At 75.2% G+C, this 55,745-nt stretch carries 59 protein-coding genes and 1 pseudogene (1 of these 60 running past the window's edge); 25 read left to right on the forward strand and 35 right to left on the reverse strand.

The genetic code is table 11. The features are described from left to right. Positions 1-112: 112 nt before the first annotated feature. The 3 genes from DQ238_RS14285 to DQ238_RS14295 are packed head-to-tail and all read right to left on the reverse strand — an operon-like array spanning position 113 to position 2,072. Positions 113-811 (reverse strand): hypothetical protein, encoded by a 699-nt coding sequence (locus DQ238_RS14285; RefSeq protein ID WP_147263083.1) that lies wholly within the window; start codon positions 809-811, stop codon positions 113-115. Continuing rightward, positions 808-1,713, reverse strand: a complete 906-nt coding sequence (locus tag DQ238_RS14290) for an ATP-binding cassette domain-containing protein (RefSeq protein WP_113781945.1) — start codon at positions 1,711-1,713, stop codon at positions 808-810. The genes DQ238_RS14285 and DQ238_RS14290 overlap by 4 nt, the downstream gene beginning before the upstream one ends. After that, positions 1,710-2,072, reverse strand: a complete 363-nt coding sequence (locus tag DQ238_RS14295; RefSeq protein ID WP_199506351.1) for a GntR family transcriptional regulator — start codon at positions 2,070-2,072, stop codon at positions 1,710-1,712. The genes DQ238_RS14290 and DQ238_RS14295 overlap by 4 nt, the downstream gene beginning before the upstream one ends. Before the next feature lie 102 nt (positions 2,073-2,174). Here DQ238_RS14295 and DQ238_RS14300 point away from each other — a divergent pair, with 102 nt between their 5' ends. After that, the gene (locus tag DQ238_RS14300; protein ID WP_113781946.1) at positions 2,175-3,308 is read left to right on the forward strand and encodes an epoxide hydrolase family protein; all 1,134 of its coding nucleotides are present in this window, start codon (positions 2,175-2,177) and stop codon (positions 3,306-3,308) included. A gap of 269 nt (positions 3,309-3,577) precedes the next feature. Here the strand turns inward: DQ238_RS14300 and DQ238_RS22845 are convergent, their stop codons facing one another. Further along, a complete protein-coding gene (locus DQ238_RS22845; protein ID WP_158550790.1) occupies positions 3,578-3,739 on the reverse strand; it encodes a hypothetical protein in 162 nt (53 codons plus the stop codon). Positions 3,740-3,969: 230 nt separating this feature from the next. Here DQ238_RS22845 and DQ238_RS14305 point away from each other — a divergent pair, with 230 nt between their 5' ends. From DQ238_RS14305 to DQ238_RS14315, 3 genes are all read left to right on the forward strand, one after another. Next, the gene (locus DQ238_RS14305) at positions 3,970-4,269 is read left to right on the forward strand and encodes a DUF4333 domain-containing protein (protein ID WP_158550791.1); all 300 of its coding nucleotides are present in this window, start codon (positions 3,970-3,972) and stop codon (positions 4,267-4,269) included. A 74-nt stretch (positions 4,270-4,343) separates the two neighbouring features. Continuing rightward, a complete protein-coding gene (locus DQ238_RS14310; protein ID WP_113781948.1) occupies positions 4,344-4,838 on the forward strand; it encodes a hypothetical protein in 495 nt (164 codons plus the stop codon). Positions 4,839-4,863: 25 nt separating this feature from the next. Continuing rightward, a complete protein-coding gene (locus DQ238_RS14315) occupies positions 4,864-6,246 on the forward strand; it encodes an 8-oxoguanine deaminase (protein WP_233495968.1) in 1,383 nt (460 codons plus the stop codon). A 71-nt stretch (positions 6,247-6,317) separates the two neighbouring features. Here DQ238_RS14315 and egtE read toward each other — a convergent pair whose 3' ends face one another. From egtE to egtA, 6 genes and pseudogenes are all read right to left on the reverse strand, one after another. After that, on the reverse strand, positions 6,318-7,448 hold the full coding sequence (gene egtE, locus DQ238_RS14320) for an ergothioneine biosynthesis PLP-dependent enzyme EgtE (protein ID WP_113781950.1): 1,131 nt from the start codon (positions 7,446-7,448) through the stop codon (positions 6,318-6,320). Positions 7,449-7,553: 105 nt separating this feature from the next. Continuing rightward, positions 7,554-7,805: pseudogene (locus tag DQ238_RS14325) on the reverse strand (anti-sigma factor); the annotation flags it as partial. A gap of 100 nt (positions 7,806-7,905) precedes the next feature. After that, positions 7,906-8,889 (reverse strand): L-histidine N(alpha)-methyltransferase, encoded by a 984-nt coding sequence (egtD, locus tag DQ238_RS14330; RefSeq protein WP_113781952.1) that lies wholly within the window; start codon positions 8,887-8,889, stop codon positions 7,906-7,908. Then, positions 8,874-9,587 (reverse strand): ergothioneine biosynthesis protein EgtC, encoded by a 714-nt coding sequence (gene egtC / locus DQ238_RS14335; RefSeq protein ID WP_113781953.1) that lies wholly within the window; start codon positions 9,585-9,587, stop codon positions 8,874-8,876. Before egtC ends, egtD begins: the two co-directional genes overlap by 16 nt. 2 nt (positions 9,588-9,589) lie before the next feature. Continuing rightward, positions 9,590-10,882 carry an ergothioneine biosynthesis protein EgtB gene (egtB, locus tag DQ238_RS14340; RefSeq protein WP_113781954.1) on the reverse strand — a complete coding sequence of 431 codons (1,293 nt, stop codon included), beginning with the start codon at positions 10,880-10,882 and terminating at the stop codon, positions 9,590-9,592. Further along, positions 10,879-12,126, reverse strand: a complete 1,248-nt coding sequence (gene egtA / locus DQ238_RS14345; protein WP_233495970.1) for an ergothioneine biosynthesis glutamate--cysteine ligase EgtA — start codon at positions 12,124-12,126, stop codon at positions 10,879-10,881. Before egtA ends, egtB begins: the two co-directional genes overlap by 4 nt. 159 nt (positions 12,127-12,285) lie before the next feature. Here egtA and DQ238_RS14350 point away from each other — a divergent pair, with 159 nt between their 5' ends. The 4 genes from DQ238_RS14350 to DQ238_RS14365 all read left to right on the forward strand — a co-directional run bounded on the left by DQ238_RS14350 (position 12,286) and on the right by DQ238_RS14365 (position 15,520). After that, positions 12,286-12,756 (forward strand): DUF309 domain-containing protein, encoded by a 471-nt coding sequence (locus tag DQ238_RS14350; RefSeq protein WP_113781956.1) that lies wholly within the window; start codon positions 12,286-12,288, stop codon positions 12,754-12,756. A 164-nt stretch (positions 12,757-12,920) separates the two neighbouring features. Continuing rightward, on the forward strand, positions 12,921-14,228 hold the full coding sequence (locus DQ238_RS14355) for an MFS transporter (protein WP_113781957.1): 1,308 nt from the start codon (positions 12,921-12,923) through the stop codon (positions 14,226-14,228). 46 nt (positions 14,229-14,274) lie between these two features. After that, positions 14,275-15,072 (forward strand): class I SAM-dependent methyltransferase, encoded by a 798-nt coding sequence (locus DQ238_RS14360; RefSeq protein WP_113781958.1) that lies wholly within the window; start codon positions 14,275-14,277, stop codon positions 15,070-15,072. Positions 15,073-15,082: 10 nt separating this feature from the next. Further along, a complete protein-coding gene (locus tag DQ238_RS14365; protein ID WP_113781959.1) occupies positions 15,083-15,520 on the forward strand; it encodes an SRPBCC domain-containing protein in 438 nt (145 codons plus the stop codon). 54 nt (positions 15,521-15,574) lie between these two features. Here the strand turns inward: DQ238_RS14365 and amaP are convergent, their stop codons facing one another. The 6 genes from amaP to DQ238_RS14395 all read right to left on the reverse strand — a co-directional run bounded on the left by amaP (position 15,575) and on the right by DQ238_RS14395 (position 18,285). Then, a complete protein-coding gene (gene amaP, locus DQ238_RS14370) occupies positions 15,575-16,147 on the reverse strand; it encodes an alkaline shock response membrane anchor protein AmaP (protein WP_113781960.1) in 573 nt (190 codons plus the stop codon). After that, positions 16,144-16,674, reverse strand: coding sequence for a DUF6286 domain-containing protein (locus DQ238_RS14375; protein ID WP_113781961.1), 531 nt, complete (start codon positions 16,672-16,674; stop codon positions 16,144-16,146). The genes amaP and DQ238_RS14375 overlap by 4 nt, the downstream gene beginning before the upstream one ends. 28 nt (positions 16,675-16,702) lie before the next feature. Beyond that, the gene (locus DQ238_RS14380; protein ID WP_113781962.1) at positions 16,703-17,149 is read right to left on the reverse strand and encodes an Asp23/Gls24 family envelope stress response protein; all 447 of its coding nucleotides are present in this window, start codon (positions 17,147-17,149) and stop codon (positions 16,703-16,705) included. Further along, a complete protein-coding gene (locus DQ238_RS14385; protein WP_113781963.1) occupies positions 17,146-17,331 on the reverse strand; it encodes a hypothetical protein in 186 nt (61 codons plus the stop codon). Before DQ238_RS14385 ends, DQ238_RS14380 begins: the two co-directional genes overlap by 4 nt. A gap of 163 nt (positions 17,332-17,494) precedes the next feature. Further along, complete coding sequence (locus DQ238_RS14390; RefSeq protein WP_113781964.1) at positions 17,495-17,824, reverse strand: hypothetical protein; 330 nt, start codon at positions 17,822-17,824, stop codon at positions 17,495-17,497. Further along, positions 17,821-18,285 (reverse strand): Asp23/Gls24 family envelope stress response protein, encoded by a 465-nt coding sequence (locus DQ238_RS14395; protein ID WP_113781965.1) that lies wholly within the window; start codon positions 18,283-18,285, stop codon positions 17,821-17,823. The genes DQ238_RS14390 and DQ238_RS14395 overlap by 4 nt, the downstream gene beginning before the upstream one ends. A gap of 244 nt (positions 18,286-18,529) precedes the next feature. Here DQ238_RS14395 and DQ238_RS14400 point away from each other — a divergent pair, with 244 nt between their 5' ends. The 4 genes from DQ238_RS14400 (at position 18,530) to DQ238_RS14415 (ending at position 22,060) form a co-directional block, all read left to right on the forward strand. Then, entirely contained in the window at positions 18,530-19,051 is a 522-nt protein-coding gene (locus DQ238_RS14400) for an RNA polymerase sigma factor (RefSeq protein ID WP_158550792.1), read from the forward strand. After that, a complete protein-coding gene (locus DQ238_RS22850; protein WP_113781967.1) occupies positions 19,048-19,719 on the forward strand; it encodes an Asp23/Gls24 family envelope stress response protein in 672 nt (223 codons plus the stop codon). Before DQ238_RS14400 ends, DQ238_RS22850 begins: the two co-directional genes overlap by 4 nt. An 81-nt stretch (positions 19,720-19,800) precedes the next feature. Continuing rightward, the gene (locus DQ238_RS14410) at positions 19,801-21,321 is read left to right on the forward strand and encodes an NAD-dependent malic enzyme (protein WP_199506352.1); all 1,521 of its coding nucleotides are present in this window, start codon (positions 19,801-19,803) and stop codon (positions 21,319-21,321) included. Positions 21,322-21,433: 112 nt separating this feature from the next. Next, complete coding sequence (locus DQ238_RS14415) at positions 21,434-22,060, forward strand: N-acetyltransferase (RefSeq protein WP_113781968.1); 627 nt, start codon at positions 21,434-21,436, stop codon at positions 22,058-22,060. Positions 22,061-22,103: 43 nt separating this feature from the next. Here DQ238_RS14415 and DQ238_RS14420 read toward each other — a convergent pair whose 3' ends face one another. Beyond that, complete coding sequence (locus DQ238_RS14420) at positions 22,104-22,508, reverse strand: hypothetical protein (RefSeq protein WP_113781969.1); 405 nt, start codon at positions 22,506-22,508, stop codon at positions 22,104-22,106. Positions 22,509-22,601: 93 nt separating this feature from the next. On the opposite strand from DQ238_RS14420, the gene DQ238_RS14425 reads away from it, so the two are divergent. Next, positions 22,602-23,774, forward strand: a complete 1,173-nt coding sequence (locus DQ238_RS14425; protein ID WP_233495971.1) for a MalY/PatB family protein — start codon at positions 22,602-22,604, stop codon at positions 23,772-23,774. Positions 23,775-23,890: 116 nt separating this feature from the next. Here the strand turns inward: DQ238_RS14425 and DQ238_RS14430 are convergent, their stop codons facing one another. Beyond that, positions 23,891-25,681 (reverse strand): glycoside hydrolase family 15 protein, encoded by a 1,791-nt coding sequence (locus DQ238_RS14430; RefSeq protein WP_113781970.1) that lies wholly within the window; start codon positions 25,679-25,681, stop codon positions 23,891-23,893. A 17-nt stretch (positions 25,682-25,698) separates the two neighbouring features. After that, complete coding sequence (locus tag DQ238_RS14435) at positions 25,699-26,691, reverse strand: glucose 1-dehydrogenase (RefSeq protein WP_199506353.1); 993 nt, start codon at positions 26,689-26,691, stop codon at positions 25,699-25,701. A 135-nt stretch (positions 26,692-26,826) separates the two neighbouring features. Between DQ238_RS14435 and DQ238_RS14440 the strand changes: the two genes are divergently transcribed. Further along, on the forward strand, positions 26,827-27,699 hold the full coding sequence (locus DQ238_RS14440) for an Fpg/Nei family DNA glycosylase (protein ID WP_113781972.1): 873 nt from the start codon (positions 26,827-26,829) through the stop codon (positions 27,697-27,699). A gap of 11 nt (positions 27,700-27,710) precedes the next feature. On the opposite strand, the gene DQ238_RS14445 is transcribed toward DQ238_RS14440, so the two are convergent. The 4 genes from DQ238_RS14445 to DQ238_RS14460 form a co-directional block, all read right to left on the reverse strand. After that, positions 27,711-28,361 carry a TIGR03086 family metal-binding protein gene (locus DQ238_RS14445; protein WP_113781973.1) on the reverse strand — a complete coding sequence of 217 codons (651 nt, stop codon included), beginning with the start codon at positions 28,359-28,361 and terminating at the stop codon, positions 27,711-27,713. 79 nt (positions 28,362-28,440) lie between these two features. Then, positions 28,441-29,244 (reverse strand): SRPBCC domain-containing protein, encoded by an 804-nt coding sequence (locus DQ238_RS14450; RefSeq protein WP_113781974.1) that lies wholly within the window; start codon positions 29,242-29,244, stop codon positions 28,441-28,443. Further along, complete coding sequence (locus DQ238_RS14455) at positions 29,241-29,846, reverse strand: helix-turn-helix domain-containing protein (RefSeq protein WP_113781975.1); 606 nt, start codon at positions 29,844-29,846, stop codon at positions 29,241-29,243. The genes DQ238_RS14450 and DQ238_RS14455 overlap by 4 nt, the downstream gene beginning before the upstream one ends. A 137-nt stretch (positions 29,847-29,983) precedes the next feature. Then, on the reverse strand, positions 29,984-31,201 hold the full coding sequence (locus DQ238_RS14460) for an MBL fold metallo-hydrolase (RefSeq protein ID WP_233495972.1): 1,218 nt from the start codon (positions 31,199-31,201) through the stop codon (positions 29,984-29,986). Between the two features lie 144 nt (positions 31,202-31,345). Here DQ238_RS14460 and DQ238_RS14465 point away from each other — a divergent pair, with 144 nt between their 5' ends. Then, entirely contained in the window at positions 31,346-31,900 is a 555-nt protein-coding gene (locus tag DQ238_RS14465; RefSeq protein ID WP_113781977.1) for a MarR family winged helix-turn-helix transcriptional regulator, read from the forward strand. Between the two features lie 287 nt (positions 31,901-32,187). On the opposite strand, the gene DQ238_RS14470 is transcribed toward DQ238_RS14465, so the two are convergent. The 3 genes from DQ238_RS14470 to DQ238_RS14480 form a co-directional block, all read right to left on the reverse strand. Next, positions 32,188-32,421: a hypothetical protein gene (locus tag DQ238_RS14470; RefSeq protein ID WP_113781978.1), complete on the reverse strand. Its 234-nt coding sequence runs from the start codon at positions 32,419-32,421 to the stop codon at positions 32,188-32,190. A 100-nt stretch (positions 32,422-32,521) separates the two neighbouring features. Next, positions 32,522-33,382, reverse strand: a complete 861-nt coding sequence (locus DQ238_RS14475) for a manganese catalase family protein (protein ID WP_113781979.1) — start codon at positions 33,380-33,382, stop codon at positions 32,522-32,524. Between the two features lie 258 nt (positions 33,383-33,640). Then, entirely contained in the window at positions 33,641-34,375 is a 735-nt protein-coding gene (locus DQ238_RS14480; RefSeq protein WP_113781980.1) for a HAMP domain-containing histidine kinase, read from the reverse strand. On the opposite strand from DQ238_RS14480, the gene DQ238_RS14485 reads away from it, so the two are divergent. Next, the gene (locus DQ238_RS14485) at positions 34,374-35,126 is read left to right on the forward strand and encodes a response regulator transcription factor (protein ID WP_233495973.1); all 753 of its coding nucleotides are present in this window, start codon (positions 34,374-34,376) and stop codon (positions 35,124-35,126) included. The genes DQ238_RS14480 and DQ238_RS14485 overlap by 2 nt on opposite strands. 117 nt (positions 35,127-35,243) lie before the next feature. Here the strand turns inward: DQ238_RS14485 and DQ238_RS14490 are convergent, their stop codons facing one another. Both DQ238_RS14490 and DQ238_RS14495 read right to left on the reverse strand, forming a co-directional pair. After that, the gene (locus DQ238_RS14490; protein ID WP_233495974.1) at positions 35,244-36,734 is read right to left on the reverse strand and encodes a PH domain-containing protein; all 1,491 of its coding nucleotides are present in this window, start codon (positions 36,732-36,734) and stop codon (positions 35,244-35,246) included. A 65-nt stretch (positions 36,735-36,799) separates the two neighbouring features. Further along, positions 36,800-37,309 carry a PH domain-containing protein gene (locus DQ238_RS14495; protein ID WP_113781982.1) on the reverse strand — a complete coding sequence of 170 codons (510 nt, stop codon included), beginning with the start codon at positions 37,307-37,309 and terminating at the stop codon, positions 36,800-36,802. Between the two features lie 163 nt (positions 37,310-37,472). Between DQ238_RS14495 and DQ238_RS14500 the strand changes: the two genes are divergently transcribed. Further along, positions 37,473-37,802: a rhodanese-like domain-containing protein gene (locus DQ238_RS14500; protein ID WP_233495975.1), complete on the forward strand. Its 330-nt coding sequence runs from the start codon at positions 37,473-37,475 to the stop codon at positions 37,800-37,802. Between the two features lie 109 nt (positions 37,803-37,911). Here the strand turns inward: DQ238_RS14500 and DQ238_RS14505 are convergent, their stop codons facing one another. From DQ238_RS14505 to DQ238_RS14515, 3 genes are read right to left on the reverse strand one after another with little or no spacing between them, the layout of a single operon-like run. Then, positions 37,912-39,525: a long-chain fatty acid--CoA ligase gene (locus DQ238_RS14505; RefSeq protein ID WP_113781984.1), complete on the reverse strand. Its 1,614-nt coding sequence runs from the start codon at positions 39,523-39,525 to the stop codon at positions 37,912-37,914. Between the two features lie 56 nt (positions 39,526-39,581). Continuing rightward, entirely contained in the window at positions 39,582-39,791 is a 210-nt protein-coding gene (locus DQ238_RS14510; RefSeq protein WP_199506354.1) for a hypothetical protein, read from the reverse strand. A 52-nt stretch (positions 39,792-39,843) separates the two neighbouring features. Then, a complete protein-coding gene (locus DQ238_RS14515; RefSeq protein WP_113781985.1) occupies positions 39,844-41,052 on the reverse strand; it encodes a cytochrome P450 in 1,209 nt (402 codons plus the stop codon). Between the two features lie 150 nt (positions 41,053-41,202). On the opposite strand from DQ238_RS14515, the gene DQ238_RS14520 reads away from it, so the two are divergent. The 8 genes from DQ238_RS14520 (at position 41,203) to araA (ending at position 51,784) form a co-directional block, all read left to right on the forward strand. After that, on the forward strand, positions 41,203-42,138 hold the full coding sequence (locus DQ238_RS14520; RefSeq protein ID WP_113781986.1) for a DUF5926 family protein: 936 nt from the start codon (positions 41,203-41,205) through the stop codon (positions 42,136-42,138). A gap of 306 nt (positions 42,139-42,444) precedes the next feature. After that, positions 42,445-43,599, forward strand: coding sequence for a multiple monosaccharide ABC transporter substrate-binding protein (chvE, locus tag DQ238_RS14525; RefSeq protein WP_113781987.1), 1,155 nt, complete (start codon positions 42,445-42,447; stop codon positions 43,597-43,599). A gap of 183 nt (positions 43,600-43,782) precedes the next feature. Beyond that, positions 43,783-45,321 (forward strand): multiple monosaccharide ABC transporter ATP-binding protein, encoded by a 1,539-nt coding sequence (gene mmsA, locus DQ238_RS14530; protein ID WP_113781988.1) that lies wholly within the window; start codon positions 43,783-43,785, stop codon positions 45,319-45,321. Further along, on the forward strand, positions 45,318-46,583 hold the full coding sequence (mmsB, locus tag DQ238_RS14535) for a multiple monosaccharide ABC transporter permease (protein ID WP_113781989.1): 1,266 nt from the start codon (positions 45,318-45,320) through the stop codon (positions 46,581-46,583). The genes mmsA and mmsB overlap by 4 nt, the downstream gene beginning before the upstream one ends. A 90-nt stretch (positions 46,584-46,673) precedes the next feature. Then, positions 46,674-47,741 (forward strand): LacI family DNA-binding transcriptional regulator, encoded by a 1,068-nt coding sequence (locus tag DQ238_RS14540; RefSeq protein ID WP_233495976.1) that lies wholly within the window; start codon positions 46,674-46,676, stop codon positions 47,739-47,741. A gap of 67 nt (positions 47,742-47,808) precedes the next feature. After that, a complete protein-coding gene (gene araB / locus DQ238_RS14545; protein WP_113781990.1) occupies positions 47,809-49,584 on the forward strand; it encodes a ribulokinase in 1,776 nt (591 codons plus the stop codon). Positions 49,585-49,589: 5 nt separating this feature from the next. Beyond that, on the forward strand, positions 49,590-50,270 hold the full coding sequence (locus tag DQ238_RS14550) for an L-ribulose-5-phosphate 4-epimerase (protein ID WP_113781991.1): 681 nt from the start codon (positions 49,590-49,592) through the stop codon (positions 50,268-50,270). A gap of 11 nt (positions 50,271-50,281) precedes the next feature. Continuing rightward, positions 50,282-51,784, forward strand: a complete 1,503-nt coding sequence (araA, locus tag DQ238_RS14555; protein WP_233495977.1) for an L-arabinose isomerase — start codon at positions 50,282-50,284, stop codon at positions 51,782-51,784. Positions 51,785-51,818: 34 nt separating this feature from the next. Here the strand turns inward: araA and DQ238_RS14560 are convergent, their stop codons facing one another. The 4 genes from DQ238_RS14560 to DQ238_RS14575 all read right to left on the reverse strand — a co-directional run. Beyond that, positions 51,819-52,415, reverse strand: a complete 597-nt coding sequence (locus DQ238_RS14560) for a TetR/AcrR family transcriptional regulator (protein WP_113781992.1) — start codon at positions 52,413-52,415, stop codon at positions 51,819-51,821. Between the two features lies 1 nt (position 52,416). Beyond that, positions 52,417-52,743: a multidrug efflux SMR transporter gene (locus tag DQ238_RS14565; protein ID WP_113781993.1), complete on the reverse strand. Its 327-nt coding sequence runs from the start codon at positions 52,741-52,743 to the stop codon at positions 52,417-52,419. Positions 52,744-52,853: 110 nt separating this feature from the next. After that, positions 52,854-54,098 carry an arginine deiminase gene (locus DQ238_RS14570; RefSeq protein ID WP_113781994.1) on the reverse strand — a complete coding sequence of 415 codons (1,245 nt, stop codon included), beginning with the start codon at positions 54,096-54,098 and terminating at the stop codon, positions 52,854-52,856. A 187-nt stretch (positions 54,099-54,285) separates the two neighbouring features. Continuing rightward, on the reverse strand, positions 54,286-55,745 hold the 3' portion of the coding sequence (locus tag DQ238_RS14575) for an FAD-binding oxidoreductase (protein ID WP_113782070.1). 247 nt of this gene lie beyond the right edge of the window; 1,460 of the gene's 1,707 nt are visible here — the last part of the coding sequence; the start codon falls outside the window, past its right edge; its stop codon occupies positions 54,286-54,288.

Here is a 55,745-nt window from a genome sequence, read left to right on the forward strand (position 1 = left end):
ACCCACCAGACGACCGGACCAGCAGGACTACGAGACCAGCAGGACGACCGGACCAGCAGGACTACCGGACCAGCAGGACTACCAGACCAGCAGGACTACCAGACCAGCAGGACTACCGGACCACCCGGCGCAGACCCACCCAGGCCACGACAGCGAACACCCCGGCAACCACCACCGGCAGAACAACAGCGACCGCAGGCACCGACTGCTCGGTGAGCCACCGGCCGAGGTCGTCCCACGCGCGACGCCACGTGAAGAGGATGGCCAGCCCACCGAAGACCACGATCGCCCCGGTGATCCCGTACCAGATCCCAGCCGGCCCCCAGCGCTTGGCGATCACGCCCATCCCCACTCCCGCGAAGGCGAACGCCAGCATGGGTGCGCCGGAGACGGGGATCTGGAGCGCGGCGTTGTCGACGTCCAGTCCCGCCGGCGCGAAGTAGTCCAGGCCCACGCCCCAGCCGCCGGTGGCGTCCTCGATCGCCGTGAGGACGGACAGGAGGACGCCGTACCACAAGGACTGCGCCACGGCGACGAGCGCCGTCCCCAGGTAAAAGGTGCGCCGGCTGAGACTGATGCCCATGGCGAACGGCAGCAGTTGCGTGACCGCCAGGGCGAAGATGACCGTCACCGTGATGTAGAGCGACACCACGCCGGCGGTGAAGCCACCCGTGGGCTGGCTGCCGACGTCGGTCAGCGCCCAGATGACCAGGTTGACCCCGAAGCTCAGCGCGACGATCCCCCACGGGATGCCGAGGACCTGCAGCGGGTTGACCAGGTGCAGACGGGCGGCGGCGAGCACACGCTTCATCGTGGGACCTCCTCGAGGTCGTCGGGGGCGGCAGCGGGTGCGGGGACGGTGTGGCCGCGCAGGCTCAGGGCGACCACGAGCTGCTGAAGCGACGTCGGCTCGACGGCCAGCCCCGCGGGGACGTCGTCGGCACGGCTGCGGACGACGGCACGGCTGTGCCCGCCGAGGGACTCCAGGTGCAGCAGCTCGTGCCGGCGGGCGAAGGCCTGCACCTCGGCGGTCGGCCCGGTCACCGTGACCGCGCTGGTACGCAGCGACTCGGCGTCGGCGTCCAGCGCGACCCGTCCGGTGTCGAGGAGCACCACCCGCTCCAGCAGGTCCCCGACCTCCTCGATGAGGTGCGTGGAGACGATCACGGTCCGCGGGTGTGCGGCGTAGTCGGCCAGCAGGCGGTCGTAGAACAGCCGGCGGGCGACGGCGTCCAGACCCAGGTAGGGCTCGTCGAACAGGGTCAGCGGGGCCCGGGAGGCCAGCCCGATGACGATGCCGACCGCCGAGACCATGCCCCGGGAGAGCTTCTTCACCGGCCGGCGCAGCGGCAGGTCGAAGTCCCGGACCAGGTCGGCGGCCAGGTCGGCGTCCCACCCGGGGAACACCGTGGCGGCCGCACCGAGCGCGTCCCGCACGCGGAACTGGTCCGGATAGCGCTGTCCCTCCTTGACGAAGCAGACCCGGGCGAGGACGGCGTCGTCCTCGTACGGGGTAGCCCCGAACACCTCGACCCGGCCACGGGTGGGCAGGCGGTGACCGGTCAGCAGCTGCATCAGCGTGGTCTTGCCCGCCCCGTTGCGGCCGAGCAGGCCGGTGATGGCGTCCGCCTCGAACGCGGTGCTGACGGAGTCCAGGGCGGTGTGGCCGCGGAACCACATGGTGACGTCGTGCACGGCGGCCGCGGCGGTCATCGCGCCTCCTCCCAGCGGTCGATCATCGCGGCGAGTTCGCGGCCGGAGATGCCGAGCTTGCGCGCCTCGGCCATCAGGGGACGGACGTACTGGTCGGCGAACTCGCTGCGCCGCCGCTTGAGCAGCTGCTCACGGGCGCCCGGGGCGACGAACATCCCGACTCCTCGTCTCTTGTAGAGGACCCCGTCGGCCACCAGCTGGTTGAGCCCCTTGGCGGCGGTGGCGGGGTTGATGCGGTGGAAGGCGGCCAGCTCGTTGGACGAGGGCGCCTGGCTCTCCTCGGCGAGGGAGCCGTCGACGATCGCGTTCTCGACCAGCGCGGCGACCTGCCGGAAGATCGGGCCGCCGTCCTCGATCACGCCGGGTCCCGCGGAGGACCCCACAGGTTCCCTGGTCCATTACTCATGTAATGAACCGTAGAACCTTCGGCGGGGTGTGCGCAAGGCCACTACGGTGACCGGATGGACGCCGCAGCCCTCCCGCCGTTCACCGTCGACGTCCCCGATGAGGCGGTCGAGGACCTGCGTCGCCGGCTGCGCGCCACGCGCTGGCCGGAGCCGGAGACGGTCGAGGACTGGTCGCAGGGCGTGCCGCTCGGGTACCTGCAGGACCTCTGCACGTACTGGGCTGAGGGCTACGACTGGTCGGCGCGGCAGGCGCGGCTGGACGCCGTCCCCCAGGTCCTCCCCGAGGTCGACGGCCTGCCGATCCACCTGCTGCACGCACGCTCGCCGCACGAGGGCGCGCTGCCGCTGGTCCTCACCCACGGCTGGCCCGGGTCGGTGTTCGAGTTCCTCGACGTCCTCGGCCCGCTCACCGACCCCGAGGACCCGCGGGACGCCTTCTCCGTCGTCGTCCCCTCGCTGCCCGGGTTCGGGTGGAGCGGCAAGCCGACCGCGCCGGGCTGGGGCCTGGCCCGCACCGCCGACGCGTGGGCCGAGGTGATGACCCGGCTGGGGTACGACCGCTTCGGCGCCCAGGGCGGGGACATCGGGTCGTTCGTCTCGGCCAACCTCGCCGCCCGCCACCCCGACCGGGTCGTCGGGATCCACCTGAACATGGTGGTCACCGGCCCGCCGGAGGGGCGGACCGAGTTCTCCGAGCGGGAGCAGCGGGCGCTGGAGCGCGAGCGGCACTACCGGGCCGTCGACGCGGCCTACAACCAGCAGCAGCGCACCCGACCGCAGACGCTCGGCTACGGGTTGACCGACTCGCCGGCCGGGCAGTGCGCGTGGATCCTGGAGAAGTTCTGGTCGTGGACCGACACCGGGGGCGACCCGGTCGGCGTGCTCGGTGCCGACCGGATCCTCGACCACGTCTCGACCTACTGGTTCACCCGCTCGGCGACGTCGTCGGCGCGGATGTACTGGGAGATGGCCCAGGCGCCGGCGGAGCGCACCCCGACCGTCCGCGTGCCCATCGGGGTGTCGCAGTTCCCCTCCGAGATCTTCTCGCCGCCGCGCGAGTGGGCGCAGGTGCAGTTCCCCGACCTGCGGCTGTGGCGGGAGCACGAGCGGGGCGGCCACTTCGCCGCGATGGAGCAGCCGGAGGTCCTGGTCGACGACGTCCGGGAGTTCTTCCGCCCGTTGCGCTGACGCGGGAACGGAACCGTCACACGGCCCGGACAGCGTCCGTGCCCGGTCCCGGTCCGGACGGGACGAAGCTGGTGAGCGTCCACCAACCGATCCCGTGAGCGCGGGCTCGCCGAGCGCGGGTGGCGTCGTCCCCGGCGAGGTGGTGCCGGCCGAGGGCGTGATCGAGATGCTGCCGGCCGCGCTCGCCGGGTGCGGCGGACCGGGCCGTGCGGGGGACCGGCGGACGGCGCCCCCGCGGCCGGCTGCTCAGCCGGGGAGGCGCCTGATCGTCACGCCTGCTGCTCGCCCTCCTCGCGGGCGGCTTCATCGAGCACCTTGGGGTCGTCCATCACGCCGCCGGCCGGGTCGGGGTTGCCCAGGGCCGTCTCGGCGGGCAGCTGCTCGACGTGCTGGCGGGCGCGCTCGCGCAGGTCGTCGGTGGGTTCGGACACGGATCCTCCTCAGTGGTTCGTGAACACCGGCTGCCCTACCCACGCCGTGCCAGAGTGACCCGCGTGCGCCCGACCCCGACCCGAGGAGCCCGATGACCGACCCCGCCTCCCTGCCGGACCTGGTCAGCCCCGCGCTCGGCGGGGCGGTGGTCGCCGCCGACGTGGCGTCCGGGACCGGTCCGCCTCGCTAGGGTCGACAACCGTCCTCCGTCACCGTCGTGGAGCGCACCGTGCACCGTTCCGGCCACCGACCGGTCCTGCTCGCCGCCCCCGCCCTGGGGCTCGTCCTGGCGGCGTGCGGCTCCACGCTCGAGCAGGACGAGCTGGAGACCCAGGTCGCTGCGGCCCTCGAGCAGGAGGCCGGCGTGCGGCCCGAGGTCTCGTGCCCGAGCGACCTGGACGCCGTGGTGGACGCCACCACGCAGTGCAGCGCCACCGACCCGCAGACCGGGCGGGTGTTCGCCTTCCGGATCACGGTCACCTCGGTGGAGGACGGGATCGCCCACTTCGACGTCTCACCGGCCCAGTAGCGGCGGGCCGGCGGATGTGGTCGTCCCGGCCGGGGGATCGGCGTCCGCACGTCCCCGGACGAGGGAGAGGACGGATGAGCGCGTACACGTCCGCGCCGTGGTCGAACCTGTACCTCGCCGTCGCCGGGACCGCCGGGGCGCTGCTCGGCCTGCTCTTCGTCGCGGTCTCGATCAACATCGCGCAGGTGCTGCGGGTCGCCTGGCTGCCGCTGCGGGCGGGGGAGACCCTCGGGGTGCTGGTGGTCCTGTTCGCGACGGCGGTCTTCGTGCTCGTCCCGGGTCAGGGCCGGACGGCGCTCGGTCTCGAGCTGGCCGCCATCGGGTTCCTGCTGGCCGGCGTCGACGGCGGGCTGCGGCTCCGGCGCGGCCGGCCCGCGGGCGCGCCGCTGCCCGCCGTCGTCATCCCCGCGGTGATCACGCTGCTGACCGGTGCACCGCTGCTCGGAGCCGGCGTGAGCCTGGTCGCGGGCGTCGGCGGCGGGCTGTACTGGACGGTGCCCGCGCTGCTGGTCGGCTTCGCGGGTGCTGTGGTCAACGCCTGGGTGCTGCTGGTGGAGATCCTGCGGTGAGCGCGCGGCGGGCAGGATGGCGACCGTGGAGAGCGCGCAGACCGCGGACCTGCTCGTGCACGACGCCGAGCTGCTGGCCACCGTGGACGACGACCGCCGCGAGATCGCCGGCGGCTGGGTGGCGGTCACCGCCGGGGTGGTCAGCGGGCTCGGCGGGCCGGGCGACCCCGCTCCGGACGCCGTCCGCCGGGTCGACGCCCGCGGCTGCCTGGTCACGCCGGGCCTGGTCAACACCCACCACCACCTGTACCAGAACCTCACCCGGGCCTTCGCCCCCGCGCTGACCGGCGGCCTGTTCGACTGGCTGACCACCCTCTACCCGCTGTGGGCGCGGCTGGACGAGCAGGCCGCGTACGTGTCGGCCTACGTGGGCCTCGTCGAGCTGGCGCTCGGCGGCTGCACCACCTCGACCGACCACCTGTACGTGCACCCGCGCGGAGCGGGTGACCTGATCTCGGCGGAGGTGGCTGCGGCGCGGGACCTGGGCGTGCGGTTCCACCCCACCCGCGGCTCGATGTCGCTGTCGGTGGAAGACGGCGGGCTGCCTCCGGCCTCCGTCGTCCAGGACGACGACGCGATCCTCGCCGACTCGCAGCGCCTGGTGGCGGCCCACCACGACCGCTCGCCGCACGCCATGACCCGGATCGCGCTGGCGCCCTGCTCCCCGTTCAGCGTCTCGCCGGCGCTCATGACCCGCACCGCCGAGCTGGCCGAGACCCTCGACGTCCGCCTGCACACCCACCTCGCCGAGACGCAGGACGAGGACGCCTTCTGCCTGGCCACCTTCGGCCGCCGCCCGGTCGACCACCTGGCCGACGTCGGCTGGCTCTCCGACCGGGTGTGGCTGGCGCACCTGGTGTGGCCGTCGGCGGCCGAGGTCGAGCGTCTCGGGGTCGCGCGGGTCGGGGCGGCGCACTGCCCGTCGTCCAACATGGTCCTGGGCAGCGGGATGGCGCCGGTCGCGGAGCTGCGGGCGGCCGGCGCGCCGGTGGGCCTGGGCGTCGACGGGTCGGCGTCGGCGGACTCCGCGTCGCTGTGGCTGGAGGCCCGCACGGCGATGCTGCAGGGCAAGCTGCGGCACGGGGCGGGGTCCACGTCGGCCCGCGGCGCTCTGGAGATGGCCACCCGCGGAGGTGCGGCCTGCCTGGGCCGCGCCGGGGAGGTCGGCGAGCTGTCGGTCGGGGCGTGCGGCGACCTGGTCGTGTGGCCGCTGGACGGCGTCCGCTTCGCCGGCGCGCTGTCCGACCCGGTGGAGGCCTGGCTGCGCTGCGGTCCGGTGTCGGCGCGGCACACCGTCGTCGCCGGGCGGTTCGTGGTCGACGACGGTGTCCCGGTGCACCCCGCGCTCGACGAGCAGCTCGCCGTGCACCGCCGGGTCGCCGCCCGCATGCAGGTACCTCCCGGCTGACCTGGGCATGGGAAGCGATACCGGCGTCCGGCGCGCCAGGACGCAGGTATCGCTTCCCATGCCCAGGGCGGTCACAGGGCGCAGGCGAGGGCCTCGAGGTCGTCGAGGGTGGCGTCCAGGTGCGGAGAGACCCGCAGCACCGGCCCGGTCATCTCGCCCGGGGCGCGCTGCGGCTCGATCGCGGTGGTGACGATGCCGTGTTCGGTGAGCAGCCGGGCCCGCGTGGTGACGACGTCGACGCCGTCCGGCGGGCGCAGGGTCGTGGTCGCGGTCGGCTCGTCCCGCGGCTCGACGACCCGCCAGCCGGCGGCGCCCTCCAGCACGTCGCGGGCGGCGCGCCCCAGCGCGGCCAGCCGCTCCCGCACCCGCGCCGGACCGGCGGCCACGTGCTCGCCCACGGCCAGCACCAGACCGACCCGGCCGGCCACGTGCGCCTCCCCCGACTCGAAGGCACGCAGCGGGGGGACGCCGTCCGGCGCGGCCAGCACCGGGGTCAGCTCGGCGGCGACCGCCGGGCGCACGCAGAGCAGGCCCACCCCGCGCGGGCCGGCCAGCCACTTGCGGGAGGTCGAGTAGACGATGTCGGCGCCGACGTCGGTGTCGACGTGCCCGAGGGACTGGGCGGCGTCGAGCACCAGCGGCACCCCGGCCGCCCGGCACAGTGCCGCGACCTCGGCGGCCGGCTGCACGATGCCGCGGTGGCTGCCGATGTGGGTCAGGTGCACCAGCCGCGGCGGGTCGGTGGCCAGCAGCCGGGCCACGCCGTCGAGGTCGGCCCGCCCCAGGTCGTCCACCGGCAGCGGTTCGGGCGCCAGGCCCGCGGCGCGCAGCTGGGCGGCGTTCGGCGCGTACTCCCCGGGCAGGCAGCCCACCCGCGTACCGGCGGGCAGCCGCCAGCCGGCCAGCAGGGTGACCAGCGCGGCCTGCGCCGACTCGACGAACACCACGTCGGCGGCGGCCATCCCGACCAGGCCGCCGACGACCGAGCGGCCCTGCTGCAGCAGGTCCTCGGCGGTCGCCTCGGCCACGTACCCGCCGAGCTCGGCCTCGTGCCGGGCGTGGTGCGCGGCGGCCTCGAGCACCCGGGAGCTCTGCCGGCTGCAGGCGGCGCTGTCCAGGTGCCGGCCCGCCGGACGGGGTCGGACGGAGCGCCAGGAGGCGCCGAGGTCCTCGTGCACGAGGTCGGTGTCGAGGGCGGTCACGGGATCCTCCTCGTTGGCGCTCGTCGGTTCCGTGCCCGACGGTGCTCTGCCCCTGCGTGGCCTCGCACGCTCGGTCACGGAGCACCACGCTAGGCGGGCGCCCGCTCAGCTCTCCAGGGTGCCGCGGGCCACCGAGACCCCGGAGTGGCCCGGGTCGCCGTCCAGCGGCTCGACGGAGACGTCGACGACCGGGTGCTCGCCGAGGTCGAGCCCCGGCGGGAGCTGCAGGGTCACCTCGCCGCCGCCCTGGACGACGCCGAGCGGGACGAGGCCCCGCACCGCCTCGTCGAGCAGCCACACCTCGTAGAAGCCGTCCGGTGGGTCGGCGACGGCGCTGTCGACCAGCGGGCCGCCGGCGCGGGCCGCCGACCGCGCCTCGGAGAGCGCCGCCTCGCGTCGTCCGGGGGCACGGGCGCGACCCTAGGCCCTGCGGCGCCGGTCGGCGGCGGCCGAGTTCCTAGGCGGGGACGGACAGGGCGGGGACGGACAGGGAGACGCCGAAGTCGCCGTCGGGGTCGGTCCACCAGGAGGTCATGGCCAGGCCGGCGGCGGCCAGCTCGGCCTCCACCCCGGAGCGGCGGAACTTCGCCGACACCTCGGTGCGCATCTCCTCCCCGGCCGCGAACGCGACGTCGAGGTCGAGGGCGGCCACGTGCACCACCTGGTCGACCCGCGAGCGCAGCCGCATCTCGATCCACTCCCGCTCGGCGTCCCACACCGCGACGTGCGCGAACGCGGCGGGGTCGAAGTCGGCGCCCAGCTCCCGGTCCAGCACCGCGAGCACGTTCCTGTTGAACTCCGCGGTCACCCCGGCCGCGTCGTCGTAGGCGCGCAGCAGGCGGGCCGGGTCCTTGACCAGGTCGGTGCCGAGGAGGAACGAGTCCCCGGGCTGCAGCGTGCCGGCCAGCTCGGCGAGGAACGCGGCCCGCTCGGGTGGCTCCAGGTTGCCGATCGTCGAGCCGAGGAAGGCCACCAGCCGCCGTCCCGACCGGGGTAGCTCGCCCAGGTGCCGGGTGAAGTCGCCGACCACCGCCTCGACCTCCACCCCGGGGTACTCCGCGGTGATCGCCGCCCCGGCGGCCTGCAGCACCGACGGGTCGACGTCGCAGGGCACGAACCGGCGCAGCGTGCCGGCCTCGCGCAGCGCGGTGAGCAGCAGGCGGGTCTTCTCCGACGTCCCGCTGCCCAGCTCGACGAGGACGTCGGCCCGGGAGACGGCGGCGATCTCCCCGGCGTGTGCGGTGAGGACGGCCCGCTCGGCCCGGGTCGGGTAGTACTCCGGCAGCCGGGTGATCTCGTCGAACAGCTCGCTGCCCCGCTCGTCGTAGAACCACCGCGGCGGCAGCGACTTCGGCGTCGCGGTCAGCCCGGCGAGGGCATCGGCGCGCAGCGCGTCCGCGGCGTCGCCGGGGGCGAGGTGGCTGGTCAGCGAGATCGACACGGGTCTCCTCGGGTCAGCGGGGTCAGCGTCAGGCCGTCGGGGGTCACCTCGACCAGGTGCCGGTCCGGGACGTCGGTCCACCGCGGGTCGTCGTCCCACGGCTCGCTGGCCAGCGCGGTCCCGTCGGCGCACACCAGCGCGGAGAGGGTGTCGCCCCACGTGGTGGCCAGCAGCCGGGAGCCGTCGGCGGCCAGCAGGTTGAGCCGGGCGGCGGGGTCGGCCGCGGCCACCTCGAGCACCGTCGCGCCGAGGTGCTCCGGGCCCCGGGCGAACACCAGGGCCGCCAGCAGCGCGCTGTCCACGGTCGACTCGGCGTCCCGCGCCGGGGGCAGCACCGCGCGGTCGACCAGGCCGTTGTGCGACAGCAGCCACCGCCCGTCGGTGAACGGCGCCACCGCGCTCTCCTCCAGCGGCATGCCCACCGTCGCCGACCGGACGGCGGCCACCACGCACCCCGACGCGAGCACCGGCGCCACCGAGGCGAAGGACGGGTCGCCCCACAGCGGCCGCGCCGAGCGCCAGCGCGCCGGCTGCGACCGGCCGGGGGTGAAGAAGCCCACCCCCCAGCCGTCGGCGTTCACCGTGCCGTACCGCTGGCGGCGCGGCGCCCACGACTGCACCAGCAGCGAGGACGGCGGCTCCAGCACGAGCGAGGCCAGCGTGCGCGGCCGGCCCAGCCAGGCCAGGTGGCGGCACACGGTCAGGCGGCCATCTCGTCGACGGACCAGGCCAGCCGGATCCCGCTGAAGACCTGCCGCCGGACCGGGTGGTCCCAGTTGCGGAAGCTCGGCCGCAGGATGGACGGCGCCACCGCCCAGGAGCCGCCGCGCAGCACCCGGTAGTCGCCGCCGAAGAAGGGTGCGGAGTAGTCGGCGTAGAGCATCGGCCGGAACCCCGGCCACGGGGTGAACGCCGACGAGGTCCACTCCCAGACGTCACCCGTCAGCTGCTCGACGCCGTAGGCCGACGCCCCGGCCGGGTAGGCGCCCACCGGGGCCGGGCGCAGCGCGTCGCCGCCCAGGTTGGCCAGCGCCGGCGTCGGCTCGGCCGCGCCCCACGGGAAGCGGCGCCGCCGCCCGGTGGCCGGGTCCCAGACGGCGGCCTTCTCCCACTCGACCTCCGTGGGCAGCCGGGCGCCGGCCCAGGCCGCGTAGGCCTCGGCCTCGAAGAAGGTGACGTGCTGGACCGGTTCGTCCGCCGGCAGCGCCTCCACGACGCCGAACCGGGTGCGGGTGCCCTCGGCGCCCCAGAACTGCGGCCGCTCCAGCCCCGCCTCCACCCGGTGCGCCCAACCCCGCGCGGACCACCAGCGCGGGTCGGCGTACCCGCCGTCGGCGACGAACGCCGCGTACTCGGCGTTGGTCACCGGCACCCGGCCGATCCGGAACGCCGGCACGTGGACGGCGTGCGCGGGCCGCTCGTTGTCCAGCGAGAACGGCTCGTCGGCGGCGTCCACCCCGAGCACGAACTCCCCGCCGGGCACCAGCACCGACGTGCCGGCGACACCGGGGCGGCCGGGCGGCAGCGGCGTCCCGGCGCCGAGCAGCGGCGGGCCGGAGCGCACTCCCAGCGCCTGCAGCATGGTCTCGTCGTGCTGCTGCTCGTGGCTGACCACCATCGCGACGTCGAACGGGTCGTCCTCCGCGCCGAACCGCGCCAGCCGGTCGAGCACCCGGCCGCGCACCTCCCCGCAGAACGCCCGGGCCTCCACCGGTGGCAGCAGCGGCAGGCGGGCGCGGACGGCGCGCGGGTGGGTGAACGCGTCGTAGAGGGCCTCGACGTCGGCCGGCAGCAGGCCCGGGCGGCGGGCGTCGCCGCGGCGCAGCAGCCAGAGGTCCTCCTGCTGGCCGACGTGCGCGAGGTCCCACACCAGCGGGCTGAGCAGCGGGGTGTGCTGGCGCAGCAGCTCCGGCTCGTCGTGGTCGGTCAGGTGCAGCGTGCGCTGCCGGGCGGCGCTCAGCTCGCGGGCCAGGATCTCGGTCAGGTCGGTCATCGGGCGTCTCCCGTGGCTGAGAGGAGCGCGGCGCCGGGGCCGTCGCGGCGGGCGGTGTCGAGCAGGGCGTCGCCGGGGCAGCGGCCGCGGTCGACCAGCTCGGCGAGGGCCTCGACCTCCGGCCGCAGGGCCGCCGGGACGACGTCCACGGCCGCCGCCAGGCAGGCCCGGGCCGCGGTGTGCAGCGCCGGGTCGGCCAGGCCGAGGCGGGCGGCGCGGTCCCACGCGCCGGCGACCCCGGCGGTGGCCGCCGCGGCGTGCCCGGCCGCGACCGGGTCGTCGAGCAGCGTCGTCGTCACCGCCGCCAGCGCCGGCCACCACGGTTCGGGAGCGGCGTCGAGGTAGCGGATCTCCAGGTAGCCGCGTGGCCGCACCGGCGGGAACAGCGTGGTCAGGTGGTAGTCGAGGTCGGCCGCGGTGGGACGCCGGCTCCCCAGCGGGGCGGTGCCGGTGACCCAGTCGGCGAACCGGACGCGGGCCCGCACCGGCGCCGCGCCGCCGGTGTCCGGGTCGCGCACCAGCATCACCGGCGCGGTCAGGGCGTACTCGGCCCACTCGCCGGCCGGGTCGGCGCCGCCGAGCAGCGGACCGCAGCGGGCCTGGTCGAGGTCACCCCACACCCGCTGCCGGTGCGACGCCGCCCCGGTCGGGCGGCCCGCGGCCAGCGGCGAGCAGGCCGAGACGGCGACCAGGACCGGGCCGAGCTGGTGGGCCAGCGCCACCCGCTCGCTCCAGCCGGCACACGGCCCGGCCTCCAGGTTGACCTGCAGCGACGCGGTACCGGCCATCATCGCCGTCCCCGCCGCGGCGCAGCCCACGGCGGCGAAGTGCTGCTCCATCGCGGTGTACCGAGCCGCCGGGCTGACCCGCCGCGGCGGGCGCAGCGGGTCGGCGCCCACCGGCGCCAGCCCGAGCCGGTCGGCAGCCAGCGCGGCGGCGAGGGCGGCCCGGTCGGCGCGCAGCGCCGTCACCGCGCCGGCGACGTCCGGCTCCGGCGGCCCGGACAGCTCCACCTGGCCGCCCGGTTCCAGCGTGACCCGGCTGCCGCCCGGCAGCGCGGGCAGCACGCCCACCAGTGCGCTGATCCGCCGCCACGGCACCCGGGACGCCGGGGCGTCGAGGTCGACCAGGTGCGCCTCCAGCTCCAGGCCCACCGCGCCGACCGGGCCGGGGCGCAGCGCGGCGGCGGCCACGTGCGCGACCGCGGCGTCCAGGTCGAGGACGGACTCGTACAGTTCGGTCACCGGGGCCACGGGCCCCACCCCCTCCAGGTCCGGACCGGTCGACGTCGACCGCGGGTCGGTGCGGGGGCGGCCCGTCGGAGCGGCCGTCCTCGGTTCCCATACTGCCCACGACCACCGACAGAACGCACGTCCCGGGGGTGTTCGGGTGAGGATCGGGGGGTGGACGCCGACCGGGACCGTGACCCCACCGGCCGGGCGCGCAACGCCCGGCCCCGCGACGCGCTGGGCCGCCCGCAGCCCCGCGGGGCCGTGGGCGAGGAGCGCGCTCCCGAGGGAGTGGTCCGGACGCCGGACGAGGCGCTGGCCGAGGCGCAGCGGCTGCTCGACGCGGGTCGGCCCTTCCACGCCCACGAGGTGCTCGAGGACGCGTGGAAGTCCGCGCCGGAGCCGGAGCGGCAGCTGTGGCGGGGGCTGGCCCAGCTCGCCGTCGGCCTCACCCACGCGGCGCGGGGCAACGCGCGCGGTGCGGCCACGCTGCTCGAGCGGGGGGCCGGCACCATCGGGCCCTACGCGGCCGGTCCGCCGCACGGGGTCGACGTCGCGGGGCTCGGCTCGTGGGCCCGGGCGCTCGCCGCCGAGGCGGCGTCGGGGCGGTCCCCCGACCCGCGCCCCCCGCGCCTGCGCGGCTGACCGCCGGGCGCCCGCGACCGGTGCGGCCGGGCCGCGGTGCTCCCCCGCCGGGGCCGGTGACCGGTAGCGTTCCCGGTGCCCTGATCACCTCCTCAGCCCGTCGCCGCAGTACGCCTCCGGTCGGGCCGCGCACCGACGTCGTCCGTGGGGAGCGGGAGGACCCGATGAGCGCTGCTGCGGCGGCTGCCCCTCCGAGCGTGGGCCGGCGCGTCGCCCCGCTGTTCCCGGCCGTCGCGGCGAGCTACCTCGGCTACGCGATGATGGCCACGCTGTTCGTCCCCATGCTGATGTCGCGCACGGACGGCTACCTGCCGGCCGGGGACGGGCTGGCCCGGCGGACGACGCTCATCGGTCTGCTGCTGGCGCTGTACCCGATCGGCCAGTTCGTGGGCAACCCCGTGCTCGGGGCACTGTCGGACCGTTTCGGCCGGCGCCCGGTCGTCCTCGCGTCGAGCGCGGCCACGATCGTCTGCTACGTCGGCATCGCCGCCGCGCTGACCGTGCGCGACCTGGTGCTCCTGGCCCCGTTCCTGCTGCTGTGCGGGCTGGTGGAGGGCAACATCGCGCTGACGATGAGCGCGATAGCCGACGTCACCAGCGAGGACGCGCGGCCCACCTACCTCGGGTACGTGTTCGCGGTCACCAGCGTGGCCTACACCGTGGGCCCCCTCGGCGGGGGTGCGCTGGCCGAGCACGCCGGCTACGCGCTGCCGTTCTGGATCGTCCTCGGCGCGCTGGTCGCGGTGCTGGTCTGGCTGTACGTGGCGTTCGCCGAGACGCTGCCTCGCCCGGCCCGCCGCCGCAGCCGGCTGCTGGGCTCGCTCGCCGCACTGTCGGAGGTGGTGACCGACCCCCTGCTGCGCCGCCGCTACCTGGCCGGCCTGGTGCTCTACGTCGCCGCGATGGGCTTCTGGCGGGTGGTCACCATCTACCTGGTCGACGAGTGGCACCTGTCGGTCGGGCCGGTGACCGCGTGCTACGCGGCGCTGGCCGTCGCTGCGGGGGTGGCGAACCTGGTGGTGGTGCCCCGCCTGCACGGGCGCGTGCCGTTGGGGCCGCTGGCGGTCGCCTGCATGCTCGGCGGCGCAGCGGCCATGGCCGCCGTCCCCGCCCCCTCGGCGCTGGGGGTGCCCCGTGCGCTGGCCGTCGCGGTCGCGCTGGCCGCGGCCGCCAGCCTGCTGCTGGCCATCGCGCTGTCGGCCGTGGCCGGCCTGCTGTCCGCGGCCGCCCCGGCCGACCGGCAGGGCACCGTCCTGGGCAACAACGCCGCCCTGCTGGTGCTCGGGGAGGTCATCGGGGTCAGCGGGGGCTCGGCCATCGCCGGGATCGATCCGGCCCTGCCCCTGCTCGTCCTCGCGGTGCTCGCCGCGCTGGCACCGGTCGTCATGGGCAGGCGGCACCCGGACCGGACGGCGCCGCCGGACGCGCGCGTACGGGGAGCGCCGGCCGACCGTCCCGGAGCGGGCCGGTGAGCACGGCCCTGGCCGCCGCACGGTGACCGGGAGCACACTGCCCGGCATGACCTCCACCGTCGAGCGCACCCGTGAGGTGTGGGCCGCCGGGGACTACCAGCGGGTCGGCGTCCGGCTGGTCCCCGCCAGCGAGCAGCTCGTCGCCGACCTCGGGGTGCGCCCGGGGGACCGGCTGCTCGACGTGGCCGGCGGCACCGGCAACACCGCGCTGGCCGCGGCCCGCCGCGACGCCGACGTCGTGTGCAGCGACATCGTCCCCGAGCTGCTGGAGCACGCCCTCCGCCGGGCCGGGCTGGAGGGGCTGGAGTTCACGACGGAGGTGGCCGACGCCGGCGCGCTGCCCTTCCCGGACGGCTCGTTCGACGTCGTCGTCTCCACCTTCGGCGTCGTCTTCGCCGCCGACCCCGAGCAGGCCGCCCGGGAGCTGCTGCGGGTGCTGCGGCCCGGCGGTCGGCTGGGGCTGACCGCCTGGCGCCCCGACGCGCCCGGGGGGCGGCTGGTGTCGCTGATCGCGCGGCACGATCCGCAGGACGCCGTCGGCGACCCGCTGCGCTGGGGGACGCCGGAGGGGGTCGAGGGGCTGCTCGGCCGCGGGGAGGTGGCGCAGGTCCGGCACACCGAGCGGACCGTCGACTTCACCGCTCCGTCGCTGGCCGCGCAGTGGCAGCGCTACCGCGACTGGTACGCCCCGGTGCACGTGGCCTGGCAGCGGCTCGACGCGGCCGGGCGGACGGCGCTGGAGACGGAGTTCACCGACATGTGGGGCAGCTCCACCCGTGGCGGCGGCCCGGGGGTCGTCGTCCCCAACACCTACCTGCAGACGACGGCGGTGCGCTGCGGATGAGAGGGGACCGATGAGGAGCTACCAGGCCGCGACGCGGATCGACGCGCCCCCGGACCAGGTGTGGGGGCTGCTGACCGACGTCCACGGCTGGCGGGACTGGGCCTCCGGCGTCGACCGGGTCGAGGGCCGGGTGGCCCTCGGCGAGAAGCTGACGCTCTACGCCACGATGATCCGCAACCGGCCGTTCCAGGTGACGGTCACCGAGCTGCGCCCGGGCGAGGTCATGCGCTGGCGCGGCGGGCTGCCGTTCGGACTTGCGGTCATCGACCGCACCTACCGCCTCGACGGCCAGGACGGCGGCACGGTGCTCACCGTGCGCGAGGACCAGACCGGCCCCCTCGCCTTCGTCACCGAGCGCAGCACCCCCGACCTCGACCCCTCGTTCCGCCAGTTCTGCGCGGGTCTCAAGGCGGTGGCCGAGGGGCGCACCTCCCGCCACTCCGGCTGATCCGGGACGGGCGCGTCGTCCCGGGCGCGTCGTCCCGGTGGCGGCTCCGGTGGTCTAGACCAGTCCCCTGCTGGCCGAGCGGGCCCTGCCGGGACGCAGCCGGATGTCGACGGGCAGGTCCGGGTCGTCGACGGCCTGCCGTGCGTGGCCGACGGTGCGGTCCTCGAGGGCGCGCCGGATCTCGGCGATGTCGGCGTAGTCGGCCAGGTCGACGGTCAGCACGAGCCGGCGGCCGCCCTCGTCGCGCAGGTGGGCCGAGGCACCGGCGACGCCGCGCAGCCTCTCGACCTCCTCCTCCACGGCGTCGCTGAACCCGCCGGCGTGGACCGTGGTGAGCCCGTCGCGGTCGTCGACGGTGAGGTCCAGACGCCCGACGCGGTCGGTCGCCAACTGGGCGAACAGCCACCGCAGGCCCAGCAGGGCCAGCACCAGGCACCCGACCGCCACGGCCCACCAGAACCACGGTTGGTCGTCGGGGTAGGTGCGCACCCGGTCGGGCAGCACCGGGTCGGTGCTGTCGCCGACGAGACCGAAGCTCACGGCCAGGCCGGCCACGCCGGCTGCGAGGAGGACCAGGCCGAGCAGCAGCAGGACGACGCGGTTCACCCCGTTGACCCGGCGCCTCATCGGGAGGCCTCCTGGGAGACGGTGACCCGCGCGCGCAGCCGGTCGGCGAGGCCGAGTTCGCGCAGCTGCCCGGTGACCGCGTCGGACACCCGCTGCTGCAGGTCCCCCGGTGAGCGCAGGGCGGTGGCCGCCCGCACCCGCACGGCGCGCCGTCCGGCCCTGGCCCGCGCGTCGCGCACCCCGTCGGTGCGGCGGGCGGCGCTGGACAGGGTCCGCTCGATCCCCCGGCGGGACGCCGTGACCCGGACCCCCTCGGTCCGGGCCGGCAGCGTCAGCGACCCGGGCCGGCCGCGGCGCACCGCGGCGAGCAGGAGCAGCAGGCCGAGGACCACCATGCCGATCAGCACCGCGCGCACGATGCCGTCGCCGAAGCTCTGCTCGCGCAGCCAACTCGTCCACCGGTCGTAGGGGACGACCAGGTGGGGGCGGTCGAGGGCGGCCAGCACGATCTCGACGACCGCGAGCAACCCCCCGAGGAACAGCCCCAGGGCGAGCAGGGTGGCGAGGACCCGGTTCAGCACGTGCACGTGTGCTCCTCTCTCGAGCGTTCCCTCGTCACCGCACGCGGCGCGGTCGAGCCGCGGGGGAGCTCATGCTCACGACGTCGATGTCGATGTGGTCGATCCGGATCCCGGTGAGGTGCCGGACGTCCTGGCGGATCTGTCGACGGACCCGGTCGGTGACGGCGCGCACCGACGCCGGCCAGCTGACGGCGATGGAGGCGTCGACGGTGGCGGTGGAGCCGTCGACCCGGGCGTCCACCGAGGCCTCGGTGGTGGAGCGGGCGTCGCCCACGTTGACCCCGAGCAGCCGGCGGGGGGCGGCGCTGGCTCCCTCGACCCGGGTCACCGCGTACCCCGCGACCCGGTCGACCACCCGGTCGGCGACGACCAGCCCGCCACGGTCGGCCGGGTCGCCCAGCTCGGGGAAGGCCGTGCCCACGTCGGCCGGCTGGAGGGCTCCGGTGGGTGCGTCCGCCGAGGTGGAGAGGGCCGTGCTCATCGAGAGCCGCGGCCGCCGCCGCCCAGGTAGGGGGTCAGGTCCAGCTGGCCGGAGACCACCTTGCCGACGAGGAACCCGACCACGCCGAGGACGGCCGTGCCGACGCAGGCGTCGAAGCCGCCGACGACCCAGGCCAGACCGAGCAGCAGGCCGGTGAACAGTCCCACCACGGTGGGGGGCATGGAACACCTCCGATGGAGAGGGGAGTGGATGGGGGATCAGCGCCCGCGGCGACGGCGCCGCGGGCGGCGCCGAGGTCCGGGTGGTGGGCCTTCAGCAGAGCCCGGCGTCGCCGGCGCTCCTCGGGGTCCGACTGGTACGGCATGTGTGTGGCTCCGGACCCGCTCAGGCCGACGACCCGGCCGGCAGCGCGGGCCGCTCGTCGGGCAGGAGCAGGTCGTGGACGTGGACGTCGACGGGCCGGTCCCCGGCCAGGGGTGCGACCGCCTCCCGGATCTGCTCGGCCACGGCGGCCATCGGCAGGCCGTGGACGGCGATCACCGCGACCCGGACGCGGTCCGGCGAGACGTACACCCCGTCGACCCGTCGTCCGGGCAGGTAGGTGGCCGTCGAGCGCGGTCCACCCGCGTGCAGCGAGGCCACCGCCGGGCAGGCCGCCACCGCGGCGGCGAGGGCGTCCGCCTCGACCGCCACGGTGTCCGGCCCGGCGCTCATCGGACCCGCGGGGGCTCCTGCGGGCCCTCGTCGTCGCCGGGCAGGTGGATGTCGTTGACCGAGATGTTGACCTCGGTGACCTGCAGGCCGGTCATCCCCTCCACCGAGGCGATGACGTTGCGCCGCACCGAACGGGCCACGTCGACGATCGGCACGCCGTACTCGGTGACCAGGTCCAGGTCGACCGCGGCCTGCTTGTCCCCGACCTCCACCGACACGCCCTGACCGATCGACTGGCTGGCGCCGGGGATCCGCTCGCGCAGCGCACCGATCGTGCGGGCCGCGCCACCGCCGAGGGCGTACACCCCGGAGACCTCCCGCGCCGCCAGGCCGGCGATCTTCTGCACCACGTCGTCGGCGATCGTGGTGTTGCCCTGGCTGCTCTGCAACGAGGACGGAGACGCCTGCGCGATGGTGCTGGAGGACGTCGAGGTGCTGGTGGAGCTCGGTGACTGCGTCACGGTGGTGCCTTCCTGAGCATCGGGTACGACTACGGTCCTGTGCCGAGGGGCAGCAGCGGCGATGCGGGTACGCCGTCCTGTCCGCGCGGCGGCGGCTCACACCTCTTTCGACACACTCCAGCGGGGAAGGGTTACGGGCCATGGCCAGGAGAACGCAACGGCGCACCGTCTCGCCGGTCGTCCGCTCGTGACAGGAGGACCATCGGGCGATGACGCTCCGGCCGATCCGACCGAGGCCCGCTGGGTGGAGCTGGCCCGCGCGGGGGACGAGGACGCCTTCGCGGCGCTGGTCCGCACCCACCAGGACCGGCTGTACGCGGTCGCGCTGCGCATGACCGGCGAACCGCACGACGCCCAGGACGTCGTCCAGGAGGCGCTGCTGCAGGCCTGGCAGCACCTGCCCACCTTCCGCGGCGACGCCCGGTTCTCCACCTGGGTCACCCGGATCGTGGTCAACCGCTGCCACAACCTGCGCCGGGCCGCCCGACCCGTCCAGCCCCTGCCCGACGAGGAGGACGCGGCAGCGACCCTGCCGTCCTCACCGGCCGCGGAGACCCTGGCCGTCTCGGCGCGCCGGCGCGAGGCCGTCCGCCAAGCGCTGCTCGCCCTGCCCTTCGACCAACGCGCTCCCCTGGTGCTGACCACGTTCAGCGGCTGTACGTACGGGGAGACGGGGCGGATCCTCGGGATCAGCGAAGGGGCCGCCAAGGTCCGGGCCCACCGCGCTCGGCGTGCTCTGTCCGACCGTCTGCGGGAGTGGAAGTGACCGCGGTGCCCGGCAACGAGGAGAACGCCGCTCCCGGCGGCGCCGGCGGTGGAGACCGGCTGCCCTGCGGCGCCTCGGTCGACGACCTCTTCGCCCAGGTGACCGCCGGCGCCCGGCCGAGGGACGCCGACCACCAGCGGACCTGCCCGCACTGCCGGGCCCACCTCGCCGAGCTGCAGGAGCTCTGGGCGCCGGTGGAGGCGCTCGCCGCGGAGGAGGTGCGCGCCCCTGCGGGCCTGCTGCAGGCGGTCATGGCGCAGGTGCGGGAGCTGTCCCGCCACACCTGGTACGCCGTGCTGCCCGGACCCACCGGTTCCACCCGCGTGGCCGCCCGGGTCGTCGGGGCCGTCGCCCGGCTCGCCGCCGAGTCGGTCCCCCACGTCACCCTGGCCCTGGGCGGAGGACACACGGCCACTCCTCCCGGCGGCACTCCCGACCCCGACCGCATCGCCGGGCAGGAGAGCGAGTCCGCCACCGACGTCGGCGTCGCGGGCACCCGCGTCGTCGTCGACGTCCAGATCGCCGTGGACTACGGCGTCCCGATCCCGCAGGTCGCCGAGCAGGTGCGCGCCCAGATCATCCGCCACCTGGATGCGCAGACCGGGCTGACCGCCAGCGAGGTCGACGTCACCGTGGTCGACGTCCGTCCGCCGGGGACCGCCCGGTGACCCGCCGGTGCGCAGATCCTCCGCGACCGCAGTGACCGCAAGGGGGGACGGCGGCGGCCGCGGTGCGACCATGGTCGCGCCATGAGCACAGACACCGACACCGCCACGTCCAGCGCCGCCGCGCCCGGCGCCGACGACACCGCCCTCGGCGAGCCCGCCACCCCGCCGCGGGGACCGGTCACCTCGGCGTCCTACTCGATCACCGTCCGGCTCACCGCCGACGGCGACCCGGCGTCCATCGGCCGCATCGCCACCGCGGTCGGCTCGGCCGGGGGCGCGGTGACCGCGATCGACGTCGTCGACTCCCGCTCCGACGGGCTGACCGTCGACGTCACCTGCTCGGCCGCCGACGCCGCGCACTCCGCGGAGATGGTCGACGCGCTGCGCGCCGTCCAAGGGGTGAGCGTCCGCAAGGTCAGCGACCGCACGTTCCTGCTGCACCTCGGCGGCAAGCTCGAGGTGGCCCCGAAGGTGCCGCTCAAGACCCGCGACGACCTGTCGATGGCCTACACCCCCGGCGTCGCCCGGGTCTGCCTGGCGCTGGCCGACAACCCCGAGGACGTCCGCCGGCTGACCATCAAGGGCAACACCGTCGCCGTGGTCACCGACGGCTCGGCGGTGCTGGGCCTCGGCGACATCGGCCCCGGCGCGGCCATGCCGGTGATGGAGGGCAAGGCCGTGCTGTTCAAGCGGTTCGCCGACATCGACGCCTGGCCGATCTGCCTGGCCACCCAGGACGTCGACGAGATCGTGCGCACCGTCGAGCTGCTCGCCCCCGGCTTCGGCGGCATCAACCTCGAGGACATCGCCGCCCCCCGCTGCTTCGAGATCGAGCGCCGGCTGCGCGAGCGGCTGGACATCCCGGTCTTCCACGACGACCAGCACGGGACGGCGATCGTCGCGCTGGCCGCGCTGCGCAACGCGCTGCGGGTCGTGGGCAAGCGGCTGGAGGACGTGCGGATCGTCGTCGCCGGCGGCGGCGCGGCCGGGACGGCGATCGTGCACCTGATGCTGGAGGCCGGCGCCCGGCACGTGCTGGTGTGGGACCGGGAGGGCATCCTCTCGCCCGACGACGAGCGGCTCACCCCGGCGAAGCTGGACCTGGCGGGGCGCACCAACCCCGGGTGTGTGCGTGGGGAGCTGCCCGACGCCCTCGACGGCGCCGACGTCTTCATCGGCGTCAGCGCGGGCAACGTGCTGGCGGTCGAGGACCTCACCCGGATGGCGGAGCAGGCCGTCGTCTTCCCGATGGCCAACCCGACGCCCGAGGTCGACCCGGTGCGGGCCCGGCAGCACGCCGCCGTCGTCGCCTCCGGCCGCTCGGACCTGCCCAACCAGATCAACAACGTGCTGGCCTTCCCCGGCGTCTTCCGCGGCCTGCTCGACGCGCGGGCGCGGGAGATCAGCGACGGCATGCTGCTGGCGGCGGCCGAGGCGATCGCGGCCGTCGTGAAGGACGACCAGCTCAACGCCAACTACATCATCCCGAGCGTGTTCGACCCCGCCGTCACGCAGGCGGTCGCGGCCGCGGTCGCCGACCAGGCCCGGGCCGAGCCCGGCGCGACCGCGACGGTCAGCGACGACGACGGCGTCACCTCCTGACCGGGGCGGCCGGCCGGGGTGTGCGGTGCCTCTCCCGAGGCGCCGACCGTGGTCGGGTGGTGTGGTTGCCGGGTCGCCGTGCCGCCGGTCGGCGCCGGGTGCTGGAGGTGCGATGACCGTGGACGCCGGGAGGGTCGGCCCGCTCGGGCCGGCCGACGTCGATGCGGCGGTGGCCGTCCTGGCGGCCAGCCACGCCGACTACCCCGCCTTCCGCCACGTCTGGCCGCGGCCGCAGGTCCGCGCCCGCGCGCTGCGGCCGTTCCTCCGAGCGAGCGTCGCCGATGCCGCCGCCCTGTCCGCCAGCACCGTGGGCCGCGACCGGGACGGCGTCCTCGCCGTGGCGCTCTGGCTGCCGCCCGGCGCCTTCCCCTGGTCGACGGCGCGCAAGCTGCGGGCGGCGCCGGCGTTGCTCCGCACTGCGCTGGCCGCGCCGCGCTCCGCTCCGGCGTTCGCCCGGATCGGCTCCTCCGCCGAGCGGACCCACCCCGGCGAGCCGAGCTGGTACCTCGAGACGCTGGGCGTGCACCCCCGCGCACAACGGCAGGGCTGGGGGCAGCGGGTGCTCCGACCGGGCCTCGAGCGGGCCGACCGCGAGGGGCGGGCGTGCTACGTCGAGACGTCCGACCCCGCCAACGAGCGCTTCTACCGGTCGCTCGGCTTCGAGGTGGTGGCTCCCCGCCTCGAGCACCTGCCCGGCGGCCCGCCCTACCTGGGCCTGCGCCGCCCGCCGGGCGGCTGAGGGCCGACCGCCGCGCCTGCGCGAGCCGTCGTCCGGAGGTCGGCTACCCCTGCTCGGGGTCGGCGTCCTCGTCGGCGGGCGCCGACTCCTCCGGCTCGAAGCTGTCGGCCTCCCCGAGCCCCATGCCCACGCCGGTACCGGACGGGTCCGGCGTTCGACCGCTGCCCTGCGACTCCGACGGGGCCGACGGGCGGGTCTCGTCCACGGGCGGCCGGCCCTGGGCGCTCTCGGTCATCTCCGGGTTCCTCTCTCCTCCGGGATCGCCGGTCCCCGTCGGGGCGGCGCGGTCGCCGAGGGCCGGGCGAGCTCGGGTCCCTCCGGCGGCGGTTCGCGGGGCGGCAGCGGGTCGGGCGTCGAAGCCCTGGTGCGCGTGGGCGTCGACCAGCCCGGGCAGCAGCGTGCCGTCACCGGGCCAGACGCGGTCGGCCGTGCACCGGGTCTGGTCCACCGGGCCTCCCCCCAGTCGCCTGGTCCGGACGCTAGGGACGGCGGCCGTGCCCGGCAAGGGGCCGCGGCGGCACGCCCACGGCATCCTGGGGTCGTGAGCGCTGACGTGCCCCTCGTCTTCGACGAGCTGACCGAGGAGGGGCTGCGCTCCGCGGGCAGTCTCAAGTGGACCCGCTACGGCGAGGCGATCGGCGCCTTCGTCGCCGAGATGGACTTCGGGACCGCACCCGCGGTCACCCGGGCGCTGCACGAGGCGGTGGACGCCGGCCGCTTGGGCTACCTGCCCACGCCGGCGGCGCTGGACATGGCCCGGGCCTGCGCGCGGTGGCAGGCAGACCGCCACGGCTGGCCGGTGCCGGCCGAGTGGATCACCCCGCTGCCCGACGTCATCGCCGGGCTGCAGGCGGCGATCGAGCACTTCACCCCGCCGGGCAGCCCGGTCGTGCTGCCCACGCCGGCCTACATGCCCTTCCTCCTCGTCCCCGGGTTGATGGGCCGCGAGCTGGTCGAGGTGCCCATGGTGGACGACGGCGGCCGGCTCACCTACGACCTCGACGCCCTGGACCGCGCCTTTGCCGCCGCCGGTGGGCGGCTGCTGGTGCACGTCAACCCGCACAACCCGACCGGGCGGGTGTTCACCGCCGACGAGCAGCTGGCCCTGGCCGAGGTGGTCGACCGGCACGGGATCCGGGTGTTCTCCGACGAGATCCACGCCCCGCTGGTGTACCCGGGCGCGGTGCACCGCCCCTACGCCGCGCTCTCCCCGGCGACCGCGGCGCACACGGTGACCGCGACCTCGGCGTCCAAGGCGTGGAACCTGCCCGGGCTCAAGGCCGCCCAGTTCCTGGTCAGCAACGAGGCCGACGCCGCGTCCTGGGCGGAGAAGGGGGCGTTCGCCGCCCACGGCGCGGCGACCCTCGGGGTGCTGGCCGCCACCGCCGCCTACACGGAGGGCGCCGCCTGGCTGGACGACGTCCTCGCCTACCTGGACGGCAACCGCCGGCTGCTCGGGGAGCTGCTCGCCGAGCGGCTGCCGCAGGTCCGCTACACCCCGCCGGAGGGCACCTACCTGGCCTGGCTCGACTGCCGGGAGCTCGGGGTGGAGGGCTCGGTCGGCGACCTCCTGCTCGAGCGGGCCGGGGTCGCGCTGGTCGACGGGCCGGCGTGCGGCGCGCCGGGGGCGGGCCACGTGCGGCTGAACTTCGCCACCCCGCGGCCGGTGCTGCGCACCATCGTCGAGCGGATGGCCGCCGCCGTCCGCAGCTGACCGGCCCCCGCCGTCACCGGCCCCGTCCAGAGGCTCAGGCCCCCTCCCGGGTCCCACTGGCCACGTCCCGGGCACCGCCCTGAGCTTGCGAAGGGTGGGGAGGACGGGGTCCTCGTTCAGCCCACCCGCTCGCCCACCGGCCGGGCGGCGGTGGACAGCCGGCGGGCGGTGTCGACGAGCGGGACGTGGCTGAAGGCCTGCGGGAAGTTGCCGACCAGGCGCCGGGCCCTGGGGTCGTACTCCTCGGACAGCAGGCCCAGGTCGTTGCGCAGCCCGAGCAGCCGTTCGAACACCGCGCGGGCCTCGTCGTGGCGGCCGAGCAGGGAGTAGTTGTCGGCGAGCCAGAACGTGCAGGCGAGGAAGGCGCCCTCGCCCGGCGGCAGCCCGTCGGCGGTGTTGCCCGGCTGCTGGGTGTAGCGCTGCACGAAGCCGTCCCGGAGCAGCTCGCGTTCGATGGCGGCGACGGTGCCGCGGACGCGGTCGTCGGTGGCGGGGAGGAAGCCGACCAGGGGCACCATGAGCAGCGCGGCGTCGAGCTCGGCGGAGCCGTAGTACTGCGTGAAGGTGCCGCGCTCGGCGTCGAAGCCCTCGTGGAGGATCTGCTGGCGGATCTCCTCGCGCAGGCCGCGCCACCGGTCGACCGGGCCGGGCAGGCCGAAGTCCTCGACCGCCTTGACGCCGCGGTCGACGGCGACCCAGGCCATGAGCTTGGAGTGGGTGAAGTGCTTCGGCCCGCCCCGGACCTCCCAGATGCCCTCGTCGGGTTCGGTCCAGTGCTCCTCCACGAACCGGAGCAGCTCCAGCTGCAGCGTCCAGGACGGGTCCTCCCGCTGCAGCCCCGACCTGCGGGCCAGGTGCAGGGCGTCCATGACCTCGCCGTAGACGTCGAGCTGGAACTGCTTGGCCGCCGCGTTGCCGATCCGCACCGGGTTCCCGTCGTAGCCGGGCAGCCAGTCGGCGACGTACTCCTCCAACCGCCGCTCCCCGGCCACCCCGTACATGATCTGCATCTCGGCCGGGTCGCCGGCGACCGCCCGCAGCAGCCACCTGCGCCACTGCGCGGCCTCGGTCGAGAAGCCGCAGTACAGCATCGACTGCAGGGTGATGGTGGCGTCGCGCAGCCAGCAGAACCGGTAGTCCCAGTTGCGCACGCCGCCGAGCTGCTCGGGCAGGGACGTCGTCGCGGCGGCGACGATGCCGCCGGTGGGGGCGTAGGTGAGCGCCTTGAGGGTGATCAGCGAGCGGTGGACCGCCTCCTTCCACTCGCCGTCGTAGGTGCACTGCGCCATCCACTCGTGCCAGTACGTCTCCGTGCTGTGCAGCGCGACCATCGGGTCGACCGGCAGGGGCGTGGGCAGGTGCGAGGCCTGCCAGGTGAGCACGAACGGCGCCGCGAACCCCTCACCGACGCTGAAGTCGGCGACGGTGGCCAGGTCCTGTCCCCGCACCTCGACCGGTGTGCGCAGCCACACCGCGTCCGGCCCGGCGACGGCGACCAGCGCGCCGCCCTCCCGGTAGACCCAGGGCACCACGTGCCCGTAGTCGAAGCGCAGCCGCAGGTCCATGCGCATCGGCACCCGTCCGCGCACGCCCTCCACGATGCGCACCAGGTCCGGGGCCTCGCCCCGGATCGGCATGAAGTCGGTCACCCGGACCGTGCCCTCGTCGGTGTCGAACTCGGTCTCGAGCACCAGCGTGTCCTCGCGGTAGCGGCGACGGGTGGCCCGCACCGGCACGGCCGGAGCCAGCAGCCAGCGGCCGTGCTCCTCGGTGCCCAGCAGCGCGGCGAAGATCGCGCCCGAGTCGAAGCGGGGGAAGCACAGCCAGTCCACCGATCCGTCCCGGCCGATCAGGGCGGCGGACTGGGTGTCCCCGACGACGGCGTAGTGCTCCAGGGCCAGCGGCACGACCCGACCTCCCCTGCCTAGGCCTGCATCTCGAGCACGACCTTGACGTCCTCGGCGTGCCGCTGCAGGGCGTCGGCGTACCCGTCGAGGGGCACCCGTCGGGTGATCAGCCGCTCCAGCCACCCCGTGTCGGCGTCCGCGAGGGCCTGCGCGGCCTGCTCGTAGTGCGCCCGGTTGGCGTTCACCGAACCGAAGATCGCGTCGTTCTCCAGGACGATCTCCCGGCCCAGCGCCCCGGCGTCGACCGTGACGTTGCGGCCCCTCGGCGAGACGCCGGTCAGGCAGACGACCCCGTCGTGCCCGGACTGGTAGAGCACGTCCATGACCACCGACGGGACGCCGGAGCACTCGACGATGACGTCCGGCGCCAGACCGATCTCGCCGATGGGCTGCGTGTGGTACTCGGCACCCAGCGCCCGGGTGAGCTCTGGCTTGACCCCGTGCTCGACGACGTCGAGGACGTGGACCTCCAGGCCGCGCTGCACACCCAGGAGCGCGGCGAGCAGACCGATCGGCCCGGCGCCGGTCACCGCCACCGTCCGCGGCTCCCAGTGCACCCGGTGACCGATCCGCTCGATGTGGTCCCAGGCCTTGGCCACCACCGTGGTGGGTTCCAGCAGCACCCCGACCTGCGACAGCGCCGGGTCCAGCGCCACGGCGAAGTCCGGGGAGATGCGGTAGCGCTCCGAGGCGTAGCCGTGCAGTCCCTTGATGCCGCGTTCGGTGTACCGGCCGTTGCGGCACATGTCCCACTCGCCGACCGCGCAGTTGGCGCACGGCACCGGGTCGGGCCGCCGGACGATGCCCACCACGAGGTCACCCGCGGCGAAGCCGGAGTCCGCCGGCGCCTCGGCCACCCGGCCCAGCGACTCGTGCCCGATGACCAGGTGGTCCTCGCCCGGGGGTGCCTCGCCGTAGTCCCCGGCGGCGATCTCCAGATCGGTCCCGCAGATCCCGATGGCCAGGGTCTCCACCAGCAGCGGCCCGTCGGCCACCGGTGGCTCCGGCACGTCCTGCACACCAGCCGAGCCGGCCTGACCCGGCCGGACCGTCAACGCCCGCATGCCGTGCCCCTACCCCGCGCCCGGGCCGCGGATGCGCCCGATCCACCCACGGCGACGGCGGATCCGCGCGATCATGACCGCGTGCCCGAGCTGCCCGAGGTCCAGGCGCTGGTCGCCTTCCTCCAGGAGAACGCCGTCGGGCGGGTCGTGACCCGCGTCGACCTGGCCGCCGTCCAGGCGGTCAAGACCTTCGACCCGCCGCTGTCGGCGCTGGGTGGGCTGGAGCTCACCGGCGTCACCCGGCACGGCAAGTTCCTCGACCTCGACGTCTCCGGGTTGCACCTCGTCGTCCACCTGGCCCGGGCCGGCTGGCTGCACTGGCGCACCGGGCTGCCCTCCGCCCCGCCCAAGCCGGGCAGGGGGCCGCTCGCGCTGCGGGCGCACCTGGCGCCACTGGACGACGACCCGCCCGCTCCGGGCTTCGACCTCACCGAGGCCGGCACCCGCAAGAGCCTGGCGGTGTACCTGGTGCGCTCACCGGCGGAGGTGCCCGGCATCGCGCGGCTGGGCCCCGACGCGCTCGCGGTCGACCGGGACACCTTCACCCGGCTGCTGGCCGGGCGGTCCGGCCAGCTCAAGGGGGCGCTGACCGACCAGACGCTGCTCGCCGGCATCGGCAACGCCTACTCCGACGAGATCCTGCACGCCGCGCGGCTGTCGCCGTTCAAGATGGCCGACAAGCTGACCGACGACGAGGTGGTGCGCCTGTACGACGCGGTGCGGGGCACGCTCACCGACGCCCTCGAGCGCCAGGTCGGGCAGAAGGCGGCGACGCTCAAGGGCGAGAAGCGCTCGGGGCTGCAGGTGCACGCCCGCACCGGCCTGCCCTGCCCCGTGTGCGGGGACACCGTCCGCGAGGTCAGCTTCGCCGACACCTCGCTGCAGTACTGCCCCACCTGCCAGACCGGCGGCAGGCCGCTGGCCGACCGCCGGCTGTCCAAGCTGCTGCGCTGACCGTCCCGCGGTCACCTCGGGAGCGCGGGACCCGACCGGCCGGTGAACGCGAGGAAGCGCTGCTGCACGGGCGCGTCCTCGGGAGCGGGCAGCGCCGGGCCGAGCCCACCGGGACGGCGCAGCAGGGGCTCGTTGGCCTCGCCCCACGCGAGCACCGCGGCGGTGAGGTCCTGCGGGAGGACGACGTCCTGGCCGGTGGCGGTGGCGAGGTCCCAGGTGTGCGCGAGCGTGTCGAACGGGAAACCGGCCAGGAAGGTGGCGAACCGGACCGGCCCGAACGCCCGGGTGGGGATGGTGCGCTCCAGCGTCTGCGGAGTGAGCAGGGGCCGGGTCCGGCTCCGCGCGGCCGTCCAGGTGTCGACGGGGTCCTCCCCGGCCAGCTCCCGCGCGGGGGGATCGGCCGGGGTCGGCGGCGGGTCGCCCTGCGCCCAGGCGGCGAGCAGGCGCTGCCCCCACACGAGGTGACCGAGCACGTCGGCCGCCGTCCAGCCCGGGCACGGCGACGGGTCGGTCCACCGGCCCGGGGCGACTGCGGCGACCACCGCGTCGATCGTGGCGCCGGCTTCGTCGAAGGCGGCCAGCGCCGCGTCGGGGGTCACCGCCCGCAGGTCGGCCGGTCCGCCGGGCGGGCGCGCTGCGGCGGACGGAGAGACGTCGGTCATGGCCGCTCCCGCGGGTGCCGGGCCAGGGGGGTCCGGGATCGTGCCGAGCGGAACGGCACCCGGGTCATCGGGCTGTCCATCACGTTCCGCTGACCGTGCTCGCGGTCGGCTCGGCGGACCGCTCCCGCAACCAGGTCGTCCACCGTGGCTCGTCGTGCTGCGCGATCGTGGATGCCTCGGGGCCGTGGACGTAGAGCCACACCGAGACGCTGATCTGATCACCGGTGCCCTCCGCGGCGAGGAACGCCGTGCCCGGGGCGGGCTCGTCGAGCAGCAGGTGGAGCCGGCTCCCGGGAACGACGTCGCTGACGGTCCCACCGAGCGGCGGGCTGCCCGGCCCGCCGTGGACCCGCTCGCCGGGCTGCGGGGACTCCGGCAGGGCCAGGGCACGGAGGAGCCCGGTCCAGGCGTCCTGCCGCGGGCCGGCCCACGTCGCCGTGGGCAGCAGCGGCGTGCCCGTCTGACCGGGGAAGTGCTGCTGGTGCAACTGGAGGTTGCGCAGGAACAACCGCCAGCCCTCGGTCATGGCGTCGTACTGGTCGTCCCACGGACCGCCGTCGCCGAAGCCGGAGTTGACCAAGCGGACGACGCACGAGCCGCCGTCCCGCGCCTCGACCAACCACTCGAACGCCAACCCCGGCACGCCCTCGCCGTCGTCGAAGACGACACGGTGCGGCGGATCCCACTCGGCCACCCGGCCCTCGACCCGCATCTCGTCCCCGGGCCCGAACCTCGACACGCAGACGCCGCCAGCCCGCGGTTCGACGGTGGTCGGCACGTACCAGGAGGTGATGCCGGGGCCGGACGCGATCGCCTCCCACACCTGCTCGGGGGTGCCGGTGACCACGACCGACAGGTCGATCGTGCGCCGCTGCTCGCTCATCCGCCCTCCTCGTGGGTCTCGCCGGACCGCGCCGGCCTCGGGTGCGCCGCCACGACCAGCCGGTACCAGCGACCCGCCGGCGCCGCCTCGTCGTGGTAGCGGCCGGCCAGCGCCGTCACGGCTTCGGCGAGGCCGGCCGTGAAGGCCGCGCGGTCGGCGGGGGTCGCGAACCTGATCTCGGTGTCGATGGCCAGCGTCGGCAGCGTGCGGCCGGTCGCCGCCGCTCGCCGGCTCTGCGCCGCGACCTCGCGGACGAGTCGGGCCGCGAGCGCCACGAGGTAGCCGGCCGACAACCGGTCGGTACGCCGCGGATCGGCGGCGACGGCGCCGACCGCGCCGGGTGAGACCACGTACGCCGCGGCGCTCGCGCGGAGCACTCGCTCGGTCAGCCCGCGCCGCGGCCGCTCCTCCACCAGCTCGACCAGGCCGTGCGCCTCCAGCGCCCGCAGGTGGTAGTTGACCCGCTGCCGCGGCAACTCCAGCGCCGCCGCCACCGTCGAGGCCGACCCCGGCTCGCTGAGCGCCGCCAGCACCTGCGCGCGGGTCTGGTCCAGCAGGGCGATCGCCGCCTGCGGATCCTCGACGACCTCGACCTCCCGCACCCGCCCAGTGTCGAATTGACAGGAATTGTTGTCAATAGCCGGTGCGGGTTCGCGGCAACCGCGCCCGCCACGGAGTCGGAGGCGTGGTCAGGAGGCCCGGCGCGTCGCGGACAGGGCCGAGGTCCAAGGCCGCGGTACTAGTCGTCCTGGCGGCGGGCGGTCAGCCAGGAGGCGGCTCGCGCGACCACGGAGCTGTTCACCCCGGCGTCGTCCTGCTCGCCCGGCACGTCGGCGAGCGAGCCGACCGCCGTCCACCAGTCGGTCAGCGGCGGGGGCGCCAGGACGTCGACCCGCTCACCCGGGCGCGGCACGGCCACCCGCACGTCCGACCGCTGGGCCGCGGCGCACAGCCGTAGCACCGGCTCGGCCCAGCGGTGGAAGGCCAGGTTGAACGTCGCCCAGTGCACGGGCACCAGCAGGCCGCCGCCGAGGTCGCCGTGGGCGCGCACGGCCTCCTCCGGATCCATGTGGATGTGCGCCCACGCGGGGTTGTAGGCGCCGATCGGCAGGAGGGTCAGGTCGAACGGACCCAGCAGCGCGCCGATGCCGGCGAAGGCCGGGGTGTAGCCGGTGTCGCCACCGAAGAAGACCCGGTGCTGCGGGCCGGCGACGACCCAGGAGGCCCACAGCGTGGTGTCGCGGGTGAGGAACCGCCCGGAGAAGTGCCGCGCCTCGGTGCAGGTGATCGTCAGCCCGGCGACGCTGGTCGCGCCGTCCCAGTCCAGTTCGACGATCCGCTCATCGGGTACGCCCCAGCCGCGCAGGTGCGCCCCGAGGCCCAGGGGCACGACGAACTGCGCGGTCTGCGTGCGCACCAGCCCGCGCACCGTGGGCAGGTCGAGGTGGTCGTAGTGGTCGTGCGACACGAGGACGGCGTCCACCGGGGGCAGCTGGTCCAGCGGCAGGGGCACCGGGTGCAGCCGGGTCGGGCCGATCAGCGGGGACGGCGAGACCCGCTCTCCCCACACCGGGTCGACGAGCACCCGGCGCCCGTCGACCTCGATCAGCGCGCTGGAGTGGCCGAACCAGGTGACCGCCAGCTCGCCCGCCTGCGCCGACAGCTCCGGCCGGGCCAGCGGTACCGGGGAGGCCGGGCGGCCGGAGTGGCGCTCCTCGTGCATCTGGCGGAGCAGCCCGCGCTGGGCACTGGCCGAGGGCAGCGCCGGTGTGGCCAGGCGGTTGTGGAACCGGCCCTCGGAGAACTGCGGGGAGCCGGCGGCGTACGGGCGCACCTGTCGCCGGCTGGCACCCAGCGCGGTGGGCAGCCCCCAGGCGGCGCGGACCACCCAGGTGGCGGGCCCGGCGAGGGTGGCGGCGAGGGCGAGCGCGGCGCGGCGGGACGCAGGGGAGGGCACGACCGCCAGCATCCCAGCCGTCGGGACCGGACGGCGCCGAACCCGGGAGGGGTCGACGTCCTGCGCCGGGTCGGGGAAGTCTGCCCACCCGCGCCGGACTGGCCGAAGCCAACTGTTGCTGTCCTGTAATGAGAGGGTACTCCCGTGACCGGCGACGACGTGCTGCTCGCGCTCACCCGCGCGGTCGTGGGTCTGTCGACCCGCGCGGCCGGGCAGGTGGGCGGCATCTCGGTCCACCAGTTGCCCGCGCTGACCGTGCTGTGCGAGCAGGAGGGGACCGAGCTCGCCGAGCTGGCCCGCGCCCTCGGGATCACCGTCTCGACGGCCAGCCGGCTGGTCGACCGGCTGGTCGCCGCCGGGCTGGCCGACCGGCAGCACTCGCCGCGGACCCGCCGGGAGGTCGTCCTGCAGCCCACGGCGGCCGGTCGGGCCGTGCTGGAGCGCTACGACGCGCTGCGGCTCACCGCGCTCCGGGCGGCGCTGGAGGCCCTCCCCGCCGCTCGCCGCGACACGGTGCTCGCTGCGCTGGACGAGTACGGGACGGCGCTGCGGACACCGCCGGCGCCGCGCCCGGCCGAGCCGGAGGGCGGCGACCCGGCGTGCTGGCTGCACCGGGTCTGCCCGGCGTGCGGCCGGCTGGCCGACGAGGACCCGCCCACCCGGTGCGCCGCCTGCGGGGAGCCACTGCCCGAGGAGTGAGCGCCCGGTCCGAGCGTGGCCCCTCGGGCGGCCTCCCTGCAGGGCCCGAGACGGGACCGGTGGTGCCCTGGAGGGGGCCTCTCAGCCACCGTCGAGGCGCGCGTCCCCGCTCCGGGGGCGCGTGCCTCGACGGGTGTCGGGGGTGCCGTCTGCGGATGATCAGCTCAGCTGATCGTCCGGCGTCCTGGCTCGGTGTCGACGGTGAGCCAGGACGCCGGACCGTGAGCTGAGCTGATCATCCGCGAACGGCCGGGCGGATCGGCCGCGAGCGAGCTGGTCGCCGGCGGTCAGGCGGCCCGGGCGGGGGCGGCCTCCGGCGTCAGGACGGCGTCGACGGGTGCGGGGGCTGCCACGACCGGGACGGCGCGGTGCATGCGGCGGTGGCGGACGGCCCAGCGGCTGACCAGGCCGGTGAGGACGACCAGCCCGGCGACGAGCTGCTCGCCGGGCGCGGTGACCGCGACGGCGAGCGCCGCGGCGTAGACCGCCGTGAGCAGCACGGCGGGGACGGACAGGTGCACGGTGGGCTCCTCGGGCAGAGGGCGTCCCGCCGGTCGGCGGCCGGGTCGGGTGCGGACCGGGCCGCCGGCGCGGCGACGGCGCAGGACGGGCTGGACCGGCTCAGGTGAGCAGGTCCTTGGCCTTCTGCAGGAACGACTGCCCCGGCTGCTGCGGGGTCCCGAACAGCCGCGGGTCGCCGGGCGGCAGGATCGGCGCGTCGGCGGTCGCCTCGATCGGCTGCGCCGTGAACTGGGCGCGACCGTCGACCGCCGGCCCCGAGGCCCACCGGCCGGCCGTCGCCTCGGGGCCGTCGGAGGCGTCGATGAAGGCGTAGCCGAAGTTGTCGGGCTCCTCCTCCAGCGGGAACGCCTCGGGCACCGGGATGCCCTCGAGGCCGTCGGCCTTGAGCTCCTCGGCCGCGGCGAGCCACTGCATCTGGTGCATGTGGTCGCGAGCGATGAGGAACTTGAACATCTCGTGCACGCCGGGGTCGTCGGTCATGTTGTAGAGGCGGCACACCTGCAGCCGGCCCATCATCTCGGCGGTGGCGTTGTACTGGAAGTCGGCCAGCAGGTTGCCGCTCGCGGTGACGTACCCGCCGCTCCACGGCACGCCCATGCTGTCCTTGTAGTAGGCGCCGCCGCCGTTGACGATCGCGTGCTGCGGGTTGGTCTGCCCGTACGCGGCGGCGGCCTCGTTGGTGCGGTCGGCGGAGTCCGGCTTGAGCGGCTGGTGGTCGAGCAGCCGGTCGATCATCGTCACGATCATCTCGACGTGGGCCAGCTCCTCGGTGCCGATGGCGAGGAGCATGTCCTTGTACTTGCCGGGCAGCCGGCAGTTCCAGCCCTGCAGCAGGTACTGGGTGGCGACCGTCATCTCGCCCCACTGGCCGCCGAGGATCTCCTGCATCCGGCGGGCGAACGTGGCGTCCGGGCCGTCGGGCTTGGCCTCGTACTGCAGGGCGTGGGTGTGGGTGAACACGGGTTCTCCTCGCGTCGTCGTGAGCACCGCCGGTGCGGTGACACGAGGGGGATGCCCGGTGCTGGTGGCCCGCCCGTGCCGAGCCCTGGCCCGCCCGTGCCAACCTGCGCGTCGCCCCCTGCAGGGCCTCCCCGAGGGCGGCCCCCTCCCGGGTACCACCCCGAGCTCGCGAGGGGTGGGGAGGAGGGGGTCCTTCTGCCGAGCCTGCGAGGGGTGAGGGGGACGGGGTCCTCCCACCTGCACGGGGGCCAGGGTCCTTCACCGGTCGGGCAGCTGCACGGTGAGGGTCAGCGCGTCGCCGTCGCGGTTCCACACGACCTGGCCGCCGAGCTCGCGGGTCTGCCGCTGCACCGACCACAGGCCCAGCCCGGTCAGGTCCGGCGGCGGGACCTCGGTGCGCAGGTGCCCGACCAGCCGCTCCGGACGGACGACGGCCTGGGTCAGGGCGAGGTCGACCCAGCCCGCCCGGCAGGTCGCGGCCAGCCGCACCGCGGCGCCCTCCCCGTGCCGGTGGGCGTTCTCCAGCAGGTTGGTGAGGATCCGCTGCACCCGGGCGTCGGCCACCGAGACCTCCTCCGCGCCCCCGCCGAGCTCGACGGTGAGCTGGGCGGCCGGCAGCCCGGAGGCGGCCACGGACGCGCGGACGACGTCCCCGAGCCGGCGGGTGCCGGGCGCGCGCGGCGCGGCCCCGCCGGTGGCGGCCGCCGTCCGCAGCATCGAGGACAGGTGGGCGGTCTGCGCGCGGGCCAGCGCCAGCACCTCGCCCGGGTCCGGCGCCGGCCCGCCCGGTGGGTCCCCCAACCGGCCCAGCGACCCCAGCAGCGCCTCCAGCGAGGCCAGCGGCGTGCACATGTCGTGGCACAGCGCCTGCACCAGCGCCTCGGGCGGGGTGGGGACGTCGGACCCCGCGGACCGCGGGCGGCCCCGCAGCAGGCGGCGCAGGCCGGGCAGCAACCCGGGCGACGGGATCGGGGGGTTGGCGACGAGGGTCATGGGCACCTCCGGAGTGCGTCCGGTCAGCAGCGCCGGCGCGGCCGACCGCCGGGGAGAGATGGAGTTGACCGACGCCGGTGCTGAGCGCCGTCCCTCGGTCGACGTGGTGCTGGTCGACGACCACCCGTTGTTCAGCCGGGGGCTGGCTCTGCTGCTGCCCCGCGTCAGTGACGGGCGGGTGAGGGTCGTGGGGACGACGGACGACGCCTCCGCGGCGGCCGCGCTGGTCCGCCGGCACCACGCCGACGTCGCCGTCGTCGACCTGCACATGCCGCCGCCGGGCGGGACGCGGGCGATCGCCGCCATCCGCCGCGCGGACCCGGTGGTGCGGGTCGTGGCGCTGTCGGGGCTGCCCGAGGCCGACGCCGCGTTCGAGGCGCTGCGGGCGGGCGCGGCGGCCTTCCTGCCCAAGACCGCCGACCCCGAGGCGCTGGTGCGCCCGCTGCTGGCCGTGCTCGACGGGTGGTCGGTGCTGCCGGAGGACCTGCTGCGCCAGTTGCTCGCGGACGCCGCGCCGACCGGGGAGCTGGGCGTCGCCGAGCGGCTGACCGCCGACGAGCGCCGGCTGTGGCGGCTGGTGGCCGAGGGCGCGAGCACCGTGGAGATCGCCACCGCGCTGCACGTGTCGGAGCGGACCGCCAAGCGGCTGGTCGCCGCCCTGCTGCGCACCCTCGGGGTGACCACCCGGGTGGAAGCCGCCGCGCTCGCCGGCCGCGTGAACCTGGGCCGGACCCCGCTCTCGCAGGGGTGAGCCGCGCTCCGACGCGGGCTCGCAGGTCATCGCCGTTCCGGTACCCGCGACGGTCGCCGGCCAGTCGCGGACCGGGTCGCCGCAGTGAGCCGCGTCACCCGCGGACGGCGGCGGTCCTCACGGGAGCGGTCCTCGTCGAGCTGCCCGCGGGCCGGCTGCCGGCCGGCGCCCCGGCCGGTCCGTCCAGGAACGCAGGCCGCGCGCCCACGTCCCCGACGACGCCGCCGCGGTGAACGCCGCGACGTCCGCGGCGGCCATGTCGACCGCGGCGTAGCCGCCGCTGCCGGCGCCCACGCAGGCCACCACCGTGGCCAGCCCGGCACGCCGCTGGAACGGGCTCTGCCGCACCTTCCAGCCCACGACCGCACGGCGCTGCAGCACCGCCTGCTCGCGCACCAACCACCCGCTGCGCACGCTGAACGACCGCGGGCCGGCCCGGTGCCCGAGCGCCCGGTAGCGGCCGGTGCCCGCGGGCACGCCCAGCACGGTCAGGACGACGCCGGGGACCGGCGCCCACCACCAGCCGAGCGCGGCCGCGACCGCGACGCCGAGTGCGGTGACCAGCACCCCGCTGGCCAGGGAACGGACCAGCCGTCGGCGCAGCGCCGCGGGCGGATGAGCGGTCAACGGGCCGGGGTCCTCGACCAGCCGGTCCAGCAGCGCAACGGCCGTCGTCCGCGGGCCGAGGGGCAGCAGCTGGCCCCGCCGGCTCGCCTGGCCGAGCCCGGTGACCAGGGCGTTGACCCGGGCGGCACCCACCCACCGCATGCCCAGGCCCTCGCTGAGCGTGCCGCCGCGGATGCGGTCGACCTCGAGCTCGGTGTGCCGCCGGGTGAGCAGCCCGCGGACGGCGACCAGCGACCCGCCGCGGCGCAGCAGCCGGAACCGCCAGTTCACGACCGCGGCGCCGACCACCGCGGCGAGGGCCAGCAGCGGCACCGCGGCGACCAGGGCGGCGACCAGCACCCGGGGGTCGGAGACGTCCGGTCCCGGGACGGCGGGGATGACGGCGTCGGGCAGCTCGTCGAGGAACCGGAACAGCGTCCCGACGGCGGCCAGCGGGACGACCAGGTAGCTGCCGACCAGCGGCGCGTAGAGCAGCCAGCGGGGGTCGGAGCGGGTGAGTTCCTCCTCCTCCGGGGGCTCGGGCTGCCCGTCGTCCCCCGGCGGCGGCGCGGTCGCCGGCCGGTGGGCCAGCAGCCGCGCACGCAGCCGGTCGCCCTCGGCCCGCGGGACGCCGTCGACGAGCAACTCCTCCTCGTCCGCGCCGACCGAGCCCGCGGCGGCGTCGATGCGCACCCGCACCAGGCCGAGCAGCCGGTGCAGCGGCGGGGTCTCGACCTCCACGCCGCGGATGCGGTCGTTCGGCACGGTGCGCACCGACCGGGCCAGCAGCCCGCGGGTGACCACCACCGCGGTCGGCCCGTCGGCGTAGCCGAACCGCCACCAGGACAGCGCGGCCGCGGCCAGGGACAGCGCGGTGACCGCCGCCGCGAGGAGCACGATCGTGCCGACGCCGTCGTCCAGGCCGACGACCGCCGCGACCGGGATGAGCAGCGGCACCAGCTGGCGGGCCTGCCGGAACGTGGCGGTGTGCACCAGGACCACGCGCGGCGACGTCCGCCGCACCTCCCCCGGGGGCCTTTGTGGCCACGATGGCCGCCCCGGTCCGCTCACGTCACCTCGTCGCGGACCAGCTCGGCCCGGTGGGCGAGGTCGTCGGCGACCCGCTGCGCGACGTCGGCCTCCAGGTGCGGCACCCGCACCGTCCCCTGGGAGGACGCGGTGAGCACGGCGACCGAGGCGAGGCCGAACAGCTGCTGGAACACCCCGCGCGTCACGTCGACGGTCTGGATGCGGGAGATCGGCACCAGCGTCCAGGTGCGGGTGAGCCAGCCGGTGAGGGTGTACACCGCCTCCTCGGTGACCTCCCAGCGGTGCACCCGGTAGCGGACCCACGGTCGCACCCCGATCGCGACGACCGCGTACCCCAGCACCAGGGCCGGCAGCACCCAGCGCAGCACCGGCACGGGGCCGTCGTCCGGCACGAGGAGCAGGAACACGGCCACCAGGACGCCGGAGGACAGCGTGCCCAGCACCCCCTCGGTGACCCACAGCCCGATCGCCGAGCGGGACAGCGACCAGGCCGGGTCGCGGACGGGCGCGGCGGTCTCGGCGGTCATCGCCGTCCATCCTGTCAGCGCACGGCCCGTCGGCTCGGCGGGGCGGTGTCCGCGGCCCGGGCTGCGCGCCGACGCCGGCTCCGACAGCCCCGGAGCGACCGGCGACGTCCGGTGCCGTGCTGGCACGATCGTCCGGTGCCGCGCTGGCACGATGGGGTGCGTGATGCCGCAGCAGGTCCCGACCGTGCCCGCCAGCGAGGTCCCCGAGGATGCCGTCGTCCTCGACGTCCGGGAGGACGACGAGTGGGTGGCCGGCCACATCGAGGACGCGACCCACATCGCGATGGGGGACGTACCCGCCCGTCTCGACGACCTGCCCGAGGGCGATCCGCTCTACGTCACCTGCCGCGGTGGCGGCCGCTCGGCGCGGGTGGCCGCGTGGCTGAACGCCAACGGCTACGACGCGGTGAACGTCGGCGGGGGCATGGGGGAGTGGGAGGCCGCCGGCCGCCCCATGGTCAGCGAGACCGGCCAGCCCCCCTTCGTCCGCTGAGGAAGGGCCCTCCTGCAGGGCCTCTCCCCGGCCGCGATCACCGGCGAGTGGCTGCCCGACACGCCCGGTGGGGGCAGCCACTCGCCGATGATCGGCGCAGCAGGGGGGCTCAGCTCGCGGGGTACTCCGCGAAGCGGGCGCGCAGGTCCTTCTTGGAGAACTTGCCGACGCTGGTCTTGGGCACCTCGTCGATGAACTCCACCGCGTCGGGCAGCCACCACTTGGCCACCAGCGGCCGCAGGTGCTCGAGCACCTCGTCGGCGGTCATCGACTCGCCCTCCTTGAGGACGACGCAGGCCAGCGGGCGCTCGTCCCACTTCGGGTGCGGGATGCCGACGACCGCGGCCTCCTTCACCTTCGGGTGGCTCATGATCACGTTCTCCAGGTCCACCGAGCTGATCCACTCGCCGCCGGACTTGATGAGGTCCTTGGTGCGGTCGGCGATCCGGATCGAGCCGAAGGGGTCCAGCGCGGCGACGTCACCGGTGCGCATCCAGCCGTCCGGGGTGGCCAGCACCACTCCGGCGTCGGGGTTGTAGTAGTCCTGCGCGCACCACGGCCCGCGCACCTGCAGCTCGCCGGTGGCCTGGTCGTCCCACGGCTGCGGCTCACCGGTCTCGGCGTCGACGATGCGCGCCTCCACGCCGAGGAACGGGATGCCGGCCCGCGCCCGCTGGGTGGCCTTGGTCTCCTCGTCGGCGTCCAGGTAGCGGCGGGGCAGGACGCCGGAAGAGGCCACCGGGTGGGTCTCGGTCATGCCCCAGGCCTGCAGGATCGCCAGGCCCACCTGCTCCCGGTAGGCCTCCGACAGGGCCTTGGGCACCGCCGAGCCGCCGCAGCCGATCTCGCGCAGCCGGTGCGGCCGGCCGGCCAGGTGCGGCAGCACGCCCTGCCAGATGGTCGGCACGCCGGCGGTGAAGGTCACGCCCTCGTCCACGATCAGGTCGGCCAGCGCCTGCGGCTGCATCATCGGGCCGGGCATGACCAGGGAGGCGCCGGCGGCCGGGGCGGCCTGGGCGATGCCCCACGCGTTGGCGTGGAACATCGGCACGACCGGCATCGCGACGTCCTGGATGCTCAGACCGAAGGCGTTGGGCGCCATCACGCCCATGGTGTGCAGGAACGTCGAGCGGTGGGAGTAGACGACGCCCTTGGGGTTGCCGGTGGTGCCGGACGTGTAGCACATCGAGGCCGCCCGCCACTCGTCGGTGACGGAGAAGTCGACCGGCGAGGCCTCGGCCAGCAGCGTCTCGTAGTCGAGCACGCGCGGGTCGTCGGGGATCTCGGCGTCCCCGCCGTCGTCCATGACCACGACGTGCCGGACAGTCTTCATGGTGTCCACCAGCGGCCACAGCAGCGGCAGCGCCGAGCGGTCGGCGAAGACGACCTCGTCCTCGGCGTGGTTGGCGATGTAGGTCAGCTGTTCGGGGAACAGCCGGATGTTGAGCGTGTGCAGCACGCGCCCGGTGGACGGCGCGGCGAAGTACAGCTCCAGGTGGCGCTGACTGTTCCAGCCGAAGGTGCCCACCCGGCCGTCGGCGCTGATCTCCAGGGTGTCGAGCACCCCGCCCAGGCACCGGGTGCGCTCGGCCCACTCCGCGTACGTCGTCCGGGTGACCCCGCCCGGCCCGGCGGTGGCGATGGTGCCGTCGCCGTAGTGCTGCTCGACGTGCCGGAAGATCGCATCGATGGTCAGGGGGTAGTCCTGCATGAGCCCGCGCATGGCCGCATCGTGCCAGTGGCCCCGCTCACGTTCCACCGGCGCAGACACGCTGGCGCTCACCGGCTCGGGAGCGACCGGGCGACCGCGAACAGCGCCACCGCGACCAACGCCAGGACGACACCCAGGCCCACCGCCAGAGCGGCGACCCCGAAGGCCACCACGGAGGTGAACAGAGAGGCGCGCAGGGAGGAGGCGGTCATGACCTGCTCACGCCGCGGGTCCTCCCGGTCCAGTTCGGCGCAGGTGAGGCCGCCGCTGGCCGCCATCGCGTGCACCGGATCGGGAGCGTCGACCCCGGGTCGAGGTCGCGGCGGGAGGTCACGGCGCGAGGACGACGGGCAGCTCGGCCAGGCCGCGGATCACGAACTCCGGACGGCGGACCGGCTCGCCGCCGAGCTCCAGCCGCGACGTGCGGTCCAGCAGCGCCCCGAACGAGGCCTGCAGCTCCACCCGGGCCAGTGGCGCACCGAGGCAGAAGTGGATGCCGGCGCCGAAGGAGAGGTGCGGGTTGTCGGTGCGGCCGACGTCGAGGGTGTCGGGGTCGGCGAAGACGGCCGGGTCGCGGTTGGCCGCGCCCAGCAGCGCGGCGATCTTCTGCCCGGCCGGCACGGTCACCCCGCCGACCTCGACGTCCGCGGTGGCGGTGCGCTCGAACAGCTGCAGCGGTGAGTCGAAGCGCATCAGCTCCTCGATCGCCGTGGGCAGCAGGCCGGGGTCCTCCCGCAGCCGCCGCAGCTGGTCGGGGTGGCGCAGGAGGGCGAGCAGCCCGTTGCCCGTGACGTTGACCGTGGCCTCGTGGCCGGCGTCGAGCAGCAGGATGCAGGTGGTGACCAGCTCGTCCTCGGTGAGCCGGTCGCCGTCGGTGTCCCGCGTCTGCACCAGGGAGCTGACCAGGTCGTTCGCCGGATGCGCGCGGCGGTCGGCCACCAGCCCGCGCAGGTACGCGACGAACTCGGCGGCGGCCCGCTCGGCGGCGTCCTCGACGGCCGTCGTCCGCCCGTACTCGTACATCTTCACGATCGCGTTCGACCACGGCCGCAGCAGCGGCCGGTCGGCGAGGGGGATGCCCAGCAGTTCGGCGATGACGTCGACCGGCAGTTGCTCGGCCATGCCGGAGAGCACGTCGACCGGCTCCCGGCCGCCCGAGCGCTCGACCAGCCCGTCGGCCAGCCGGCCGGCCAGCTCCGCCACCCACGGCCGCAGCCGCTCGACGTGCCCGCGGGCGAAGGCGGCGCTGACCAGCCGGCGCAGCCGGGTGTGGTCGGGGGGCTCCATCTCCAGCAGCGCGTTGCGGTGGATCAGGTTGAAGCTGCCGAACCGCTCCGCCGGCTCCCTGTCGCGCCAGATCCGCCCCAGCCGCCGGTCGCGCAGGACGGCGTTGCACTCGCCGTGGGTGAACGCCAGCCACAGCCCCAGCCCCTCGTGCCACTGCACCGGCGCCTGCGCCCGGGCCCGCGCGAAGGCGGGGTAGGGGTCGGCGACGACGGCGGGGTCGGTGAGGTCGAGCGGGACGGCGGTGGTGGTCACCCCCGGAGCCTAGGGAAAGGACCTCCCTGCCCCCACGGCTCGTTGAAGGACCCCGTCCTCCCCACCCCTCGCGAGCTCGGGACGGGACCCGGGACGGGGCCGGAGTCTCTGGACGGGGGCCGCCGCAGCCGCCCACCTACGCTCGTCGCCATGGCCCGCCCCGCGACCCGCAAGCGTCCCGCCGCCCCTGCCGCCGACGGTGGCGTCAACCCCAAGGCGCCCTGCCCGTGCGGCTCGGGCCGCCGCTACCGGCACTGCCACGGCTCGGGCTACGCGCCGCCGGTCTCCCGGCCGTTCGAGGGGCTGCCGGGCGAGCCGCACTGGGTGGCGCTGCGCGAGCTGGTCCCGGCCGCCACCGCGCCGCTGCGCACGGCCGACGGCCGCGACGTCACCCTGGCCAGCGTGCTGCCCGGCGGCGCGCCGGCGCTGGTGCGGGCCACCGGGGAGATCCTGCTCGGCGTCCAGCTGCCGGCCTCCTCCGACGACGTCAGCCGCGACCTGGGGACGGCGCTGGCCGCGGCCCTGCAGGCGCCTGCCGGCGCGCCGGTCGACCCGGGCCCGGTCGGCGGCGTCGGCTCGGCCGGGCCGCGGCTGCAGGAGCTGGTCGACCCGGACGCCCCGCTCGAGGTCACCGTCCACCCCGACTTCGGCTTCTGGCTCGAGGGCACCGACCCCTCACCGGCCGCGCGCGCCGGGCTGGAGCAGGCCAACCAGGCGGTGTTGCCGACCGAGTTGCTGCCGGGGCTCGGCGCCGCCTACTGGGTGCGGCCCAGCGGCGAGCGGGCGCACCTGCGCTGGGTGCGGTCGGAGGCGGAGGAGCCGCTGCTCGACGCGCTGGCCCGGCTGCGGGCGGCCGAGGCGATCACCCTCGGTGCGGGCACCCGCTACGCCGGGGCCTTCCGCGCGCACGGCCTCGTCGTCCCGGTGTGGGACCTGCCCGCCGACGCCCCGGCCGCCGACTGGACCGGCCCGGCCACCGAGTTCCAGGCCCGGCTGGAGCAGGCGCTGGCCGTGACCGACCCGCTGACCGCCGACGAGCGCCGGGCCCGCGCCGGCCTGCTCTCCCGCCAGGTGACCATCCGCTGACCCCCGCGGCCCACCCGGGCATGGGAAGCGATACGTGCGTTTCAAGCCCGAAAACGCGTGCATCGCTTCCCATGCCCGGGTGGCAGCCGGGTGATGACGGCGGCGTCGCCCGGGGTGACGGGTCCGCGGATCGCGTGACGGGGAGCGGACGCGTCGTCACCCGATGGCGCGAGCGTTACGAGACCGTGACGCGAGCTCGTCCGCCAGGGGTTGACGCACCGTGGTTGTTAGCGCTCACACTTGTTCGCTCGCCATCGGCGGACCTGCGCCGGGTCGAGCGCGCAGCAGTCTCGAGGAGGAGATCACGTGAGCAAGAGGCTCGGCTTCGCCGCCCTCAGCGCCAGCCTGGCGCTGACCCTGGCGGCGTGCGGCGGCGAGGGTGCCGGCGGGAGCGGGGGCGCCGGCAGCAGCGCTGCCGCGGAGGACCTGACCATCGGCGTCTCGATGCCGACCCAGACCTCCGAGCGCTGGATCAACGACGGCAACAGCGTCAAGCAGCAGCTGGAGGACAAGGGCTACACGGTCGACCTGCAGTACGCCAACGACGACATCCCGACCCAGTCGCAGCAGATCGACCAGATGATCACCGAGGGTGCCGACATCCTGGTGATCGCCGCCATCGACGGCACCGCCCTCTCGGGCCAGCTGGAGACCGCGGCGTCCAACGACATCCCGGTCATCTCCTACGACCGGCTCATCCGCGACAGCGCGAACGTCGACTTCTACGTCAGCTTCGACAACTTCGCCGTCGGCCAGGCCCAGGCCAACGCCCTGCTCACCGGGCTGGGCATCAAGAACGAGGACGGCTCGGCGGGCAGCGCCACCGGTCCGTTCAACATCGAGCTGTTCGCCGGCTCGCTGGACGACAACAACACGCACTTCTTCTTCGACGGCGCCATGGACGTCCTGCAGCCGCTGATCGACGACGGCACGCTGGTCGTCAAGTCCGGGCAGACCGACATCGAGCAGGTCGCCATCCTGCGCTGGCAGCAGGAGACCGCGCAGAAGCGCATGGAAGACCTGCTGACCGGCACCTACAACGACGGCTCGAAGGTCAACGGCGTCCTGTCGCCCTACGACGGCCTGTCCCGCGGCATCATCACCGCGCTGACCAACGCCGGGTACGGCCCGACGCTCAGCTCGCAGCCGAACCCGATGGCGGTCGTGACCGGGCAGGACGCCGAGATCGCCTCGGTCAAGCTGATCAACGACGGGGTCCAGAGCTCGACGATCTTCAAGGACACCCGCAAGCTCGCCGAGCAGGCCGTCATCGCCGCCCAGGCGTTCGCCGAGGGCAACCAGCCGGAGGCCAACAACACCGACACGTACGACAACGGCGTGAAGGTCGTCCCGTCCTACCTGCTGCCGGTCCAGACGGTCTACAAGGACAACATCCAGTCCGTGCTGATCGACTCCGGCTACTGGACGGCCGACGAGGTCGCCAAGGGCCAGTCGGACTGATTCGCACCCCCAGCCCGGCCGGGCCCGGCAGCCGTCGCTGCCGGGCCCGGCCGGCACCACCGGGACCGCCGTCCCCCGCACGACCTGCCCACCCCGTCCGGGTGGCGCACACTCTCTCCACCATCCGCGGGCGCGCCGTGAGCACCGACGGGCTGCGCCCCGACGACAGGACGACGAGGTCCCATGGACGACCACCTCCTGGAGATGCGCTCCATCACCAAGACCTTCCCCGGCGTCAAGGCGCTGGAGGACGTCAACCTGGCGGTCCGCCGGGGGGAGATCCACGCGATCTGCGGTGAGAACGGTGCCGGCAAGTCGACCCTGATGAAGGTCCTGTCCGGCGTCTACCCGACCGGCAGCTACGAGGGCGAGATCGTCTACGACGGTCAGCCGGTCCGCTTCAACGGCATCCGCGACAGCGAGCACGTCGGGATCGTGATCATCCACCAGGAGCTCGCCCTGGTGCCGTACCTGTCCATCGCCGAGAACATCTTCCTGGGCAACGAACGCAGGGGGCGCGGCGGGCTCATCGACTGGAACAAGGCCAACGCCGAGGCCGGCCGCCTGCTCGACGAGGTGGGCCTGACCGAGAACCCGGTCACCCCGGTCGGCCAGCTCGGCGTGGGCAAGCAGCAGCTGGTCGAGATCGCCAAGGCGCTGTCCAAGGACGTCCGCCTGCTGATCCTCGACGAGCCGACCGCCGCGCTCAACGACAACGACTCCGCGCACCTGCTCGACCTGCTGCGGCGCCTCCGGGAGCGCGGCATCACCTGCATCATGATCTCGCACAAGCTGGGCGAGATCACCGCGATCGCCGACCAGGTGACCGTCATCCGCGACGGCCGGACGGTCGAGACGCTGAGCCTGCACGCCGGCGAGGTCACCCAGGAGCGGATCATCCGCGGGATGGTCGGCCGCGACCTGCAGAGCTTCTACCCCGAGCGCCAGTCGCGCCCCGGCGACGAGGTGCTCCGGGTCGAGGACTGGACCGTCTGGCACCCGACGCAGGACCGTAAGGTCGTCGAGGGCGCGAGCTTCACCGTCCGGGCCGGCGAGGTCGTGGGCATCGCCGGCCTCATGGGCGCCGGGCGCACCGAGCTGGCGATGAGCATCTTCGGCCGCTCCTACGGGCGCAACGTCTCCGGCCGGCTGTTCGTGCGCGGCCGGGAGGTCAAGGCCCGCAGCGTCGCCGAGGCGATCGACATCGGGATCGCCTACGCCACCGAGGACCGCAAGCACTACGGCCTCAACCTGATCGACGACATCCGGCACAACATCTCCGCGGCGGCGCTGGACAAGCTCGCCAGCGCCGGCTGGGTGAACGACAACGAGGAGATCAAGGTCTCCGAGGGCTACCGCCGGGACATGAACATCAAGGCGCCGAGCGTCACCGCGGTCGTCGGCAAGCTCTCGGGCGGCAACCAGCAGAAGGTCGTGCTGTCCAAGTGGCTGTTCACCGACCCCGAGGTGCTCATCCTCGACGAGCCCACCCGGGGCATCGACGTCGGCGCGAAGTACGAGATCTACACGATCATCAACCGGCTGGTCGCGGCCGGTAAGGCGGTGCTGGTCATCTCCTCCGAGCTGCCCGAGCTGTTGGGCATCTGCGACCGCATCTACACCCTGTCGGCGGGTCGGATCACCGGTGAGATGCCCGTCGGCCAGGCCACCCAGGAGAACCTCATGGAGCTCATGACCAAGGAGAAGGAGCTCGTGGCATGACCAGGACCGTGCCTCCGTCGTCGGAGCCGGAAGCGCAGACGGCGACGGCTCCCAAGGACGTCGCGCCTGCCACCGCCCTGCGCACCGGGACCAGTGACGTCCGCACGCTGATCACCCGCAACCTGCGGCAGAGCGGCATCTACGTCGCCTTCGTGGTGATCATCGCGCTGTTCGCGGTCCTCACCGGCGGGACGTCGCTGTCGCCGAACAACGTCACCAACATCGTCCTGCAGTACAGCTACATCCTGATCCTGGCCATCGGCATGGTCATCGTGATCATCGCCGGCCACATCGACCTGTCGGTGGGGTCGGTGGTGGCGCTCACCGGCGCGGTCTCCGCCGTGCTGGTGATCCGGCACGGGATGCCCTGGTGGGTGGGCGTGCTCGCCGCCCTGGCCGTCGGCATCGCCATCGGCGCCTGGCACGGTTTCTGGGTCGCCTACGTCGGCATCCCCGCGTTCATCGTCACCCTCGCCGGCATGCTGCTGTTCCGCGGCCTGACGCTGCAGGTGCTGGACAACATCTCGCTCTCGCCGTTCCCCCCGCAGTACGGCCGGATCGCCAGCGGCTTCCTCAACGGGCTCATCGGCGGCAACGGGTACGACGCGTTCACCCTGCTCGTCGGGGCGATCGCGGTCGCCGGCTACGCGGTGAGCACCTGGCGCACCCGCACGGCACGCATCCGCTACCAGCAGCCGGTCGAGTCGTTCCCGCTGTTCGTCGCCAAGATCGTGGCCGTCGGCGCCGTCGTCATGGCGTTCGCCTGGCAGCTGGCGCACGCCCGCGGTCTGCCGATCGTGTTGATCATCCTGGCCGTGCTGATCATCGCCTACGGCATCATCACCAAGCGCACCGTCTTCGGGCGCCAGGTGTACGCCATCGGCGGCAACCTGGCGGCGGCGACGCTGTCGGGTGTCAAGGTCCGCGCGGTCAACTTCTGGATCTTCGTCAACATGGGCTTCCTGGCCGGGGTCGCCGGCGTGGTGTTCTCCTCGCGCTCCAACGGCGCCCAGCCCGCCGCGGGCAACATGTTCGAGCTCGACGCCATCGCCGCGGCCTTCATCGGCGGCGCGGCCGTCACCGGCGGTGTCGGCACCGTCGTGGGCGCCATGGTCGGTGGTCTGATCATGGCCGTCATGAGCAACGGCATGCAGCTCATGGGCGTCGACCAGTCCGTGCAGTCGGTGGTCAAGGGCCTGGTGCTGCTGCTGGCCGTGGCCTTCGACGTCTACAACAAGCGGCGGGCCGGCGCCGCGCGCTGAGTGCGGAGGCGGCCCCGCGGCGGTCCCGCGGGGCCGGCCGCACCGCCACGGGGTCGACGGGGCCGGCGGCCCGACCCCTCGACGGAAGGGGTGACGGTGGAGCCGGAGGGGGTGTCCCGGGCGCTGGCCATGTCCGACGTGGCCGCCCGCGCCGGTGTCTCCCACCAGACGGTGTCCCGGGTGGTCAACGGGCACCCCCACGTGGCCCCGCAGACCCGGGAGCGGGTCGAACGGGCCATCCGCGAGCTCGGGTACCGGCCCAACACCGCCGCTCGGGCGCTGGTCACCGGCTCGACCCGCACCTTCGGCTTCGTCACCGTCACCATCAACCAGTACGGCCCGGCCCAGACCCTGGTCGGCCTGGAGCAGGCGGCGCGGTCGGCGGGCTACTCGCTGTCGGTCACCGTCCTCGACGAGGCGACCGCGGAGGCCATGCACGACGCGGTCGACCGGTTCGCCGCGCAGTCGGTCGACGCGGTCCTGGCGCTGGCCACCTACGACGATGCGGCCGAGGCGCTGCACCTGGTCTCGACGCCGGTGCCGCTGGTCACCGTCCAGAGCGGAGGAGCGGTGGAGGAGCCCGCCGTCGGCGTGGACCAGGTGACCGGAGCCCGGCTGGCCACCCGGCACCTGCTCGACCTCGGGCACCGCACCGTGCACCACGTCGCCGGGCCCGCCGACTCCAAGGAGGCCCGCGACCGCATCGCGGGCTGGCAGGCGGAGCTGTGCGCGGCCGGCGCCTGCGCGCCCGGCTATCCCCGCGGCGACTGGACGCCGTCCTCGGGCTACGCCGCCGGCCGGGAGCTGGCCGCCCGCCGCCGGGCCGGCGAGGAGGTCACCGCGGTGTTCCTGGCCAACGACCAGATGGCGCTGGGCCTGCTCGCCGCCCTCCACGAGGAGGGCCTGGAGGCCCCGCGGGACGTCAGCGTGGTCGGCTTCGACGACCTACCCGAGGCGCCGTACTTCACCCCGCCGCTGACCACGGTGCGCCAGGACTTCGCCGAGCTGGGCCGCCGGGCGGTGCAGCTCGTGCTCGCCCGGCTCCGGGGCGAGGACTTGCGCCTGGAACCGGTGCCGCCGGCCCTGCTGGTGCGGTCGAGCACCGGGCCGGCACCGGTCACCGCGGTGCCCGCCCATGGCCGACCATCATCGTGTTAACGCTGACATCGCCGATGGTGACGCCGTCCGGTCGTCGTCGCGACCACCACCGGGAGCAGGAGGACTGATGTCGCAGCCGAGGGCCGCCGAGGCCCACGTCGTCGGGGTCGACTTCGGGACGCTGTCCGGACGCGCGGTCGTGGTCCGGGTGGCCGACGGCGCGGAGCTGGGCAGCGCCGTCCACGCCTACGAGCACGCCGTCGTCGACCGGACGCTGCCGTCGACCGGGCAGCCGCTGCCGCCGGACTGGGCGCTGCAGATGCCGGGGGACTGGCTGGCGGTCCTCCGGACGGCGGTGCCCGAGGCGCTGGCCGCCAGCGGGGTCGACCCGTCCTCCGTCATCGGCATCGGCACCGACTTCACCGCCTGCACCGTGCTGCCGACCACCGCCGACGGGACGCCGCTGTGCGACCTCGAGCGGTTCCGCGACCGGCCGCACGCCCACCCCAAGCTGTGGAAGCACCACGCCGCCCAGCCGCACGCCGACCGGATCAACCGGCTGGCGGAGGACCGCGGGGAGAAGTGGCTGGCCCGCTACGGCGGCCGCATCTCCAGCGAGTGGGAGTTCGCCAAGGCGCTGCAGCTGCTCGAGGAGGACCCGGAGGTCTACGCCGGCACCGAGCGCTGGGTGGAGGCGGCCGACTGGATCATCTGGCAGCTGTGCGGCACCTACGTCCGCAACGCCTGCACCGCCGGCTACAAGGGCATCCACCAAGACGGGCGCTACCCCTCGCGGGAGTACCTCGCCGCGCTGGACCCGGCGTTCGAGACCTTCGTCGAGGAGAAGCTGGAGCACCCGATCGCCCAGCTCGGCGAGCGGGCCGGCTCGCTGACCGCCGAGGCCGCCGCGTGGACCGGCCTGCCGGAGGGGATCGCCGTCGCCGTCGGCAACGTCGACGCGCACGTGACCGCGCCGGCCGCCCGGGCCACCGAGCCCGGGCAGATGCTCGCGGTCATGGGCACCTCCACCTGCCACGTCATGAGCAGCGACGTGCTCGGCGAGGTGCCGGGCATGTGCGGCGTGGTGGACGGCGGCATCGTCCCCGGGCTGTGGGGCTACGAGGCCGGGCAGAGCGGGGTCGGCGACGTCTTCGGGTGGTTCGTCGACACCGCCGTCCCGGCCGCCTACGCCGACGCGGCCGCCGCCCGGGGGCTCGGGCTGCACGAGCACCTCACCGAGCTGGCCGCCGCCCAGGAGGTCGGCGAGCACGGCCTGGTCGCGCTGGACTGGCACGGCGGCAACCGCTCGGTGCTGGTCGACCACGAGCTCTCCGGCGTCGTCCTCGGGCAGACGCTGGCCACCCGCCCGGAGGACACCTACCGGGCGCTGCTGGAGGCGACCGCGTTCGGCACCCGCACCATCATCGAGGCGTTCGAGGGCAGCGGCGTCCCGGTGACCGAGCTGGTCGTCGCCGGCGGGCTGCTGAGGAACCGCTTCCTCATGCAGGTCTACGCCGACGTCACCCGGCGTCCGCTGTCGGTGATCGGCTCCGACCAGGGCCCGGCGCTGGGCTCGGCGGTCTTCGCCGCCGTGGCGGCCGGCGCGTACCCGGACGTGCACGCGGCGGCCGCCGCGATGGGCAAGGTGCAGCGGGCGGTCTACGTCCCCGACGAGGAGCGGGCCGCGCGGTACGACGCCCTCTACGCCGAGTACGTGCGGCTGCACGACCACTTCGGCCGCGGGGGCAACGACGTGCTGCACCGGCTGCGGGCCATCCGCCGGGACGCCGTCGCCCGGGCCGGCCGCCGGGAGACCGAGCCGCAGGTCGCCGACGTCGAGACCACCTCGTCCGCCCTGGTCCCGGAGTCCGGCACCACCACATCTGCCCTGACCGTGGAGTGATCGGTGTGACTGCCACCCAGCCCCGCACCGAGCGGGGCACCCACCGGGCGCAGCGCGAGCACGTCGCCGCCCTGCACGCCGAGCTCACCCGCTACCGGCTGGTGACCTGGACCTCGGGGAACGTCTCCGAGCGGGTGCCCGGCGAGGAGCTGTTCGTCATCAAGGGCAGCGGCGTCTCCTACGACGAGCTGACCTGGGAGGGCATCACCGTCTGCGACCTCGACGGCAACGCCGTGGACGGGGTGAAGTTGCCCTCCAGCGACACCGACGCGCACGCCTACGTCTACCGGCACGTGCCCGAGGTGCACGGCCAGGTGCACACCCACAGCCCCTACGCCACGGCGTGGGCGGCGCGTGCGGAGGAGATCCCGTGCGTGCTCACCGCGATGGCCGACGAGTTCGGCGGGCCGATCCCGGTCGGGCCGTTCGCGCTCATCGGGGACGACTCCATCGGCCGGGGCATCGTGGAGACGCTGCGCGGCTCGCGCTCGCCGGCGGTGCTCATGCGCAACCACGGCGTCTTCACCATCGGCCCCTCGGCGCGCGCGGCGGTGAAGGCCGCGGTCATGACCGAGGACGTCGCCCGCACGGTGCACCTGTCGCGCCAGCTCGGCGAGCCGCTGCCGATCGCGCAGGCCGACGTCGACTCCCTGTACGCCCGCTACCAGAACGTCTACGGACAGTGAGGACGGACATCGTGGATTCCTTCGCCGGAGCGGAGGTCTGGTTCCTGACCGGCAGCCAGGGGCTGTACGGCGAGGAGACGCTGCAGCAGGTCGCCGGGCAGTCGCAGCGGGTCGCCGCGGCGCTGGACGAGGCCGGTGAGGTCCCGGTCCGGGTGGTCTGGAAGCCGGTGCTCACCGACGCCGGCGCGATCCGCCGGGCGATGGGTGCGGCCAACGAGGACCCGTCCTGCGTCGGCGTCATCACCTGGATGCACACCTTCTCCCCGGCGAAGATGTGGATCTCCGGGCTCGAGGCGCTGCGGCTGCCGCTGCTGCACCTGCACACCCAGGCCGACGCCGCCCTGCCGTGGGCGACGATCGACATGGACTTCATGAACCTCAACCAGGCCGCGCACGGCGACCGGGAGTACGGGTTCGTCCTGACCCGGCTGCGCCTGCCGCGGACGACGGTCGCCGGGCACGTGTCCGACCCACGGGTGCGGGCCCGGGTCGGCTCGTGGGCGCGGGCGGCGACGGCGGCGCACGCGGCGCGGTCGCTCAAGCTGGCCCGCTTCGGCGACAACATGCGCAACGTCGCGGTGACCGAGGGCGACAAGGTGGAGGCGGAGATCCGCTTCGGCATGTCGGTGAACACCTGGGGGGTCGACGACCTGGTCGCCGTGGTGGATGCCGTGGAGGACAAGGCCGTCGACGCCCTCGTCGAGGAGTACGGCGACCGCTACGACTGGGCCGACGACTGCCGGCCGGGCGCGCCACGGCACGAGGCGGTGCGCTACCAGGCCCGCGTCGAGGCGGCGCTGCGCAGCTTCCTCGAGGACGGCGGCTTCGGCGCGTTCACCACCAACTTCGAGGACCTCGGCGGGCTGCGCCAGCTGCCGGGCCTCGCCGTCCAGCGGCTGATGGCCGACGGCTACGGCTTCGGCGGCGAGGGGGACTGGAAGACCTCGGCGCTGCTGCGGGTGCTGAAGGTGGCCGCCGCCGGGCTGCCCGGCGGGACCTCCTTCATGGAGGACTACACCTACGACCTCACCGGCACCCCGAAGATCCTCGGCGCGCACATGCTCGAGGTGTGCCCGACCCTCGCCGGGGAGCGGCCGCGGGTGGAGGTGCACCCGCTGTCCATCGGCGGCCGCGAGGACCCGGCCCGGCTGGTGTTCACCGCGGCCCCCGGCGCGGGCGTCGTCGTCGGCTGGTGCGACCTGGGCGACCGGTTCCGCTGGGTGGCCGACGAGATCGACGTCGTCGAACCGGACGAGCCGCTGCCGAACCTGCCGGTGGCCCGCGCGGTGTGGCGGCCGCGGCCGGACTTCGAGACGGCGACCGAGGGCTGGCTGACCGCCGGCGGCCCGCACCACACGGTGCTGTCGACGGCGCTCGGGGCCGACGAGCTCACCGACCTGGCCGAGGTGTTCTCCACCGAGCTGGTGCTCATCGACGCCGACACCACCCGGCGCAGCCTGGCCAAGGAGCTGCGCTGGAGCGCCGCCTACCACCGCCTCGCCCAGGGCCTGTAGACCCGGGCCTCGTCCGGCCGGCGGTCCCGTCGGGTCACCCCGCGAGGAGCGCCTCCCGGCGCAGCAGCGTCTCGACGGCGTCCCGGGCCCGTTCCCGTGCTCGGCCGTCGCCCTCGAGCAGGGCGGACAGGATCGTACCGTCCACCACGGCGACGAGCGTGGCGACGTCGGCGCCCGGCCGGCCGCAGCGCTGCAGCACGTCGACGAGCAGGGCGTCGACCCGGTCGCGGGTTCCCCGCAGCACCGGCCGCAGCGCGGGGTGGCGGCCCGTGGCGAGGAATCGCTCGTAGAAGGCCAGCAGCTCGGCGTCGTCCCGGCGCCGGCCCAGGAGGACCTCGACCAGCGCCGCGGCCGTGACGGCCGGGGAGCGGCGCCGCCGCGGCAGCGCGTGCACCAGCGCGCCGGCCGCGGCCAGTTCCTCCGCGGCGATGCGCTCGGTGGCGGCGGCCAGCAGGTCGTCGAGGCCGGCGAAGTAGTAGGTCGTGGCCGCCAACGGCACCCCGGCGGTGCGTGCGACGGCGCGGTGCGAGACGGCGTCGGGTCCCGCCGCGGCGAGGAGGGCCGCGGCCGCGGCGACCAGCGCGTCCCGGCGCGCGGCGCCCCTGGGCGTGGCGGCGTCCGGTCCGGGCACCTCAGTGTGCCGAGGACGGCGACAGGTTGAGCCCCACGACGCCCGCGACGATCAGCAGGATCGACAGCAACCGGACGACGGTGACCGGGTCGCGCAGGAACACCATGCCGACGACCGCGGTGCCGGCCGCGCCGATGCCGGTCCACACCGCGTAGGCGCTGCCGACCGGGAGCTGGCGCAGCCCCAGGCTGAGCAGCGTGAAGCTCACCGCCGCGCAGGCGGTGAAGGAGAGCGTCCAGCCCCACCGCGTGAAGCCGTCGGACAGCTTCAGCGAGACGGCGAACGCCGTCTCGAACAGTCCCGCCACGATCACCAGCGCCCAGGCCACGTCGTCCCCCTCCGGACCGGCTCCGCATCGAACTGGTACGACCGTACAGCTTGGTTGGTACGGCCGTGCCAGACGGTGGTCGGCCTTCGGCGCCGGACCCGGAGCGGGTGTCAGAGCGGGACGCGGGAGACGGGGCAGGACATGCAGCGTGGGCCGCCGCGGCCGCTGCCGAGCTCGGAGCCGACGATCCGGACCACCTCGATCCCGGCCGCCTCGAGCGCTTCGTTGGTGACGGTGTTGCGCTCGTAGGCGACGGTCAGCCGCGGGGCGAGGGCGAGGGTGTTGTTGCCGTCGTCCCACTGCTCGCGCTCGGCGGTGACCGGGTCCAGGCCGGTGTCGATCACCCGCAGCCGGTCGAGGCCCATCGCCGCCGCGGCGGCCTCCAGGAACGGGGCCGGGCCGCGGACGGCCAGGTCGGTCGTGTCGGCGTCGGCGAGCCGGCCGGCCCCACCCTCCCCGGCGGTGACCGTCCAGGCCACCAGGTCGTGGGCGACGGCGGGGTACATGACGAACGCGTCGACGTCGACCATGGTGGCGACGGTGTCCAGGTGCATCGTGGCCCGCTGCTGGGCGATCGGGACGACCAGCACCGTGTGCGCCAGGCCGCGGGCGAACACCCGCCGCGCCAGCCGCTCTGCGCCGCCGGGCGTCGTCCGCTCGCCCACGCCGACCGCCACCACCCCGGGCGCCAGCAGCAGCACGTCACCGCCCTCGAGGTGCTCCAGGGAGGCGTCGTAGAGCTGCTCGGCACCGGCGAAGCGCGGGTGGTGGGCGTAGACGGCGGCGGTGATGGTGCTCTCCCGGTGGCGGGCCGGCATCGCCAGGGAGGTGACCGCCACCTCGTCGCCCACCCACACCGACGAGTCGCGGGTGAACAGCAGGTTGGGCAACGGCCGGACGACGAAGTCGGAGCGGTCCATGAGCTCGTAGGAGAGGCCGCGCGCGCCGGGCAGCTCGTCGTGCGCCAGCCCGGCGATGAGCGTGGCGGCGAGGTCCTCGGGCGGGAGGTCGCCCAGGTGGGCGGCCGCCGTCCGCGTGAGCGTGGCCCCCAGCCGCGGGTCGTCGACGGCCGCGTCGATCAGCTCCGCGCGGGCCGCCGGGACGTCGAGCACCTCGGCCAGCAGCCGGTCGACGTAGAGCACCTCGACCCCGCGGGCGGTGAGCGCGGCGGCGAAGGCGTCGTGCTCCTCCTGCGCCCGCGGCACCCACGGCACCCCGTCGAAGAGCAGCTGGTCGTTGTTGCGCGGGGTCAGCCGGCGCAGCTCGTCGCCGGGCCGGTGCAGCAGGACGGTCCGCAGCGGCCCGACCTCGCTGGTCGCGCCCGGGATGGCGGTGTCGGCGGCGGGTGCGGTCATGAGGCGAGGCTGGCACAGCCGGTGGACGACGGCCGCGCACCACCGCCTGGTGGGCCCGGCGGATGATCAGCTGAGCTGGTCGTGGCGCGTCCTGGCTCACGGTCGACGGTGAGCCAGGACGCGTCGCGGTGATCCCAGCTGATCGTGCGGGCCGGGGCCGGGCCGGGACCCAGGACGGGGTCCTTCGTCACTCGGGGAGCAGGACGCCGGGGTTGCAGACACCCGCCGGGTCCAGCCGCTGCTTGACCGCCCGCAGCACCTCCACGCCCAGCGGGCCGATCTCGCGCTCCAGCCAGGGTCGGTGGTCGGCGCCGACGGCGTGGTGGTGGGTGAGCGTGCCGCCGGCGGCCATGAGCGCGTCGGTCGCCGCACGCTTGGCGGAGAGCCACTGCTGGATGGGCAGGGCGTCGTCGCGGTCGGCGAGCACGGTGACGTACAGCGAGGCGCCGGTCGGGTAGCCGTGCGAGACGTGGCTCATCACCAGCGCCGGCTTGCCGCGCCGGCCCAGCGACTCGCCCAGCGCCCCGCGGACGGCGTCGTAGACGGTGGGCAGCGCCGTCCAGGTGGCCGCCGTCTCCAGGGTCTCGACCAGCAGGCCGGCGTCGAGGAGGCTGTCGCGGGTGTAGGGCGCGGCGAACCGGTGCCTCCGCCACGACTCGCCGACCCGCCGGCCGACCCGCACCGCCCCGCTCTCGCGCAGCACCGAGACCGCCGCCCGCCGGCGGGCGCGCAGCAGCGGGGGCAGCCCCTCCCAGCCGACGACCAGCAGGCAGCCCTCGCCGCGCCGCCGCACCCGCAGCACGCCGCGCAGCGCCGCGGCGCCTCGGCCCGCGGCCATGAGCAGGTTGGCGCGCGTCTCGTCGGGGTCGGAGAGGCGGACGACGTCGGGCAGCAGGTCGTGCCGGGCCAGCCGCTGCAGCCCGGCCAGCCCGGCGGCCCACGACCGGAACGACCAGCCCTCGTAGGCGCGGGCCCGCGGCCGGGGGCGGACCCGCAGCGTCAGCTCGGTGATGACGCCGAGCGCCCCCTCCGACCCCAGCACCAGACCCAGCAGGTCGGGGCCGGCCGCCGACGCGGGTGGGGAGCCGACCTGCAGCACCCCGGACGGCGTGGCCAGCGTCAGCCCGGCCACCAGGTCGTCGAAGCGGCCGACGCCGGTGGAGGCCTGCCCCGCCGAGCGGGTGGCCGCGTACCCGCCCAGGGTGGCGTACTCCCAGCTCTGCGGCAGGTGCCCGAGGGTGAGGCCGGAGCGCTCCAGGTGCTCCTCCAGCGCCGGGGCGCGCATGCCCGGCCCCACCGTCACCAGGGACGACGCGACGTCCAGCGCCCGCACCCCCGCCATCCGGGCCAGGTCGACCGAGACCGACGGCCGGTCGTCGGCGTCGATGCCCGACAGGCCGCCGACGACGCTGGTGCCGCCGCCGAAGGGCACCGCGACGACGCCCATCCCGCTGCACAGCGCCAGCAGCGCGGCGGTCTCCTCGGTGCTGCCCGGTGCGACCACGGCGTCCGGCGCGTCGGAGGCGTCGCCCTCGCGCCGGCGCAGCAGGTCGAGGTAGCTCTTGCCGCCGGCGTGGCGCAGCCGGGTCTCCCGGTCGGTGCGCACGTGCTCCTCGCCCAGCAGCTCGACCAGCCGCAACCGGTAGT

Origin of the sequence: Geodermatophilus sp. TF02-6 (genome assembly GCF_003319115.1) — a bacterium.
Classification (GTDB): domain Bacteria; phylum Actinomycetota; class Actinomycetes; order Mycobacteriales; family Geodermatophilaceae; genus Geodermatophilus.

Bases quoted from the DNA above. Each gene is read 5' to 3' on its own strand.
- DQ238_RS14310 (WP_113781948.1), top strand. From the start codon at position 4,344: ATGAGCGCGTACACGTCCGCGCCGTGGTCGAACCTGTACCTCGCCGTC.
- DQ238_RS14570 (WP_113781994.1), bottom strand. From the start codon at position 54,098: ATGACCGCACCCGCCGCCGACACCGCCATCCCGGGCGCGACCAGCGAG.
- DQ238_RS14380 (WP_113781962.1), bottom strand. From the start codon at position 17,149: ATGAGCACGGCCCTCTCCACCTCGGCGGACGCACCCACCGGAGCCCTC.
- DQ238_RS14450 (WP_113781974.1), bottom strand. From the start codon at position 29,244: ATGAGCGAGCAGCGGCGCACGATCGACCTGTCGGTCGTGGTCACCGGC.
- DQ238_RS14385 (WP_113781963.1), bottom strand. From the start codon at position 17,331: ATGCCCCCCACCGTGGTGGGACTGTTCACCGGCCTGCTGCTCGGTCTG.
- mmsA (WP_113781988.1), top strand. From the start codon at position 43,783: ATGGACGACCACCTCCTGGAGATGCGCTCCATCACCAAGACCTTCCCC.
- DQ238_RS14365 (WP_113781959.1), top strand. From the start codon at position 15,083: ATGAGGAGCTACCAGGCCGCGACGCGGATCGACGCGCCCCCGGACCAG.
- DQ238_RS14510 (WP_199506354.1), bottom strand. From the start codon at position 39,791: ATGGCGGCCAGCGGCGGCCTCACCTGCGCCGAACTGGACCGGGAGGAC.
- DQ238_RS14390 (WP_113781964.1), bottom strand. From the start codon at position 17,824: ATGAGCGCCGGGCCGGACACCGTGGCGGTCGAGGCGGACGCCCTCGCC.
- DQ238_RS14480 (WP_113781980.1), bottom strand. From the start codon at position 34,375: ATGACCCTCGTCGCCAACCCCCCGATCCCGTCGCCCGGGTTGCTGCCC.
- DQ238_RS14360 (WP_113781958.1), top strand. From the start codon at position 14,275: ATGACCTCCACCGTCGAGCGCACCCGTGAGGTGTGGGCCGCCGGGGAC.
- egtB (WP_113781954.1), bottom strand. From the start codon at position 10,882: ATGACCGACCTGACCGAGATCCTGGCCCGCGAGCTGAGCGCCGCCCGG.
- DQ238_RS14500 (WP_233495975.1), top strand. From the start codon at position 37,473: ATGCCGCAGCAGGTCCCGACCGTGCCCGCCAGCGAGGTCCCCGAGGAT.
- DQ238_RS14505 (WP_113781984.1), bottom strand. From the start codon at position 39,525: ATGCGCGGGCTCATGCAGGACTACCCCCTGACCATCGATGCGATCTTC.
- DQ238_RS14410 (WP_199506352.1), top strand. From the start codon at position 19,801: ATGAGCACAGACACCGACACCGCCACGTCCAGCGCCGCCGCGCCCGGC.
- araB (WP_113781990.1), top strand. From the start codon at position 47,809: ATGTCGCAGCCGAGGGCCGCCGAGGCCCACGTCGTCGGGGTCGACTTC.
- DQ238_RS14445 (WP_113781973.1), bottom strand. From the start codon at position 28,361: ATGACCGACGTCTCTCCGTCCGCCGCAGCGCGCCCGCCCGGCGGACCG.
- DQ238_RS14290 (WP_113781945.1), bottom strand. From the start codon at position 1,713: ATGACCGCCGCGGCCGCCGTGCACGACGTCACCATGTGGTTCCGCGGC.
- DQ238_RS14415 (WP_113781968.1), top strand. From the start codon at position 21,434: ATGACCGTGGACGCCGGGAGGGTCGGCCCGCTCGGGCCGGCCGACGTC.
- DQ238_RS14495 (WP_113781982.1), bottom strand. From the start codon at position 37,309: ATGACCGCCGAGACCGCCGCGCCCGTCCGCGACCCGGCCTGGTCGCTG.
- DQ238_RS14355 (WP_113781957.1), top strand. From the start codon at position 12,921: ATGAGCGCTGCTGCGGCGGCTGCCCCTCCGAGCGTGGGCCGGCGCGTC.
- amaP (WP_113781960.1), bottom strand. From the start codon at position 16,147: ATGAGGCGCCGGGTCAACGGGGTGAACCGCGTCGTCCTGCTGCTGCTC.
- DQ238_RS14300 (WP_113781946.1), top strand. From the start codon at position 2,175: ATGGACGCCGCAGCCCTCCCGCCGTTCACCGTCGACGTCCCCGATGAG.
- DQ238_RS14285 (WP_147263083.1), bottom strand. From the start codon at position 811: ATGAAGCGTGTGCTCGCCGCCGCCCGTCTGCACCTGGTCAACCCGCTG.
- DQ238_RS14520 (WP_113781986.1), top strand. From the start codon at position 41,203: ATGGCCCGCCCCGCGACCCGCAAGCGTCCCGCCGCCCCTGCCGCCGAC.
- mmsB (WP_113781989.1), top strand. From the start codon at position 45,318: ATGACCAGGACCGTGCCTCCGTCGTCGGAGCCGGAAGCGCAGACGGCG.
- DQ238_RS14485 (WP_233495973.1), top strand. From the start codon at position 34,374: ATGGGCACCTCCGGAGTGCGTCCGGTCAGCAGCGCCGGCGCGGCCGAC.